We start from the raw sequence: 47,279 nt of genomic DNA on the forward strand, positions 1-47,279 counted from the left end.
CGCGCCGCCCGACCGGGCGTGCGGGTGCTGGTCCAGGCGGTGCCGATCGCCCCGCGGATGGTGCTGTTCGGCGCCACCGCCGTCGCCGCCGCGCTCAGCCGGATCGGCGGCGGGCTCGGCTACCACGTCACCGTCTGCGACCCACGGCCGGCGTTCACCACCACCCACCGGTTCCCGGACGCGCACGAGGTCCACCGGGCCTGGCCGCACCGCTGGCTGGCCGACACCCCGGTCGACCCGGCCACGGTGCTCTGCCTGCTCGGCCACGACCCGCGGTACGAGATTCCGCTGCTGCGGAGACCGCGCTGGCGATCGCCGCGGAGGTGGTGGCCCGGCGCAACGGCGGCAGCGGCCGGGCGCTGCACAGCCGGCACGGCCCGATCCACCGCGGCGCGGACCGCGACCGTCGGCCGGCGGCGTCGCTGCGATGACGGTCGCCGGGCTGCTGCTCGCCGCCGGGGCCGGACGTCGGCTCGGCCGCCCCAAGGCGCTGGTCGAACTGGACGGAGAACCCCTCGTTCGTCGGGCGGTACGCCTGCTCCGCGCGGGCGGCTGCCCCCTGGTGCACGTCGTGGCCGGCGCGGGCGCCGACGTGCTGCCCGAGCTACCCGGGGCGGTGCTGGTCGCCAACCCGCGCTGGCGGGAGGGACTGGGCACCTCGCTCCGCCGCGGCCTGGCATCGTTGCCCGGGCACGTCGACGCCGCCGTGGTGGTGCTCGTCGACCAGCCGGCGTTGGATCCGGCGGCGGTGCGCCGGGTGTGCGCCGCGCACACGGCCGGCGCGCCGGTCGCGGTCGCCACCTACGCCGGGCGGATCGGGCATCCCGTGCTGCTGAGCCGCGCCACGTGGTCGCTGCTCGCGCCGTACGCGACGGGTGACCGCGGGGCTCGGGACTTCCTGCGGGCCCGGGCCGACCTGGTGACCAGGATGCCCTGCGACGGCGCCGGTTCGCCCGCCGACCTCGACACCCCGGCCGACCTGGCCCGGGCCATCGCCCGGACTGCCGGTGGCGGCGCGGACGATCGGGTGGCGGCCCGTCGTCACCAGGAGTGGCGCAACGGCAGGCCGAGGTAGGCGGCGTAGCCGGCCAGCGCCGATCGGACCCGGGACCGGAGCGCGGCGTCGAACGGGGTCAGCTGCCGCACGGTCACCGTGACGGCGGATTTCCCCACCGTCCGCTTCCAGGTGCCGACGACCCGGCCGGCGCGCACCACGGTGGACTGGAACACCCCGTTGTTGCCGGGAACCACGGCGGTGGCGTGCGCCGGGTCGAGCATCAGCGTGCGGTCCTTGAAGCCGAGCAGGTACTCGTCGAAGCCGGGCAGCGTGTGCAGGTCGTCGACCGGCGTGCGGGGCGCGTCGAGCAGCGCCGCGTCGACCAGCGCCTCGGAGCCGTCCACGGTCACCGGGGCGAGGGCGTCGCCGGCCACCGCGAGGCCGCGCCGGGCGTCGGTGACGGTCAGCCCGGACCACCGGGCCAGGTCGTGCGGGCCGACCGGACCGTGGCTGCGCACGTAGCGCAGGGCGAGCAGGCCGAGCGCCTCGTCCCGGTCGGGCCGGCGCGGGTCGGGCACCCACTCGTCGAGCAGGGCGAACGTCTGCTCCTTGCCGACCTGCGGGGCGATGCAGGTGACGCCGCGCTGGCTCGCGTACCAGAGCAGGTGGTAGCCGCGTTGCCCGGCGGTGTCGAGGCCGGCGGCGCCGAGCGCGGCCAGACACTCGGCGCGGGTGAGCCGGCCGCCGCCGGCCAGCGCGGTGCCCAGCACGTCGGCCGCGCGGTCCGCGTCGTCCTCGTCGAGGCCGAGCTGCGCCCGGCGGGCCGCCGCGCCGGCCAGGGCGCGGATCCCGGTCACCGCCAGCATCCAGTGGGCGTCGCGGGACGGCACCAGGTGGACCGTGCCGCGCATCGGCCAGGTCCGCAGCGCCTCGCGCCGCTCCAGCGCCGCGCGCACGTCGGCCTGGCTGCGGCCGGGCAGCCGTACGCCGAGCGACCACTCGCCGCTCGCCGCATCCTGGGCCTGCATGGCGCCGAACCACTTCACCACCTCGGCCACGCCCTGCGGGCGGGCCACCGGGTGCGGGCGCAGCAACAGGCTGGTCATGCGCAGCGCCAGCGCCTCGGCGCCGGTGAGCCGTACCGGCACGGCCGCCTCCCGTCGATCGTGGACGGCCAGCATAGGCGGCCGGGCCGACATGTCGCGCCGGGTGCGGGCGGGTGGGGGCCACCCACCCGCCCGGGGCGTCACCGGCCGCGGCGTACCCGCTCCGGTACGTCCGCGTCGACGAGTTCCCGGCGGACCTGCGCGTGTGCCGGTCGCTCCTCGACGATCTCGTCCCGGGCGAGCCGGACCCGCTCGACCGGGACGCGTTCCTTGACCACGACCGGACGCTCGGCGTAGAGGACCATGTCGCGCTGGTCCTCGCCGAGACCGGTGGGCACGTCGCGCGGCTGGGTGACCGGTTCGTGCACCACGGTCACCTCGTCGTGCTCGACGGGCACCGTGGCGTGCACGTTCTCGGTCACCACACGCCTGCGCAGCCGGGCGGTGCCGACCGGCTCCCGGGTGGTGCCGAACCGCGCCCGCTCCTCGGACCGGACCAGCTCCGGCGGACCGGTCGCCCGCGGTGGCGGCCGCTGCGGCTGCCGGACCGCGCCCTGTCCGGGCAACTGGTAGTGCCGGTAGAGCAGGGTGAGTTGATCGACGCCGAGGGGTTGGTCGGTGCCGCTCTCCACGGCGGGGGCGCCCCGCACGGTCGCCCGGTCGTACGGCAGCCGCACCCGGCCTTCCTGCAGCCGGGCGGCGTGCAGCGGGGCCATCGATTCGTCGCGGGCCGTGCCGCCGGTCCGCACGCTGACCCAGGTGGGCTCGCCGGCGGCGTCGGCCCAGACCTGGTCCACGCTGCCGATCCTCGCTCCCGAGCGGTCCTGGACGTCCTGCCCGTACAGCGATCGGACCTGCTGTTCGGTCAGCCGCATGGGTTCGTCCTTCCTCTCGCGGGTCACCGAGAGGATCCCCGAGCGGGTGGACGGCATGCCGGAGAAATCGGGCGAATAGGAGGAGCGGCAGGAGAGCCCACCCCTGATCGCGCTACGCCAGCCATGTCGCCGGCGGAGCGCGATCCCCCGTTCAGGTTCCCGGTGCGGGGCGGCGGCCTTCGCCGGCACCGGTGCGAACAGGATCCCCGGTGCCGGGATCGCGGGAGCCGGTTGACCGTGGAACTTGCGCAAATCTTGAGCCATGGCAAGTGATCGACGGTGGTAAACGGACGCCTGCCCCCACCCGCCGTTTGACGCCGCAACCAACGGGTAGTCGGCCGAGCTGACCCCAAGCGAGGAGGAAACGGCTGATGGATGGCCAGGTCAAGTGCGCGGTGATCTACTACAGCGCGACCGGTATCACCTACCAGATGGCGCAGTCGGCGTGCGAGGCAGCCGGTGAGGCGGGTGCCGAGGTGCGCCTGCGCAAGGTGCGTGAGCTGGCGCCCGACGAGGCGATCCGCTCGAATTCGGGCTGGCAGGCCCACCGGCTGGAGACGCAGGACGTGATGGAGGCCGAGCCGGACGACCTGTCCTGGGCCGACGTGGTGCTGATGGGCTCACCCACCCGCTACGGGATGATCGCCGCGCAGCTCAAGCAGTTCATCGACACCACCGGGCCGCTCTGGGCCCGGGGCGCGCTGGCCAACAAGGTCTACGGCGGCTTCACCTCGACGGCCACTTCGCACGGCGGCCAGGAGTCGACCCTGCTGTCGCTGTTCACGGTCTTCTACCACTGGGGCGGTTTCGTGGTGACCCCCGGCTACACCGACCCCAGCCAGTTCGTTGCCGGCAACCCCTACGGCGCGTCGCACACCAGCAACAACGGGGAGATCCCGCCGGACCACGTGGCCCTGGCGGCGAGCGCGCTGACCGCGAAGCGGGCGGTGGAGATCGGCGCCGCCCTGAAGCGGGGCATGGCCGGCTGACCCGGCACGGGGACCGGCGGCCCGGGCGGGGGCTCTCGGACCCGCCCGAACCACCGGCCGCCGTTGGCCCTACCCGCGATCGGCGGATCCATGCCCGGTCAGCGCCGGACGGGCGAGCAGATGCCCGAGCAGGTCCGCGAGCACCGCCATGCCGTCGCGGCTGAGCACCGACTCCGGGTGGAACTGCACACCCGCGAAGCCGGACCCGCGCAGCGCGTGCACCGCACCGTCCGCCGGGTCGCGGGACAGCTCCGCCGGGCCGTACGCGGTGGCCAGCCGGTCCCCGTCCGCGCGGGCGGTGAAGCTGGAGTAGAAGCCCACCCGGCGGATCGCGCCGAACAGTCGGACGTCGCGCGGCAGTCCCTGGTACGGCGCGTCCCGCCGGTGCAGCGGCAGTCCGAGCAGCCCGGCCAGCAGCTGGTGGCCGAGGCAGACGGCCAGGGTCGGGCGGCCGGTCCCGAGCAGCTCCGCCAGCAGCGCGCGCAGCGCCGCCATCTTCGGCTCGGCCAGGTCGTTCGGGTCACCCGGGCCGGGACCGACCACCACCAGGTCGTGCCCGTCGACGGGGCCGGGGCGGTGCCAGTCGCGGCGGGCCACGTCCAGGCCGAGCGCGCGCAGCTGGTGGGCGAGCATCCCGGTGAAGGTGTCCTCACCGTCCACGATCAGCGCCCGGCGGCCGGTCAGTCCGGGCAGGGCGGCCGCTCCCGGGGTGCGCTGGTCGAGCCAGAACCGGGCCAGTGGCGTGTTGCGGGCGGCGAGGGCGGCGCGTACCTCCGGGTCGTCGGCCAGGCGCGGCGCGGCGGCCGGGTCGGCGGGCTGCGGGGCCTGCGGGCCGAGGCCGAAAGCGGCCAGTACCCCGGCCGCCTTGGCGTGCGTCTCGGCCACCTCGCCCTCGGCGGTGGAGTGCCGGACCAGGGTCGCCCCGACCGGCACCCGCAGCTCGCCGGTGGGGGACAGCTCGGCGGTCCGGATCAGGATCGGCGCGTCGAGGGTCTGCCGGCCCTCGGCGTCGCGGCCCAGCAGGGCGAGCACCCCGGCGTAGTAGCCGCGGCCGGTCCGCTCGTGCCGGGCGATCACCCGGCAGGCGTTCTCCATCGGGCTGCCGGTGACCGTCGGGGCGAACATGGTCTCCCGCAGCACCTCCCGCACGTCCCGGGAGCCCCGCCCGGCCAGCAGGTACTCGGTGTGCGCCAGGTGCGCCATCTCCTTCAGGTACGGCCCGACCACCTGGCCGCCGTGCTCGGCGACGGTGGCCATCATCTTCAGCTCCTCGTCGAGCACCATGTACAGCTCCTCGACCTCCTTCGGGTCGGCGAGGAAGCGCAGCAGCGCGTCCCGCTCGGCCGTCGCGCCGGTGTGCCGGAAGGTGCCGCTGATCGGATTCATCATGACTAGGCCGTCGTCGACGCTGACGTGCCGCTCCGGGCTCGCCCCGACCAGGATGCGGCTGCCGGTGTGCACGACGAAGGTCCAGTACGCGCCGCGCTCGCCCAGCAGCAGCCGACGCAGCGCGGCCAGGGCCGCCACCAGCGGCGTGCCCTGCACGGCGGCCCGCAGGGTGCGGTGGATGACGAAGTTGGCGCCCGCGCCGTGACCGATCTCCTCGGCGAGCACCCGGCCGACCATGGTCGCGTACTCCGCGTCGGAGATGTCGAAGGCCGCGTCCCGGGTTCCCACCGGCGCGGCGGGCAGGGCGGCTACCACCTCGTCGAGGGGGATCCGGCGGTGCTCGGCGATCACCAGGCACTCCAGCGGGGTGCCGTCGTCGACGCAGGCGAACCCGCGCTCGGCGATCTGCCGGTACGGGACCAGGGCCAGGGTGCGTGGCCCGGGAGCGCCCTCGGGCAACGGGATGTCGGCGAGCCGGTCAGCCGTGCGTACCGTGCCGGTGAACAGCTCCACGTGGTCGGCGCCGGCGCGGCGGACGAGCGCGAACGGGCCGGGGGTGGCGCCGGCGGCGACGGCGGCCAGCGGGTCGGTCGGGCGGGTCATCGGGGTCTCCTCGGTGGGCCGGTGGCCGCCGAACGGGCGACCCGGTGCGCCGGGGAGAGACCGGCGGCCGCCTCGTCGGGCGGCCGCGTCGGGAAGCTACGCGCGGGGGTGGGCCGCCGGGTCGGCGGGCCACCAGCAGAACAGGTGCGCGAGCATGGCGATCACTGTACGCGACCGCGCCGGGCTCGGGAACCCGATCGCCGCCCCGGCGCGCGGATCTTGGCTTCGGCCCTGCCCCCGGCGGGTAGGTTGATCGACGATGAACATCCTCGCTCTCGACCTGGGCACCTCGTCCGTACGCGGACTGGTGCTGGACGCGGACGCCACCCCCCGGCCCGGCGCGCTGGCCCGCCGGAAGGTGCACCTGACCACCGGCGAGGACGGCACCGGCACCCTGGACGGCCCGACCTACCTGGCCGGCCTCCTCGAGTGCCTGGACGAGCTGGCCGCCGGCGGGCACCTGCGGGACATCGAGCTGGTCGCGACCTCGGCGCAGTGGCACTCGGTGCTGCCGCTGGGCGGCGACGGCGAGCCGCTCGGGCCGGTGCTGACCTGGCTGGACACCCGGCCGGCCCCGCTTCCCGGCGCCCGGGGACCGGTCGACCCCGAGGCGTTCCACCGGCGTACCGGCGCCTGGTGGCACCGCTGCTACTGGTCGGTGCGGCTGCCCTGGCTGCGGGAGCGGGTCGGCGCCCCGGTCGGCCGGTTCGTCGGGCTGGTCGAGTACGTGCTGGGCGTGCTGCTCGACGAGGTGCCGATGTCGATGTCGATGGCCTCCGGCACCGGGCTGCTGGACCTGCGCCGGTTGGAGTGGGACATCGAGGCGGGTGAGCTGGCCGGCGTACGCCCCGAGGACCTGCCGACGCTGGCCCCGCGTGGGTGGCACGGCCGGCTGCGTGCCGAGCACGCCCGGCGCTGGCCGCAGCTGGCCGAGGCGCGCTGGGCCGCGCCGGTCGGCGACGGAGCCGCCTCCAACGTCGGCTCCGGCTGCGTCGACCCGACCCGGGCGGCGGTGACCGTCGGCACCTCGGCCGCGGTCCGCCTGATCCAGCCGGTCCCGGCCGGGACCGACCTGCCGCCGCTGCCCGACGAGGTCTGGCGTTACCGGGTCGACCACGAGCACGTGGTCACCGGGGCGGCGTACTCCAGCGGGGGAAACCTGTACGCCTGGGCCGCCCGGACGCTGCGGCTGCCCCAGGGGGCCGCGTTGGAGGCCGGGCTGGCCCGGGCGGACCGTAGCCCGCACGTGTGGGCCAACTCCCGGTTCGGTGGGGATCGGCCGCCCGGGATCGCGCCCGCCGGTTCGGGGGAGTTGCGCGGACTGAGCTTCAGCACCTCCGCAGTGGACCTCCTCGCCGGGCTGATGACCGGCCTGTGCCGGCTGGTCGCCGATGATCTCGCCCTGCTGGAGTCTGCCGTGGAGGGCCCGACCGAGGTGGTGCTGGGCGGCGGCGCGATGGCCGCCTCCGCCTGGTGGCGCGGCGCGTTCACCGATGCGCTGGCCCCGCGGACCGTGCGCCACCAGCGCAACCCCGAGGTCGGGGCGACCGGCGCCGTGCTGGTGGCGACGGGACGGATCGCCGAGGCGCCACATCTCGTCGGTATCGGCCGGACGGATGAGCCGAGCGCGCCGAACACCGTAGGCGGTGGCCCGCCGCGCTGACCTTCCTGGTCGCGAGGCTGGGCAGCCCGTTGACACCGACCGGGGGCCTGGTTGGATGGACCCCGCTCCCCGTCGCGGCGGAGTCGAGGGGGGACCGAGGAGGTAGCGTGGGCACAGGTCCCGACCCGGCCGGCGGCGCGACGGCGCGGCAGTCGCGCAGTCCCTCCGGGGACCGGCGGGCGGCGGCCCGGCGGCGGTCGGTCCTTCGGTTGCGGGACTGGCGGATCCGCACCAAGCTCGCCACCGTGCTGGTCATCCCGACGCTCGCCTTCCTGGTGCTGGCGGCCGTGCAGACCCGGGGGCTGGTGGGGCAGACCACCGCGCTGAGCGACTTCGCGCAGCAGGTCGGCATCGGTAGGCAGATCACCACCGTCGTGGACCGGCTCCAGCAGGAGCGGGACCGCGCCGCGGGTGAGCTGGGCGCGCTGCGGAAGGCCGCCAGCGGTGCCGACCGGGACGCGGCGATCGCCGCGCTTGAGCCGTTGCAGACCGCGTCCGACCGGGCGATGTCCGAGCTGCGAAACGCGGCCGAGCCGCTCGCCGACGCCGGGGCCGCCTGGCGGGTCGCGTACGCCGAGGTTCTGGAGGCGTACGACCAGGTCATCTACATCCGTGCCGCGATTCCGCCGGCGGTGCTCAGCAGCGAAACCATCCTGAGCAACTACCACCGGGCCATCTCCACGCTGCTCGACCTGCTGGCCGAGCCCTCGCCCGGGGACGACCAGCGGGCGCTCACCGACGCCGTGCTGCGCTACGTGCAGCTCTCCCGCGTCAAGGAGCTGTCCTCGCGGATCCGGGCCGAGCTCTACGCGGCCGCCCGAGCCGGCCGGTACGACGTCGACGACCAGGTCACCCTGACCGACCTGCGGGCACAGCAGCTCACCGCGCTGGGCGCGTTCCGGGTGGCGGCTACCACCGAGCAGATCCGCCGCTACGACCGGACGTCGCTGGACCCGGCGTTCGTGTCGGCCACCAAGCTGGAGGAGAAGACCCTGCCCAAGGGCTCCGCCGAGCCGGCCCTGCTGCCCGCGCCGCAGTGGTGGGCGGCCAGCGAGCAGCGGCAGGAACTGCTGCGCCAGTTGGAGAGAGAGGTCCTCGACGACGCCGTACGCGAGGCCGACGGCGCCAGCACACGGCAACTGCGGGACACCCTGCTGGTGGTCGGCGGCATCCTGGCGGTGCTCCTGGTCGCCGTGCTGATCTCGCTGCTCGTCGGCCGTTCGCTCGCCCGCTCGATGCGGCTGCTGCGCGGCCAGGCGCTGCGGATCGCGCAGGTCGAACTGCCGCTCACCCTGGGCCGGCTGCGCGCGGTGGACCGTCCGGTCGGCGCGATCGACGTGGCGCCGGCGGTCATCACCAGCCAGGACGAGCTCGGCGAGCTGGCCGAGGCGTTCGTGGCGGTGCACCGCAGCGCCGTCGACGTCGCGGTCGATCAGGCGCGGATGCGGCGCAATGTCAACGCGATGTTCGTCAACCTGGCCCGACGCAGCCAGGTGCTGGTCGAACGGCAGCTCGAGCTCCTCGACGAGCTGGAACGCGAGGAGAGCGATCCGGACCAGCTGGAGAACCTGTTCAAGCTGGACCATCTCGCCGCCCGCATGCGACGCAACGACGAGAGCCTGCTGGTGCTCGCCGGCACGGAGTCCAGCCGGCGGTGGAACCGGCCGGTCGGCCTGGGCGCGGTGCTGCTGGCGGCGAGCGCCGAGATCGAGCAGTACCAGCGGGTGCGCCACGAGTCCCGAGCCGAGCTGCACCTGGTCGGGCACGCGGTGGGTGACCTGGTGCACCTCTTCGCCGAGCTTCTGGAGAACGCCACCGCCTTCTCCCGCCCGGACACTGTCGTGCAGGTCGTCGCGCGGGCCGAGGGCACCGGGGCGGCGGTGGAGATCATCGACCAGGGGCTCGGGATGAGCCCGGCAGCGTTGTCGGAGGCGAACGACGTGCTGGCCGAGCCGCCGGCCGCCGACGTGGCGGCCTCCGAGCGGATGGGTCTGTTCGTGGTCAGCCACCTGAGCGCACGGCACGGGGTGCAGGTGCGGCTGCGCGGCGGCCAGGAGGGTCTCATCGCGGCGATCCGGCTTCCCGCCGACCTGCTGGCCGCCGCCCCCGCTGAGCTGGACCAGCCGGCCGCGCCGCGGATGCTGACCAGCCAGGTGGCGGCGGCGTCCCGGGCCACGATGTCACCGGCCGGGGCGTTCGGCGGGCCGCCGGGCGAGTTGCCGGTGGCGGGCCGCCGCCCGGGCGCGTCGGCGGGCGGCCCCCCCGTGTCGCCGCCCCGCGCCGCGGCCGAGCCGCCGCCGGCGTGGCAGCGCCCGTCGCCGACCGCTCTTGCGGGAGCGCAGCCCGCGCCCGCCGCGAACCCGGTGCCGGGCATGCCCGCCGCGCCGGTGCCGCCGGTCGTGCCGGCCGGTCCGGTGCCGGGGGTGCCCGCCGCGCCGGTGCCGCCCGTCGCGCCGGCCGGGCCGCCGCCGGGCCGGCGCCCCGGGGCCGCGCCCGCCGGGCCGCCGCCGGCCGTACCCCGGCAGAACCGTCCGCCGGTCCGGGCCGAGAACGTGCTGACCCCGGCGGCGCCGGCCGGTGGCGGGTGGTTCTCCCGCCAGGGTCCGTCGTCATCCCGCCTCGGTGTGACGCCGCCGCCGGCCGCGACGCCCGTCACGGCAGGGACCAACGAGCGGGGCCTGCCGGTGCGCGTACCGATGGCCCAGCTCGCCGCGGTCACCGAAAGCGCGCGTCCGACCGGGGCGGCGCCGCGCCACGAACCGGATCCGGACGCGGTCGGCGGCATGCTCTCCCGCTACTACAGCGGGGTGCGCCGGGCGGAGGCCGAGGAGACCAGGGAGATCTACATGCCGCGCAGCGAAGGAGGGCGACGACAGTGACGACGTTGAGCCAGGAGGCCCGTGACCTCAGCTGGCTGGTGAACGCGTTCGCGGAGCGGGTCCCCGGGGTGGCCCACGCCGTGGTGGTCTCCTCCGACGGCCTGCTGGTGGCGATCTCCGCCCACCTGCCCCGCGACCACGCGGACAAGCTGGCGGCGGTGACCTCGGGCCTGATGAGCATCACCGCGGGCGCCGCCCAGATGTTCGACGGGGACGTCGTCAAGCAGACCGTGGTGGAGATGGGTCGCGGCTACTTTCTGGTGATGCAGATCCGGGACGGCTCGATCCTGGCCACCCTGGCCGCGGCGGAGGCCGACATCGGGGTGGTCGGCTACGAGATGGCGCGGCTGGCGAAGCAGGCCGGTGAGATGCTCACCCCGGCGCTGCGGGCGGAGTTGCAGCAGGCGCTGCCCCGCTGAGCCCCGCCCGTCACGGCCCGGCCGGCGGCGCTGCCACCGGCCGGGCCGTGACGGCTAAAGGCCGTTGTTGCGGATCACCGTGCGGTACCAGTGCGCGCTGCGCTTGAGCACCCGGCGCTGCGTGGGGTAGTCCACGTAGACCAGGCCCCACCGCTGCTCGTAGCCCTCGGCCCACTCGAAGTTGTCCAGCAGCGACCAGACGTGGTAGCTCTCCAGCGGCACCCCGTCCCGCATCGCCCGGTGGGCGGCGGCGAAGTGGTCGCGGAGGAAGTCGATCCGGGCGCTGTCGTCGACGGTGCCGTCCGCGCCGAGCTCGTCCGGGCAGGGCAGCCCGTTCTCGGTGACGGTGAGCGGGATCCGGCCGTAGTCGCGGGTGACCCGGGTCAGGATGTCGTACATCCCCTCGGGGTGGATCTGCTGCCACTCGGCCTCGGAGGTCGGCCACTTCCGCACCGTGTCGCCCTGACCGGTGACGTAGATCGGGGTGTAGTACTGGACCGCGAGCAGGTCGACCGGGCTGGAGATGACGGCCAGGTCGCCGTCGCGGACGCCCCGGACCATGCGGCTGTCCGGGCCCAGGTCGGCCAGCACGTCCTGCGGGTACGCGCCCTTGAGGATCGAGTCGAGGTAGAGGCGGTTCTCGTAGCCGTCGTACAGCCGGGTGGCCGTCGCGGCCTCGGCGGTGTCGTCGGCCGGGTAGCACGGGTGCAGGTTCAGCGCGGGGCCGATCCGGCCGGTCGCGTCGCTGGCGCGCAGCGCGCGCACGGCGAGGCCGTGGGCGAGCTGGAGGTGGTGGGCGACCAGGTAGGCCGCCGCCGGGTCCTGCTGGCCGGGCGCGTGGTGGCCCCAGATGTAGCCGTTCTGCACCACGGTCTTCGGCTCGTTGATGGTCAGCCAGGCCGGCACCCGGTCGCCGAGGGCGCGGAACATCGCGTCGGCGTACTCGGCGAAGCGTTCGGCGGTGTCCCGGTTCTCCCAACCGCCGGTGTCCTGGAGGGCCTGGGGGAGGTCCCAGTGGAACAGGGTGGCCATCGGGGCGATGCCCCGGTCGTGCAGCCCGTCGATCAGCCGGCGGTAGAAGTCGAGGCCGCGCTGGTTGGGCTTGCCGGAACCGTCGGCCTGGATGCGGGGCCAGGAAATCGAGAAGCGGTAGCTGCGCAGGCCGAGGTCGCGCAGGATGTCGAGGTCCGCGGCGTACCGGTGGTAGTGGTCGGCGGCGACGTCGCCGGTGTCCCCGTTGCGGGTGCGGCCCGGGGTGTGGCTGAAGGTGTCCCAGACGGATTCGCCCCGCCCGTCCTCCTTGGCCGCGCCCTCGATCTGGTACGCCGAGGTGGCCGCGCCCCAGCCGAAGTCCGGCGGGAAGCGCAGCGGCCCGTGCGCGTGGTCGGGGGTGTCGTCCGGCACGTCGTCGCAACCGGCGACGGCGGCGGAGCTGGCGGCGATCCCCGCCGCGACCGCGCCGGCGCGGCCGGCCTGGGCCGCGCCCGCGGCGGTCGCGGAGGCGGCGGCACGACGCAGCAGGCGCCGTCGGGTGAGTAGCGACATGGATGTTCTCCTCGGAGTGACTGGCCGCCCGACGGCCGGGAGCGCTCCCAGCATAGGCCGACCGCGGCCGGCCGCGTTCCGTGGGCGGGCCGGTGCGGCCGGTCGGGCGGCCGGAGAATTGGTGGGCGGGTGTCGCTCGGGGGGGGCGTGGGCGAGCGGCGAAAGGGTGGTGCGGATAGCGAAGGAGGCCGGCCGGGCGGCGTGTCACGCCTGTCCCGTCGGCCTCTTTTCCCGTTGACAACGGGGGTTTAGTGTGGGGACGGGGGAGGGCAACCCCCGTCCCCACCTGCGATGCACACGCACGTGTGGAATTGGCGTCCTGCCGTGCGTGTCGCGCGGGAGCCGGGCCACGCGAGTGGCTCTGGTTCCACCTCCCTTCATGTCGGTGGGTGACGGTTGACGGCGGCGTCCGGGCTGGCCCGTCGTCAGCCTCCGGGTTCTGGGCGTCGGGCACGGATGTGCCCGACGATCTTGTTCGTGCATCTCCGTCGATGGAAGCGCTCCCATCGGCGATGCTTGTGACTGTAACGCCCGTCACCGGTTTGTCAAAGCCCCAACACGAGATCGAAACATCGAGCTGCCTGTCTGTCTGCACCGTTGTAGTGGGAGCGCTTCCATGGCAGACTCCAGTCAACCGCGACGCGGAGCCAGCTCGCGCGAGCGTGGGTCGCCGAGGGCACCCGGTACTCCCGGTGCGGCGCCCGATCCCCGGCACGGCCGGGTCGACCACCTTTCCGGGCGCCTCCGTCCCCCCGCGTAGGTCCGTCGACGCGTGGGAGGCGCCCCGCCGGGGCCCGCGGTCCCGGCCCGGTCCGAGGAGACACCGCGCACATGAGACTCATGGCCAGACGTCGCCGCACGGCGATGTTCGCCGCCACCGCCCTCGTCATCGGCGGGGTGGCCGTGCCGGCCGGCGCCGCGCAGGCCGCCCCGGCCTGCGACGTCCAGTACGTGACCAGCGACTGGGACACCGGCTTCACCGCCACGGTCACCATCAAGAACCTGGGCGACGCCCTGAACAGCTGGTCGCTCAAGTTCGCCTTCCCGAACAGCAACCAGCGGGTGACCCAGGGCTGGTCGGCCAAGTGGAGCCAGTCCGGCAACCAGGTGACCGCGACCAACGAGTCGTGGAACGGCAGCCTGGCCACCGGCGCCTCCACCACGATCGGGTTCAACGGCGCCTACTCCGGCAGCAACCCGAAGCCGACCGCCTTCACCCTCAACGGGGTCGCCTGCAACGGCGCGCCCGCGAACCAGCCGCCGACGGTCTCCCTCGCCGTGCCGGCCGGGCCGTTCGAGGCGCCGGCGGATGTGCCGTTGACCGCCACCGCGAGCGATCCGGACGGCACGATCACCAAGGTCGAGTTCTACCGCAACGGCCTGCTGGTCAACACCGACACCACCGCCCCGTACGCGTACGACCTGCTGGACCTGCCCGCCGGCGGTTACACCGTGCAGGCCAAGGCGTACGACAACGCCAACGCCACCGCGATCGCGGAGAAGACGTTCACGGTGAGCCCGGCCACCGGCCCGCAGCTGGTGGCCACCCCGTCGGCGGTGAGCGTCAACGAGGGCGGCACCTCGACGGTGAAGTACACCCTCAGCGCCGCGCCGACCGCCAACGTCCCGGTCACCCTCGCCGTCACCGGCGACAGCGACATCACCGTGTCGCCGGCCACGCTGACCCTCACGCCGAGCAACTGGAGCACCGGGGTCAGTGCCACCGTCGCCGCCGCGGAGGACGCCGACACCGTCGGCGGCACCGCCACCATCACCGCCTCGGCCACGGGCTTCGCGCCGGTCTCGGTCGTCGCCACGGAGGTCGACAACGACGTTCCGGGCGGGGACAACCCGTACCTCAAGAAGTTCCTCGACCAGTACGGCAAGATCAAGAACTCGGGCTACTTCAGCCCGGAGGGCGTGCCGTACCACTCGATCGAGACGCTGATCGTCGAGGCCCCCGACCACGGCCACGAGACCACCTCGGAGGCGTTCAGCTTCTGGCTCTGGCTGGAGGCGCAGTACGGCCGGGTGACGCAGAACTGGGCGCCGTTCAACAACGCCTGGACGGTGATGGAGAAGTACATCATCCCGTCGCACGCCGACCAGCCCACCGCCGGCGCCCCGGGCACCCCGCAGTACGCCGCCGAGCACAACCTGCCCAGCCAGTACCCGTCCCAGCTGGAGCCGTCCGTCCCGGTCGGCCAGGACCCGCTCCGCTCGGAGCTGCAGTCCACCTACGGCACCGGTGACATCTACGGCATGCACTGGCTGCTGGACGTGGACAACACCTACGGCTACGGCCACTGCGGCGACGGCACCACCCGGCCGGCGTACATCAACACCTTCCAGCGGGGCACCCAGGAGTCGGTGTGGGAGACCGTGCCGCAGCCGTCCTGCGACACGTTCAAGCACGGCGGCCAGTACGGCTACCTCGACCTGTTCATCAAGGAGTCGAACGCCCCGGCCAAGCAGTGGAAGTACACCAACGCCCCGGACGCCGACGCCCGCGCCGTGCAGGCCGCGTACTGGGCGCTGACCTGGGCCAAGGCGCAGGGCAGGGAGGCCGACGTCGCGGCCACCGTGGCCAAGGCCGCCAAGATGGGCGACTACCTGCGCTACGCGCTGTTCGACAAGTACTTCAAGAAGATCGGCAACTGTGTCGGCGCGTCCACCTGCCCGGCCGGTTCCGGCCGCGACTCGGCGCACTACCTGCTGTCCTGGTACTACGCCTGGGGCGGCGCGTACGACACCTCGCAGAACTGGTCGTGGCGGATCGGCTCCAGCCACAACCACTTCGGCTACCAGAACCCCTTCGCCGCCTGGGCCATGACCAACGTCGCCGAGCTGAAGCCGCAGTCGCCGACCGCGGTCTCCGACTGGCAGAAGAGCCTCGACCGGCAGCTGGAGTTCTACACCTGGCTCCAGTCCGCCGAGGGCGGCATCGCCGGTGGCGCCACCAACAGCTGGGACGGCAGCTACGCCCAGCCGCCGGCCGACACCGCCACCTTCTACGGCATGTTCTACGACGTCGACCCGGTCTACAACGACCCGCCGTCCAACCAGTGGTTCGGCATGCAGGCCTGGTCGATGCAGCGGGTCGCCGAGCTCTACCTGCAGAGCGGCAACGCCAAGGCCAAGGCGCTGCTGGACAAGTGGGTGCCGTGGGCCATCGCGAACACCACGCTGGGCACCAACTGGTCCATCCCGTCGGACATGAAGTGGACCGGCCAGCCCAACAACTGGGACCCGGCCAACCCGCAGCCGAACACCAACCTGCACGTCGAGGTGACGGTGAAGGGCCAGGACGTCGGCGTCGCCGCCGCCTACGCCCGGACCCTGATCGCGTACGCCGCCAAGTCCGGCAACGCCGCGGCGAAGAACACCGCCAAGGGCCTGCTGGACGCGCTCTCCGCGGCAGCCGACACGAAGGGCGTCTCGACGCCGGAGAAGCGCGGCGACTACAAGCGCTTCGACGACGTCTACAACGCCGCCGACGGCCAGGGCCTCTACATCCCCGCCGGCTGGACCGGGAAGATGCCCAACGGCGACACCATCGCCGCCGGCAAGAGCTTCCTGGACATCCGGTCGTTCTACAAGAACGACCCGGACTGGCCGAAGGTGCAGGCATACCTCAACGGCGGCGCGGAGCCGGTCTTCAACTACCACCGGTTCTGGGCGCAGTCCGACGTCGCCATGGCGTACGCCGACTACGGCACCTACTTCCCGAACGGGTGAGGTGACGACTCCGCCACGGGCGGGCGGCTCCCGCCCGTGGCGGAGGCCGACCGGGCACAGGGGGAACGGAGCGCCGGGTCGGCGGACGGCCTGATATCCCACGCTCAGGCCGGGTGGGCCGGCCGTCCGGCCGACGCAGCGGACGGGCCGGCCCACCGTTCCGCCCGTAGTCGAACTTGCCGCGAAAACTCCCGCGAAAATCCGTCCGTCCGGGATAACACGGCGGGCCGGATGGGAGTAACCTACGTCACTAAGAGAGGCCGCTCCCCCCGTGGCGGCCTCTCTTTTCATGTTCCCGGCGGGCCGTCCGCATCGGACCGCACGACCGGGTGCCGCAGCCCCGGGGTGACCGGCAGCGGGCGCCGGATCACCACCCAGCTCACCGCCAGCGCGGCCGCGAGTACCGGTCGTCCACGAGCCCCTTCCGGTTGTCGTCCCCGCTTGCCGGGACGCCCCGGTGGCCCAACGAGCGGCGAGCCCGCCCGGCCGTTACCGTGTGCGGGTGCGCGAGACGGCGAGGGGTTGGACGGCGGTCTGGCTGGTCGTACTGGCCCTGGCCCAGGCGGCCGCGCTGCTGCTGGTGTGGCGGTTCGCCGTGCACACCCGGCTCGGTCAGTGGCTCGACACGGTCGCGTTGACCGGCAACCGGATCGGCCAGGATCGCATCGACGGACCGGTGGACCGGATCCTCAACGCGATGTCCGTGGTTTCGCTGCTGGTGGCGACCGGGGTGATCGGCTTCATCGCGCTGATCCGGGGCCGCAAGGCGCTCGCCGTCACCGCCACCCTGCTGGTCGCCGGTGCGAACGGGACCACGCAGCTGCTCAAGCACTACCTGGTCCGCCCCGACTTCGGCATCGATCCGGAACGGGCGGCCGCCGGCAACAGCCTGCCCAGCGGGCACGCCGCGGTGGCCGCGTCGGTCGCGATCGCCCTGATCCTGGTGCTGCCCGCGAAGCTGCGGGTGCCGGGCGCGTACCTCGGCGGCGCCTACGCCGCCGCCGCCGGGGTGGCCACCCTCTCCGCCGGTTGGCACCGGCCCAGCGACGCCGTCGCCGCCTATCTCATCGTCGGTGGCTGGGCGGCGGTGGGCGGCCTGACGCTGCTGTTCTTCCAACGGGAACGGGCCGAGGTCTCCACGGCGGACGCGCACCGGGTGGCGGCCGCCGTGCTCGGCGTGGGCGGCGTGCTCGCGCTCGTCGCGTCCGCGTTCGCCCTCACCTGGCTGGCCGCCCGCTCCGGCACCCCTGCCGACGAGCTCGCCCGCCGTCCGCTCCTCATCGGGTACGCGGGCAGCGCGGCCGGCATCGTCGGCACGATCGCCGTGGTGGCCGCGCTGGTCCTCGCGGTGGTGCACCGGCTGGTGCCCCGGGTCAAGGGCTGACTCAGCGGTAGTAGGTGCCGACGGTGGTGCCGCTGGCGATCTCCCGCCCCTTCAGCGCGCGGTGCACGTCGCCGGCCTGCGGCGCGCCGTCCAGGTTCAGTGGCTGGTTGAGCGCGTACAGCCGGAAGAAGTAGCGGTGGGCGTCCTCGCCCCGGGGCGGCCTCGGGCCGCTCCAGCCGGTTTCGCCGAAGCTGTTCGGCCACTCCCGGCCGCCCGCCGGCACACCGCCCTCGGGCACCTCGCCGGACTCCGGGGATATCCCGGTGACCAGCCAGTGCACGAACGGCTCCTTCCCGGCGTCCATGTCCTCGACGAGCAGAACCAGTTCCTCCGTGGAGTCCGGCACGTCCGACCACTGCAACGGCGGTGACAGGTTCTCGCCGTCCGGGGTGAAGCGTCCGGGCAGCAGGTCGTGGTCGGTGAACGCGGTGCTACGCAACATGATGCCGGCCATTCGGCGCCCCCTCTCCTCGTCGACCGGCGCGTACCCGGCCGGTGGGCGACGAAACAGTCGGCGACCGGACCTGCGACCGACCGGATCACCGTGGCGTTTTGGGTGCGGCCCTACCCTGTCGGCCGTGAAGATGCCTCTCTTACGCGGGTTGTCCGGCACGTCTTCGGCGGTGGTCCTGACGGCGGTCACCGTGCTGCTCGCCCTGCTGTCCGGCGCGCGGCCGGCCGCCGCGGCGCCGGGGGACACCTCAGAGTCGATCTCCGCCTACGACGTGCGGATGGACGTCCACGCCGACGGGTCGGTGCGGGTCACCGAGACCATCCGCTACGACTTCGCCCACGAGTTCCGGCACGGCATCTTCCGGCGGATCCCGGTACGGTTCCGCTACGACGACACGCGGGATCGCGTCTATCCGATCAGCGGCCTGCAGGTCACCCGGGACGGCGAGGCGGAGCCGGTGCAGCACACGTCCGAGCAGCAGGACGACGTGCTCCGGGTGGGGGATCCGGACCTGGTGGTGAGCGGGACGCACACCTACGTCATCGAATACACCGTGCGGGGTGCGCTGAACACCTTCCCCGACCGCGCCGAGCTGTACTGGAACGCGGTCGGCACCGAGTGGAACATCCCCATCCAGCGGGCCACCGCGAGGGTCACCGGGCCGGTGACGGAGCGGACCGCCTGCTACGCCGGGCCGATGGGAAGCCGGGAGCCCTGCGCGGGTCGGACCGTGACCGACGGCGCTGCGGTCTTCCGGCAGGACGGGATCGGTGACGGCACCGGGTTGACGGTCGTCGCGGCGTTCCCGCGCGACGCCGTCCCCGGCGCCGGGCCGATCCTGACGAAGCGGCGCACGCTGGGCACCATGTTCCTGGCGACGCCGGCCACCGTCGGCGGTGGACTCGCGACGGGCCTGCTCGCCGTCGCGTCGGCCCTGCTGGCCGGCTGGCTGTTCGGCCGGGATCGCCGCGACCGGGAGGGCGGGCGCCGCGGCCTGCCCCGTCGGGCGGCCACGGCGACGCAGACCGAACCGCCCGACGGGATCCGGCCGGGCCAGGCGGGTGCCCTGCTCGACAAGCGGGCCGACGTCGTGCACGTGACCGCCACGATCATCGACCTCGCGGTGCGCGGGTACCTGAAGATCAGCGAGACCAGCGACAACTGGCGGCTGACCAAGCTCAAGAAGGCCGATTCGACGCTCCTGCGGTACGAGCGGTCACTGTTCAACGCCCTGTTCGGCGGGCGCGACGAGGTGTGGCTGACCCACCTGAAGTACAAGTTCCGTGCCTCTCTCGACCGGGTGCGCGACCTCCTCTACGACGACCTGGTGAAGCAGCGCTGGTACGGGCGCAGCCCCCGGCGTACCCGAAGGCGCGCCCGACTGGTCGCCGTGGCGGTCCTGCTGGCCGCCGTGGCGACCACCGTCGTGCTTGGCCTGACCGTGAACGCCGGGCTGATCGGGCTGGGGCTGGTGGCCGGTGCCCTGGCCCTGCTCGTCGTGGCCGGCCGCTTCCCGGCGCGCACCGCGCGTGGCAGCGAGCTGGCCGATCGGGTACGGGCGTTCCGGAGCCACCTCGCCGAGTCCGGGCCGAGCGGCACCGAGGACGACCTGGAAACGTTCTCCCGGTACCTGCCCTACGCCATGGCTTTCCGGTTGGTGCAGCGGTGGACCGCCACGTTCGCGGACCTCGCGGCCGCGCCGCCGGCGCACTCGCACCGTGACGGCCGTCGGGCCCGCCGGCCGGGGCTGTACTGGTACCGTGGCCGGTCCGGCTGGACGATGGCCGCCATGGCCGGCTCGATCGACCGGTTCACGAGCACCACGACCAGCACGGTCACCGCCACCACACCGCCGTCGGCGTCGGGCTCGTCGGGCTCGTCGGGTTCCTCCAGCGGCTCCTCCAGCGGCTTCTCGGGCGGGTACAGCGGCGGCGGAGGCGGCGGCGGGGGCGGCGGCAGCTGGTGACCCGGGCGTGCGGGCGCTGAGCAGGAAGGAAGGCAGTAGAAGTGGACACGGTACGGGCGGCGTTCCGCGACGAGTGCCGGCAACTGGAGGCGGTGCTGCGAGGGCTGACCGGGGCGGACCTCGACCGGCCCACGCCCTGCCCGCCGTGGGCGGTACGGGACCTGATCGCGCACGTGCGCACCGGCGCGGGACGGCTGGTCGACATGCTCGCCGCGCCGGCCCCGGCGCGTGCCGAGGTGGACGCCGCCGGCTACTTCGGGACGGCCAAGTTCACCCCGGAGGTCGACCGGGACCGGATCGCCGCCGCCCGGCGGGAGGCCCTCGCACCGGCCGACGTGCCCGAGGTGGCGGAGGGTTTCGCGCGGGTGTGGCGGGCCACCGACGCGGCCGTCGCCGGGCAGCCGCCGGAGCGGCTGGTCCGCACCCGGCACGGTGACGCGATGACGCTGACCGAGTTCCTCCGTACCCGGGTGGTGGAGGTCGGGGTGCACGGCCTGGACCTGGCCGACGCGCTGGACCGGCGGCCGTGGCTGACGCCCGCGGCGGCCGAGGTGGTGGCGGAGCTGCTGTCGGACGGCCGACCGGTGCCCGACGAGCTCGGCTGGGACGCGCTGACCCTGGTCCGCAAGGCCACCGGCCGGGCGGCGCTCACCCACCGGGAGCGGACGGTGGTCGCGGAGTCCGGCTTCCGCTGGCTCTCCTTCGGCGCCTGAGCCGGCCGCCCGGCGCGTCGCGGTCAGCCGGCGGGGGCGGCGCGGCGCAGGTGGGCCAGGACGATCGGGTCGATCCGGCCGGGGACGATCCGTTCCTCCAGGTTCTCCACCCCGGCCCAGGAGGCGAGCGCGTCGTCCAGGCCGGCCGCGCCGACCGGGTGGCCGGCGGTGGCCAGCAGCGCACCGACCTCCTCGGCGAGCGGGCCGGTGAGGTCCCGCAGGGTGGCCGGGTCCGGCTTGCCGAAGAGCATGGTGTGGATGTCGAGCAGCCGGCCCAGCTCGCCGACCGGATCGGGGTGGTCGTCGACCCGCAGGTCCACCAGCTCGTCGCCGGTGCCGGCGTAGCCGCCGCGCCGCTGCACCACCAGCAGGCCGGCGCTCTGCCGGCCCCGCCGGTCACCGCCGGCCCGCTCACCGGCGTGCAGCGCGGCCAGCAGCCGCCGCGGGAAGGGCAGTCCGACCCCGGCCAGCCAGGCGTCCCGGACCGCGTCGATGACGTGCGGGCCGGCCAGGATGTTGCCCTGCACGGCCCAGCCGTCGCCGGCCTGGCCGCCGGCCCACGGATGGCACCGCGGGCCGGTCCAGCTGGCCCCGTCGCCGCTCGCCCCGACCACGCCGAGCTGCCGGTCGTCCCGGCCCGGGTCGGCGGCGACCAGCCCGGCCACCACGTCCGTCGCGGCCACCCCGCTGCGCAGCAGCGCCAACCCCTGCGCCCGGTACGCCAGGTTGACGTGCGCCTGGGTGGCCACCGCGCCCACCTCGGCCTCGGCGGCCGGCACCAGCGCCCCGGCGGCGAGGAACTTGCTGGCCACGGCGACGCCGTGCAGGAGCCCGTCGGCGGAGCGGGCGACGATCGAGAAGGTCACGAGCGGATGTTAGCGCCGGGCCGGCCCGGGCCGGCGTCCCCGCCGGTCGCCGCGGACCGTGCAACCCGGACGGGTGCGGCCGTCCCCGGGGCCGGCTCAGAACGGTGGGTTGGCGGGCTCGGGCGGTCGGCCCCAGGCGCGGCGGGCGTCGGCCACCGCCACCCCGAGCAGCACCAGCGCGGCGGCCGCCGCCGAGACCAGCGGCGCCGCCCGCGCCAGCAGCGGGATGAGCGCCACCAGGACGAGAATCGACACCCAGCGTGCCAGGGACACCCGGCCGAAGACCTCGTACTCGAAGCGGGCCCGGCCGGCCAGGTAGAGCGCCGGCCCGCCGAGGATCATCACGATCCACGACACCTCGCCGTGCCCGGTCGGATGCCCGATGACCAGCTTGTAGCCGATCGCGGTGGCGACCACGCCGACCACCATCACCAGGTGGCTGTCGGCGGCGGAACGCCCGATGGCGGCGGGGCGCCGGGACCGGGTCACCGCCTCGGCCAGGATCAGCCCGGCCCGCTGCACGTAGATCCGCCACAGCAGCACCGAGGTCACCCCGGCCGCCGCGAACGCGCCGGTCCGCGTCGCGCTGTACGGACCCTGGCTGTACGACAACCCGGCCACCAGGATCGTGTCGCCGAGCGCGACCAGGAAGAACTGCTGGTACCGCTCGGCCAGGTGCTCCCCGTGGATGTCCCAGCGGGACACCGTCGACCGGCCCAGCCCGGGAACCGGCCAGCCGAACCGGTCGGCGAGGTACTCGAGCACGAGCGCGACGGTCCAGGCCGTCACCTGCGGGACACCCGGCAGCAACGCCCCACCGATCCAGAGCACGCCGGTCACGCAGAAGGTGATCAGCATGCGTTGCTTGAGCCGGCGGTACTGGAGGCTCCGCAGCGTCACCAGCAGGATCGCCGGCCGGCTCACCTGGGACACCACGTACGCGGCGGCGAAGGCCAGTCCGGTGTCGGTGAAGGCCCGGGGGACCGCCACCCCCATCACCATGCTGCCCGCCAGGGCGGTGAGCACGATGATCTGGAGCCAGACGCGGTGCGGGTCGTAGCGGCTGGTCGTCCAGGCGGTGCCCTGCCAGATCGCCCAGAGCGCGAGGAGCAGCAGGAGGGTCTTGCCGGCGCCGGTGACCACCGACCAGGTCTCCGCCTGCCCCGGCTTCAGGTTCTCGATGGCGCGGGCGCCGATCCGGGTCAGCGCGAAGACGTACACCAGGTCGAAGAAGAGTTCCAGGAACGTCGCCCGCTCGCCGCCCTCCCTCGGGAGCAGGGCGTTCGGTTCCGGGGTCCTCCGCACGCCCACCTCCCACCGCCGACCGGTCCACCCGGCAGTCGTAACACTCTTTTCGGGTTTCGCGGTGCCTATTACGCGTATCGCCTCCGCCGGGACCGATCGGGATCTTGCTCGGGGTGACAGCGACCGGGCACGATCGACCGGTGACGAACCGATGGGGCATGACGGTGCCGCTCAGCGGCATCCCGCTCGCCGACCACGCCGCCGTCTACGCGGCCCTCGACCAGGCCGGCTTCACCGACGTCTGGTCCTCCGAGGTGGCCGGCACCGACGCGTTCACCCCGCTGGCGCTGGCCGCCGCCTGGCAGCCCCGGCTCCGCCTCGGTACCGCGATCACCCCGGTCTTCACCCGGGGACCCGGACTGCTGGCGATGAGCGCCGCCGCGCTGGCCGAGACCGCCCCCGGCCGGTTCGCGCTCGGCATCGGCGCCTCCTCGCCGGTGCTGGTGCGGGACTGGAACGCCACCCGATTCGACGAGCCGTTCAAGCGGACCCGGGACGTGCTGCGCTTCCTGCACGCGGCGCTGCGCGGGGAGACCGTCGACGACGTGTACGACACCTTCACCGTCCGCCGGTTCACCCTGGAGCGCCCGCCGGCCGTGCCCCCACCGGTGCTGCTGGCCGCGCTGCGCCCGGGGATGCTGCGCCTCGCCGGCGCCGAGGCCGACGGGGTGATCCTCAACTGGCTCTCCGCCGACGACGTGCCGACCGCCCTCGCCGAACTGGGTGAGCGTCGCCCCGGGTTCGAGGTCGCCGCCCGGATCTTCGTCTGTCCCACCGAGGACGCCGCGCACGCCCGGGCGCTGGGCCGGCGGCTCATCACCGGCTACCTGACCGTGCCCGCGTACGCGGCCTTCCACCGCTGGCTGGGCCGGGACGAGGCGCTCGGCCCGATGTGGGAGGCGTGGGCGGCCGGCGACCGGCGGGGCGCCTCGGCGGCCGTGCCGGACGAGGTCGTCGACGCCCTGGTGCTGCACGGCTCACCCGAGCAGTGCGTCGCCCAGGTCCGCCGGTACGCCGACCACGGGGTGGACGTACCCGTGCTGGCGTTGCTGCCCACCCCGGAGCTGGCCACCGGCGGCGCGGCGGCGCTGGCCGCGCTGATCCCCCGGCTCGGACCCGGGGCCGGGGGAGGGGAGTGAGATGAACCTGACCGACCGGGTTGCGGTGATCACCGGCGGGGCCGGCGGTATCGGCTCGGCGCTCGGCCGCCGGTTCGCCGCCGAAGGCGCCGCCGCCGTCGTCCTCGCCGACCTGGACGCCGACGCCGTGCGGGCGGTGGCCGAGCAGGTCGGGCCGGTGGCGCACGGCGTCCGTCTGGACGTCACCGACGGGGCGCAGGTCCACGCGCTGGTCGACCAGACCGAGCGGCGGTACGGGCGGATCGACCTGTTCTGCGCCAACGCCGGGGTGGCCACCGGCGGGGGAGTGGACGCCCCGGACGCCGACTGGGAGCGGGCCTGGCAGGTCAACGTGCTGGCCCACGTGCACACCGCCCGGGCGGCGCTGCCGGCGATGCTCCGCCGCGGCCAGGGCTACCTGCTGTTCACCTGCTCGGCGGCGGGCGTGCTGACCGCGGTGGGCGACGCCCCGTACACCGCCACCAAGCACGCGGCGGTCGGCTTCGCCGAGTGGCTCTCGATCACCTACCGGGACGCGGGCATCCGGGTCAGCGCGCTCTGCCCCCAGGGCGTGGACACCCCCATGCTCGCCGGCGGGCTCGCCGAAGGGCACCTGGGCGCCCGGGTGATCGCCGCCTCCGGTGCGGTGCTCACCCCCGACCAGGTCGCCGACGCCACCATCGCCGGGCTGGCCGAGGAGCGGTTCCTCATCCTGCCCCACCCGGAGGTCGCCACGTACGCTCGCCGCCGCGCCGAGGACCCCGACGGCTGGCAGGCCGGCCTGCGCAAGCTGGTCCGCAAGCTGCGCGCCTGACCGGGCAGGCCCGCGGCAGATCCGGTCCTCCCGTGCTGCTCCGGCGCGGTGCGCCGGCCCGGCCGGGCATTGCGGTGTGGAGTGGCGCTGCGACAACCGGGACCAGTCCGAGGACGGGATCGGGGAAAGTGGCACAAGACCAACGGCCCGGGCGCCCTGCCGCGGTTTCGGCCGGCTGCGGTCAAGCCCGCCCGCCACCGTCGCGCCCAGGCTTCGCCTTGGCGATCTCGCCCCGGATCGGCAGCCAGTAGAAGGGGATGAAAGCAGCGATCACCGCCACGCCCAGAGCGGGAAGCAGGGCACCCAGCAGGGTTCCGGTGGCGATCCAGGTGAGGGCGAGCCGGAAGCGTCGGCCGATGGCTCTCGCTCCGGCGGAATCGATGGTTGGCGCGAGCAGCCGCTGACGCCGACGTGCGTACTCCCAGATGGCGTTGAACAGGATGGCTGCCAATTCGAATGCGATGCCGTGGAAGACGACGGCGGTCCGCTCCCCGTGCCCTTGACGGAACGCCTCGGCAAGAATGGAGGCGGCGAACGGCAGCGACGCAATGTCCATCAGCAGCACGGTGTTCAGGAACAACACCGTCCGGTCAACGGTACGGATCTGATCGAACATGACGTGATGGTTGGCCCACACCTGCCCGATCAACATGAAGGTGACGACGTAGGCCAGGTAGGACGGCCAGAGCGCGACGAGGCCCTGAAACAGGTGCCGAGTGTCCTGCGGTGGGCGGATCTCCAGGACGAGCAGGGTGACGGCGATGGCGATGACCGCATCGCTGAACGCCACGACCCGCGAAGGATCGCGCTCCATGCCGAACGGCGATGACTTTCCCGGTGCACGGACAGGTTCTGCCATCGTCCAAGCGTGAGACAGCAGAACGGCGCTGCGCGCGAACGCCGAGCGGCGTGTCCGGCGAGGTTGCGGCCGCGGCGGAGCACCAGAGGTGGAGCCGGGCCCCCGCTGTCGCGGCGGAGTCGCCGGGGCAGCGTGCGATCGTGGCAGCACGCCGAGCCAATCCAGGTTGCCACCGAAGATCAAGATGAGTGAAGCTGGCGGCATGCAGATGCATGCCGATCAGCTCGCCGTGCCGGTCGAGACGGTACGCGAGCTGGTGGACGAGCAGTTCCCCCAGTGGCGCGGCCTGCCCGTCAGGCGCGTTGCCTCGGACGGGACCGTGAACGCCGTCTTCCGCATCGGCGACCGGTACGGCGCCCGGTTCCCGCTGCAGTCGCGGGACGTCGAGTCGACGCGGCGCTGGCTGGCGGCGGAGGCGGAGGCGGCCCGCGAACTGGCGGGACGTACCCGGTTCCGCACCCCCGAGCCGGTCGCGCTCGGCGCGCCCGGGGCGGGCTACCCCCTGCCGTGGTCCGTGCAGACCTGGCTGCCCGGTGTCGTGGCAACCGACGAGGACCCCGCCGGAGCGGTCGCCTTCGCACACGATCTGGCCGAGTTCATCGGCGGAGTGCGCGCGATCGACACGCGTGGTCGCACGTTCGGCGGCGCAGGGCGAGGCGGTGACCTCACGTCCCACGACGCCTGGATGGACACCTGTTTCCGCAACAGCGAACGACTGCTGGACGTGCCCCGACTCCGCCGGATGTGGGCAGCCCTGCGGAGCCTGCCGCGCGGCGCGGCCGAGGACGTGATGAGCCACGGCGATCTCATTCCCGGCAACGTGCTGGTGTCCGACGGACGCCTGGCCGGGATCCTGGACGTCGGCGGCCTGGGACCGGCCGACCCGGCCCTGGATCTCGTGAGTGCCTGGCACCTGCTCGACGCGGGGCCGCGGCAGGTGCTCCGCGGGGACCTCGGTTGCGACGACCTCGAATGGCAGCGCGGCAAGGCGTGGGCCTTCCAACAGGCGATGGGGCTCGTCTGGTACTACGCCGAGAGCAACCCGGCCATGAGCCGGCTGGGCCGGCGGACCCTGGCCCGCATCATGGCGGACAGCTCGTCCCCATGACCCGACCGGAATCCGCTCGGCAACCGGGGCCGCGCTGCCGCACAGTGTTCCCATGAACAAAGGACTCGACCGGGACGGAGCCATCGCGCGGGAAGGCGCGCTCGGTCGCGTGCCGGCAGCGTTCGCCCCGGTCGTCGCCGCCACCCGCGCCCGGATCACCGAGACGTTCGGCCGCGACCGGTTGCACAGCGCCTACCTCTACGGCAGCATTCCCCGCGGCACCGCCGTCCCCGGCGTCTCCGACCTGGACCTGCTGCTCGCCCTGCACGACGAGCCGACCGGGGCCGACCGGTCCGACGCCAGGAGGATCGAGTCGACGCTCGACGGGTCCTTCGCCCAGATCGACGGCGTCGGCGTCCTGCTGTACCGCACCCGCACCCTGCTCAGCGAACTCGAACGCCACGACCTCGGCTTCTTCGTCGCCTGCCTGTGCACCCCGCTGCTCGGCGCCGACCTCGCCGACCGGCTTCCCCGCTACCGGCCCACACCACTGCTCGCCCGCGAGACGAACGGCGACCTGCCGCTCGCGATCGAGGGCTGGCGCAGCCGAGCGGCCGAGGCGACCACCGACCAGGAACGCAGGATCCTGAGCCGGACGATCGCCCGCCGCCTCGTCCGAACCGGCTTCACCCTGATCATGCCCCGCTGGGCCGGCTGGACCAGCGACCTCGACGAGAGTGCCGAGGCGTTCGGTCACTACTATCCGGAACGCCTCGCCCAGATGCGCCGGGCCGCCGGCACGGGCCGCGTACCCTCCCCGGACCCGGCCGTCCTTCGTGAACTCCTCGACGACCTGGCGCCGTGGCTCGCCGCCGAATACACGGCGGTGCACGGCCGGAAAGCGCCCCGCCCCTGACGTGGCCGGCGGGCGCGTCCCGGCAGGCTCGCCGACCTGAACGCCGGCGCGGTCCGGGCGGTGGCCGAGCAGGTCGGGCCGGCGGCGCACGGCGTCCGCCTGGACGTCACCGACGGGGCGCAGGTCGTGCTTGGTGGGTGTACGCGGGGCGGCGCTGCGCGGCACCGCCGGACGTGGTGCCGGCACCCAGGACGCCTACTGCCCCTGGAACATCGGACGCCACCGGCTCCAGGCGGAAGGCGCGGCGGTCAGCTGCGAACCGACCACCGCGCCTCCCGACCTCCGGATGACCGTCGCGGAACTCGGCGATGCGTGGCGCGCGGGAGCCCTGGTATCCGGGCGGGTGGGCCTGCCCGCTCTACTGAGCGCCGCGCGGTCGATCTGTCGGCCTGTCCGGGACCGGCGGCGGGCGCCCGGTCACTGCAGGTGGAACCGTTCGTCCATGGCGAGGGCCGCCAGTTGCGGCACGGTGAACGGCAGCTCCTCCAGTTCCGACTGCGGTTGGCTCCCGAACCTCGGGGTCTGCGCCACGAAGGTGACCACCCCGTCCGGATGCCGGTAGGCCGACCACTGTTCGAACCGCCGGTCGATGGTGGGATGGACGACCACACCGACCTTGGTGGTGCCGACGGTCACCACCTGACACTGGCCCTGCATGCCCCAGAACTGCTGGGTCAACGCACACGGTTCGGTCGGCAGCTTGTTCCCGCGGGTGTACACCTCGACGAGCACGCGCCCCGTCCGGTCCCCCTTGGTCACGGCGGCCGCAGACGTGTATCTCCACACGTCGACGCCCTTCACCTTCTCCTCGAACTCCGCCTGGCTGCTCCGCAGCGGAACGTCGTCCACCGACTGGTTCGCCGGGTTCTCCGGCACGGCGTAACCGGCCGGCACCGCGGAGATGAGCTCGTTGAGCAGCCGGACCGCCTGGTCGTGCCGGATACCCGCCCGCGCTGTCCGGTCCTCCTGCGGGCGGCCGTCCGGCCCGGTCGGCCACGGCTCGGCGGTGACCTTGTCGGACGGGCGTGGGATGGGCTGCGGCCCCGGACCGGCCGGACTCAACCCACCGGCGCTCGAGGTGCCGGCACCCAGGGTGCCGGCGGCCGCGACGCCGGCGATGGCCAGCACCACCGCCGTGGATCCGGCGCAGGCCCAGGCGGTACGGCGGCGCGCGCGGGCGCGGCGTGCGGAGCCGAGCGCGGCGGTGGTGTCCAGCGGTGGCGGCGGGGTGACAGCCGCCATCTCGTGGCGGAGCGCCTCGCGCAACTCTTCCCCGTTCATCGATTCCCCTTCTCGGTCGTGCTGTACGCGGGGAGTAGCAGGCCGCGCAGGGTTTCCAGACCGCGGGCGGCCTGGCTCTTCACGGTCCCGGTCGAGCAGCCCAGCAGCGCGGCGGTCTCCTCGATCGAGAGGTCCTCCCAGTACCGCAGCACCAGCACCGCCCGTTGCCGCGGCGCTACGGCGGCGAGCGCCCGGAGCATCACCAGCCGGCCCTCCGGCGAGTCCGGCGGTGCGTGCCCTTCGGCGGCCTCTCCGCCCACCCGCTCGCGCCGCCACCAGCCGCGCCGCCGTTCGTCCAGGAAGGTCCGGACCAGGATCTGCCGTACGTAGGCGTCGAGCACCTCGTGCCGGGAAACCCGGTTCCAAACCAGATACAGCTTTGTGAACGCGGTCTGGACCAGGTCCTCCGCCCGGTGCCAGTCGCCGCAGAGCAGGTACGCGGTGCCACGCATCGCGTCCGATCTCGCCGCGAAATAGTCCGCGAACGCCGCGTCGCGGTCGCCCATTCAAGCCTCCGATCCCCATTCGGAGATAGTCACGCCCGGTCCGGCTCTGAGGGTTGCTCCGCGCGGCGACATCGTCGTGGCGCGACACGCCCGTCGGTTCTCCAGCCGGTCGGCGTCTAGACGAGTAGTTCCGAACTCGATCAGTGGTCGTAGGCGATCAGTGAGCGGGTGACTGGTGCGCTGGTCTTGTTGTTGTGCCAGATCGCGGCGGCCATGGCGAGTAGACGTTGGGCGACACGCACAGCGACGCCGGTGAAGGTCCGTCCGCCGTGTTCTTCCAGGTCGAGTTGGCCTTTGAGGGTGTCGTTGACCGACTCGATCAGTTGTCGGACCTTCTTGAGCATCGGCTCGCCGTAGCGGGCCTTCTCCCGCTTGCGTGACGGGCGTAGCAGTTCGATGCCCTGTTCGGTCAGTTGCCGCTCGAACGCTTTGGACGCGAAACCTTTGTCGGTGATCAGCAGGATGCCCGGGTGCGCGGCGACCACGTCGGCCTCGACCTGCAGCATCGCGGCCAGGACCTCCCGCTCGCCAATCTTCGGGTTGGACAGGGCCCACAGGATCGGCATCCCGGTCGGGGTGCACACCAGGTACAGCCGCAGGCCCCAGAAGAACCGGGAGTGTGAGGCGCAGTAGCCGTAGCCGGCCCACCCGGCGAGGTCCGAGCGCTTGACCGTCGGGCGGGACATGCCGCACGGGACCGGGGTGGAGTCGACGATCCAATGGTTGTCGAACCAGAAGTCGCTGTCGCGGGCCAGCTCCCGTATCACCTTCTTGATCAGCGGCAGCGCCGCACGTAACCGCTTGTTGTAGCCCGGCCGCTGCGGCAGGTACGGGAACATGCCGCACAGGTGGATGCGGGCGTAGCGGATCCAGTGCGCCTCGGAACGGGCGCCGAGCAGGACCTGCGCCACGGCCAGGCAGACCAGTTCCGAGTCGGTGAGCAGCGGTGGCCGGCCCCGCCATCGGGGTGCCCGGATGCTGTCGTCGATCTTCACGTACAGTGCGGTCAAGAGGGTGTCCAGGTCTTGCGTCACAACATGATCTTGGATGCCCTCTCTTCATGCCCATACATCGACCCCTGACATCGGAACTACTCGTCTAGGGGGCCGGGCCTGCCGACGGCGCGCGTCAGCGGCGCCAGCGCAGCGGACCCGGGTGCACCGCCCACAGCAGCCGCCGCCACCGGGGACGGGCGGCGCGCAGCGCGGAGACGTACCCGGCGGCCAGCGCCGCCGCCCGGTCCGCCTGATCCGGGGTCGTCGTGCCCGGCGCGAACGCCACCTGGTTGAGCAGCCCGGCCAGCTCGTCGACCGCGCCGGCCGGCACCTCGGGGTCGGTGTCCGGGCCGCCGGCGAGCGCCGCCCGGGACTCGGCCAGGGTGCGGCGGGCCTGCGCGGCCACCTCGGCCGCGGCCAGGTCGTCGCCGGCCGGGTGGCCGGACAGGCGCAGCGCGTCGGTCAGCTCCCGCCAGGCGCCGGCGATCCGCCGGCCGGGGTCACCCCGCTCCAGCCGCTCCCGCGTCAGGTTCCGGCGCCGCAGCAGCAGGGTCAGCAGCACCAGCCCGACCAGCAGCAACAGGCCGCCGGCGCCACCACCGACCAGCACCGGCGCGCCGGGGCCCCGACCGCCCGGGCGGGCGGGTGCGGCCACCGCCGGGGGCGTCGCGGTGGGCTCCAGGGTCGGCGCCGGCACCTCCGACGGGGGCGGGTCCTCCGGGGTGGGGCGGAAGTCCTCCTCCACCGGGCGGGGCTCCTCGTCCGGCCGGGGCATCGGGTCGAACGGAACCCAGCCGAGGCCGTCGAAGAGTACCTCCGGCCAGGCGAACGCGTCCGCGGCGCGGACCGGGCCGTCGCCCGCGGGCTCGAACCCGACCACCACCCGGGTGGGCAGCCCGGCCAGCCGGCCCAGCACCGCGAACGCCGCCGCGAACTGCTCGGAGGTGCCCCGCTGCCCGCCACCGTTGCGCGGTCCAAAGAGGAAGAACGACAGGTTCGGGTACGCGTGCCCGCTCGGCGCGTCCGCCGTCACCCGGTAGTGCTCGGCGAGGAAGTCCTGGATGGCGGTGGCCCGGGCGTACGGGGCGCCGTTCTCCTCGGCGAGCTGGCCGGCCAGCCGGCGCAGCTGCTCCGGCGCCCCGTCGGCCACCCGCAGCACCCGGGCGACCGCGTCACCGGCCGGCACGTTCGCCGTGGCGAGCAGGTTCACGTCGGGCCGTTCCCGCACCGAGGTGACCGTGTACCGCAGCCCCCGGGCCAGCCCCTCCGGCCGGATCAGCGTCCCGGTCGCCGGGTCGTACGCCACCCGCGCGCCGGACACCTCACGCGGGGTCGGCACGGCCGGCAGCAGCCGCCCGGTCAGGTCGGCCACGGTGATCTGCTGACGGACCGTGTCGGTGTTCGCCCCCGCGGCGGGTTCGCCGGCCGGCAGGATCCGCCCGGCGTTGCGGTAGGTGGCCCCGACCCGCCAGGTCACCCCGTCGTAGTCGCTGAGCACCGCGAGCCGGATCCGGGGCGCGGCCTGGGGCGTCCCGCCCGCCTCGGTCCGCACGTCGAGGAGCCGCTGGTCGGGATTCAGCGCCCACCCGGAGATCCGGATCAGCGGGTTCTCGTCCAGCGACTCGACCTGCGGCGGCTCGACGTACCGGCGGGGGTCGACCGGCCGGTCCTGCACCTGGCCGGCGACCACCGGGGCGAGCAGCGCGGCCAGCGCCACCACCACCGCGATCCCGGCCGCGCCGGCCGCCAGCAGCCGCAGCCGCAGCGCCGCGCGGACCGCCGGGGCCAGCCCGGCCGCCGGGTCGGCGACCGCCGACCGGCCCGCGCGCCCGGACGGCACCGTCAGGCCGGCGGCGGCGACCGCGGCGAACAGCACCGTCGGCCCGATCGCGGGGTCCGCGTTCGGGCCCACCACGTACAGCGCGCCCGCGTACAGCAGCACCGGCGGCAGGTAGCCCAGCAGCACCCGTCCGGTGCGCAGCGCCACCTCGGCGGCGGTCAGCCCGGCCAGCCAGGTGGCCACCAGCGGCACCAGCACGGTGTCCGGCGCCGGCTCGACCGGGATCAGCGCGGTGAGCAGCCGGGGGATCGCGTTGCGGGCGGCGTCCGCGGCCACCCCGCCCAGGCTGCCGGGCAGCGCGGCGTGCTCGGCGGCCAGCTTCAGCGACAGCACCGTCCAGCCGGTCAGGGCGGCCACCGACAGGGGCGCCACCAGCCAGGACGGCAGCCGGCGGGCGGCCACGCTGACCAGCACCGAGCCGACCGCCGCGCCGACCATCAGCCGGGCCAGCAGCGGCCCCGCGTACACCCGGCCCAGCACCACGCCGGCCAGGGCCAGCATCACGATCAGCGCGAGCGGCACCGGCACGGCCCGCAGCGCCCGCCCGAGCACGCTGCCCCCGGCCCCGGCCCCGGCCCCGACCCCGGGCGCCGGGCCGCCGGCCGCGTCGGTGCCGGTCGGCGCCGGCGACACCGTCACCACCGGCGGATCCCGTCCCACTCGGCGGCGAACTCGGCGCCGTCGCCGGCATCCACCACCGTCAGGCCCGCCGCGCCGGCCGGCGTCGGGTCGTCAGCGCCGAACACACCCACCACCACGGAGGGGTACGGGCCGCGCAGCGCGCCCACCTGCCCCAGCTCGCCCCGGGCGCCCGGCCCGGTGAGGAAGACCAGCGTGTCGCCGAGCCGCTCCTGCCGCAGCCGGCTCACCGCGGTACGCAGCACGTCCTCCCCGCCCCCGGTCAGCTCCACCGCCGCCAACCGGTCCAGCGGGCCCGTCGCCTCCTCCTCGGCGGGAACGACCAGCAGCAGGCTCGCCGGCAGGTCCTCCCGGGCCGCGGCGGCCACCACCGACGCGGCGGCCTCGCACGCCGACTCGAACGACTCGACCACCCCGTCCACCAGCTCCGGGTGGGCGGTGGCCCGGTTGTCCAGCACCACCACGATCCGCGGCAGGCTGGTGTCCACGTTCTCCCGGACCATCAACTCGCCCACCCGGGCGCTGGTCCGCCAGTGCACCCGACGCAGCTCGTCGCCGACCACGTACTCGCGCAGCGAGTCGAAGGTGATCGAGCCGTGCGGCACGCTGTCGGTCCGCCCGTCCAGGCTGCGCCCGGCCCCGGTCGGCACCGCCCGCAACGGGTGGATGCGCGGATGCACCCAGACCGGCACCGGATCGCCGTACGAGCGCGCCAGCGCGGCCAGGCCCAGCGGGTCACGCCGGATCACCCGCAGCGGCCCGACCGGAACCACACCCCGGCGGTGGGTCGGCACGTCGTAGCGGACCTCGGTGTCGCGGCCCGGCCGCAGCCGCAGCAGCGGTACCGGGACGAGGTGGCCGCCGCAGCGGTCCTCGGCCACCAGGTTCGCCGCCCGCAGCCGCCCGGTGTTGCGCACGGTCAACGTCATCACCGCCGGCTCGCCCCGGGCCACCCGGTCCGGGTCGGCCACCCGCCGCACTGTCAGCCGGGGCCGCCAGGCGGCCGTGACCAGGGCGTACCCGACGGCGACGGCAGCCGCCGCACCGAGCACGGCCAGCTCCGGGTAGGCGTACCGGAAGCCGACGCCGAGCAGGACGGCGGCGGCGCCGAGCAGCCCGATGCCCCGGGCGGTGATCCCCACGACCGTGCCGTCAGCCGTGCACCGGGGCCGGCTGGCCCGACGGCAGCGGCACCGGCACCGAGGCGACGGTCTGGCGCAGCACCTCCGCGGCGGTCACGCCGCGCACCTGCGCGTCGGGGGTGAGCAGCAGCCGGTGCGCGAAGACCGGCTCGGTCAGGGTCTTCAGGTCCTCCGGCATGATCCAGCCCCGCCCGTCGATCAGCGCGTACGCGCAGGCCGCCCGGGTCAGCGCGATGACACCGCGCGGGCTGACCCCGACCCGCACCTGAGGGTGCGTGCGGGTGGCCGCGGCCAGCCGCACCGCGTACGCGTACAGCGGCTCGGCGATGTGCACCCGCCGGGCCATCCGCACCATCTCCCCGACGGTGGCGGTGTCGGTGACCGCGCTGAGCGAGTCGGGGGAGCGGACGGTGGCGCCGCGCAGCACCTCCACCTCTACCTCCTCGTCCGGGTAGCCGACGGAGAGCTTCACCAGGAACCGGTCGAGCTGGGCCTCGGGCAGCCGGTAGGTGCCGTCCATCTCCACCGGGTTCTGGGTGGCCACCACCAGGAACGGCTGCGGCACCGGGTGCCGGACGCCGTCCACCGTGACGGTCCGCTCCTCCATCACCTCCAGCAGCGCCGACTGGGTCTTCGGCGACGCCCGGTTGATTTCGTCGGCGATGACGATGTTGGCGAAGACCGGACCCGGGTGGAACTCGAAGCCGCGGGTGGCCTGGTTGAAGATGGTCACCCCGGAGACGTCGGAGGGGAGCAGGTCCGGGGTGAACTGGATACGCCGCCACTGGCCCTTCACGGTCGCCGCGACGGCCCGGGCCAGGGTGGTCTTGCCCACCCCGGGCACGTCCTCGAGCAGGACGTGACCCTGGGCGAACAGCGCGGTCAGCGCCAGCCGGACCACCTGCGGCTTGCCCAGCACGACCGCGTTGACGTTCTCGGCCAGCCGGCCGGCGAGGGCGGCGAAGCCCTGCACCTCCGCCTGGGTGAGCGGTTCGGGGGTGTTCACGTGCGGGGGTGCTCCCTCGGGTGGCGCGGTCAGCACGTCGGCAGGATGTTGATGTTGTCGCCACCCTCCAGGTTCAGCCAGGCCCACGGGATGTAGTTCTTCCCGGACCACTCGACCTGCACCCACCAGGTGCTGCGCTTGTCGTTGTTGTAGATGTAGGCGTACACCTCTTCGCCCTGCTTCTTGCAGTACGCCCGCAGCCGGGTCCCGGGTTTCGCCCAGCCGACCTGCTTGGCGTTGATCTGCTGCGGCACGGAGAAGATCTCGTTGCCGTTGCGTCCGGCCACGTCCGCGTCGCAGTAGGTCGCGGTGTCACCGGAGGCGCCGTTGTGGCAGGTGGCGATGCCGTAGACCGGGTCCGTCGACTGTGCCCTGGTGGCGGTGCCCTTGCCGGCCGCGTTGGTCGCGGTCACCGTCACCGTGTACGAGGTGCCCGGCGTCAACCCGGTCACCCGCAGGCTGGAACAGCTGCCGCTGACGGTCCTCCCGCCGGTGGCCGCCGAGCAGGTGGCGTTGCCGCCGCCCGCGTCCACGGTGAACGACACCGTCACCGAGGTGGCGTCCGCCGACGAGCCGGTCACCGTGACCCGCGGCGCGGCGACCGTACGCGCGGTGGTGCTGGCCTCCGGGCCGGGACCGGCCTCGTTGACCGCCTTCACCTTCACCGTGACGCTCTGCCCGTCGCCGAGACCGCCGACCGTGGCCCGGGTGTCGGTCACCTCGCTGGTCTTCCCGCCCACGTCCACCAGGTACTTTGTGACGGGGCGGCCGTTCTCCACCGCCGGCGCCCACTGCACCGCCACGGTGCCCGGCTGGTCGGCCACCGTGGACGCCTTCAGCTCGGTCGGCGCCCCGGGCGCGGTGAACGGCACCACCGTGTCGCTCACCGGGGACGCCTTCGAACCGGCCCCCTTGTCACTGACCGCGATGACGGTGAACGCGTACTGGGTGCCGTACTCCAGCTGGCCGGCCGGGATCACCAGCTCGGTCTTCGCCGACTCGCCGGCCGGGGCGGTGGCGCCCGCCGAGGTGGCGGTGACCGCGTACCGGGCGATGGTGTTGCCCTGCCCGTTGGCCGCCGGCCACTTCACCAGCACCGTGCCGTCGGGGCGCGCCTCCGCCGTCACGGCGGCCGGCGGGTCCGGGACCTCCGCCGTCGGCACGACCGGGTTGCTCCGGCGTCCCGGCCCGTCGCCCTTGGCGTTGACCGCGTGCACCTCGAACGTGTACGTCTCACCGTTGGTCAGGCCGGTGATCTCCACCGCGCGCTGGTTCGCGCCGACCTCGTGCCGCTGGCCACCGCCCTCCACCACGTACTTGGTGATCTCGGCGCCGTTCGAGGCGGCCGGCTGCCAGCTGACCCGCGCGGACGCGTCGCCGGCGGCGGCGGTCACCCGGCGCGGCGCGCCGGGCTTGCCCACCTTCGGCTTCTTCGGCGGGGGCGGCGGCAGCGGGGCCGGCGGCGGGTCCCCGCCGAGCACGTCGTTGGCGTACTTGTTGACCTCGCGGACCTGGTTGCGGTCGTCCACCACCTGCGCGGTGCCCGAGTTCGGCGGGTTGATGAACAGGTGGTTCTCGCGGACCTCCAACTCCATCGGGCCGGGTCGCCCGGAGCCCTTGATGGTGTCCACCAGATGCCCGTTCGCGTCGAACGAGTAGACGGTGCCGGTGTCCTCGTCGGCGACGTAGAACCGGCCCGCCCAGGCCACCGCCGGGGTGAGCCGGTCACCCGCGCCGGGCACGGTGAACTGCCGCACATCGGCGCCGTCGCGTACCACGTGCACCTTCCGCTCGCCGGGCACCGTCACCGGCACCTGCGGCCCGCTGGTCCGGACCGGGAGGTTACCCGGGGCGGACATGGTGAGGTCGGCCCGCGTCGTCCGGCCGCCCCGCACGGTCACCAGCGAGGCGGAGGTGCGGTCCAGCACCGCGACGCCGTCGTCCAGCGTGGACACCACCAGCTCGTGGCTCGGCTCGGCCACTTCGTAGGTCTCGACCTGCTTCGGGCTCAGTCCGGCGGCCGGCGCGCCGCCCGGCGTCTTCGGCAGCTCGGCGGCGGTCACCGCCGACACCGTGCCCTCGCTCGGCACCGCGATCCACAGCCGGCCCGCCCCGTCGAACGCGCCGCCGGTGATCCCCGGCGGGTAGCGCACCGGCTCGCCGACCGGGGCCAGCGCGCGCGGGTCGAGCTGCCGCACGATGCCCTGCACCGCGTCGACCACGAACGCCGAGTCCTCGTGCAGCGCCACGCTCACGCCGAACCCGGGCGCGGTCGGGGTCGTCGCGGTGATCTGCAGGGTGGCCAGATCCAGCGAGCTGACCTGGCCGGTGTTCAGGTCACGCAGGATCAGCAGCCGGTCGGTCTGGGCCACCTGCATCTGGTGCCGGCGCGCGCCCGGCACCTCCATCCGGGTGTCCACCCGCGCCGTGACCCCGTTGACCCGGGCCACCTCGCTGCGGGTGGTGCTCCACAACCAGGAGGCGGCGTCGTAGTTCGCCACGGCGTTGTCGGCGGCGCCCAGCCCGAGCACGGTCAACCCCATCGCGACCAGCAGCGCGGCCACCGTGCCGATGGTGACCAGTCCGCCCCGCATCCGCCGGGAACGGGTACGCGGGGCTTCCGCCCCGGTGCTCGTGACGTCCTCGATGGTTGCCACTGCCGGCTGCCTCCCAAGGTCGGTGGGGGAGGCGTCCCGCGCGTGGTCGACCCTCCCCAGAGCCGGGAGCCATCATAGGGGCCGGCCGACGATCGGGTAACCCGCACCGTCACCGCTGTGGACACTCAGCGTGTCGCCCGTGGACGATCGGTCAGCTCGGCGGGGTGCCGCCCGGCTCCCGGTCGGTGCAGACCTGACCGGACGTGGCGTAGGTGTCCGTCGAGTAGACCGCCAGCACCGTGAAGCAGTAGTCCAACTTCGGGCTCAGCCCGTTCACCGTGTACGTGGTCGTCCCCGCGTCCACCGTGGCCATCACCCCGAGCTTCTGCCCGGCCCGGCCGCCCGCGACCACGAACGGGACGCCGCCGTCGCTCGGGTCCGTCCAGGTCACCGTGATGGTGGCGCCGTCGTCCCGCAGCTTCAGGTCCCCCGGCGGAGGGCCGCTCACCTTCGGCTTCACCCCGCCCGTCGCGGGCGCCGGTCCGGGCGCCGGCGCCGCGTCACGGTTCAGCACCACCGCGCCCACACCCACCGCCGCCGCCACCGCGACCACCGCGGCGCCGACCGCCACGGCCACCACCGCCCGGTTCCGGCCACGCGGCTCCGGCTCCTCCTCCGCCACCGGGTACGCGGGCGGCTGGTGGAACGGCGCCGGCACCGCCGGCCACGCCCCCTGCTCCGGGTTCGCCTGCGGCCCGCTGGCCGGCTCCGCCGACTCGGGGAACTCCAGCAACTCGTCGTAGACCGGCAGCGACCGCGGTCGTTCGTCCTCCAGCTCCGCCGGCCTCGGCATCGTCGGGTCGGCCGGACCCCGGTCGGTCTCCCCGTCCTCGTCCGCACCGGCTTCCGGACCCGGGCCGGCCGGCCGGTCGGTGACCGGCTGAGACGGCCCCGTGCTGCTCCACGGCGGCGCGGTGAGCCCCCACGGCGGCACCGGCGACGCGCTGACCGGCGCGGCCGACGGCGGTCCACCGAACGGCGGGTTCGCCGGGGCCGGCGGCCCGCTCACCGGATGCGCCGGCGCGGGCGGCGTGTTCACTGGCGGGTATGCCGGGGTCGGCGGGGCGCTCACCGGGTATGCCGGCGCGGGCGGCGTGCTAATCGGCATCGGCGGACCAGGATGTGGACCGGCCAAGGGAGGCGCGCTGGCCGGCGGCGCCGGAAATGGTGGGCCGCTGCTCGCCGGCGCACTGATCGGCGGCGCGCTGACGGGGGGCGCATTGACCGGTGGTGCGCTGTGGCCCGGTGGGGCGCTGTGGATTGGTGGTGCGCTGAAGGGCGTGCCGCTTACCGGCGATGCGCTGGCAGGCGCGTCGTCCGCAGGAGGGGAGCCGATCGGCGTCGTGTCCACGGGCGAGCTGCTCCGGGGCGGCTCGCTGCCCGGCGGGGCCTGGAGCGGTGGAGCGCTCTGCGGCGGACCACCCCCCGGCGGTCCGCTCACAGGAGGTCCGCTGACCGGCGGGCTGCTGACGGGAGCGGCCGAAGCCGCCGGGCCGGCGGCGGGCCCGCCGGCGCGTTCCAGCTCATCCTTCAGGAGCGGCCCGATCTGCTGGACCTGGATCGTCGGCTTGTCCCAGCCCCGCGTCGGCGGAGTTTCGCCGGACGGGTCGGACGGCCGCGCGTCGGCCTCGTCCGTCCGGCCGGGTTGCCCGCCGGCGGCTGTCGAAGGCGCGACCGGCGCTGGTACGGGCGACGCCGGGGGCGCCGAGGTGGGCGCGGACGTCGGCGTGGGGTTCGGTCCTGGAATCACCGGCGGCGGGGGAAGCGTACGGGCGGCCGGCGGTGCGGGGGTGGGCGCCGGGACGCGGGGCGGCGGCGGCACGGCGCCGCCGCCCGCGCCCGAGGTCGGTGCCGCCGGAACCGGAATCACCGGTGCCGGTGGGAGCGGGGCGGCCGATGGCGGTACGACCGCCGGGGTGGGCACGGGTCCTCCCGACGCCTGCGGCCGGAGCGCGGCGCCGGCGTCCGGTGCCGCCGGTGGTGGCGGAACCGGCGTGGTCGGGTGGGGGCCGGAGCCGGTCTGCGCCGGATTCGGTCCGGGTGGGAGCGGGGCAACCGGGTGCGGACCGGGAAGGGGCGGGGCCGGCCTCGTTGGCTGAGCGGGATGGGTTGCGGCGTACGGGTGCGGCTGGGACACCGGCGGGGGTGTGGGGGCCGTCGGTGGGGTGACGGGCTGCGCCGGCGCGGGCGGCCGCGCGACCTGCGGGGCCGGGGGCGTCGACGGAACCGGGCCGGGGGGCGGGGTCACGGTGTGCGGGGCCGGGATGACCGGGGGTGGCGGCAGGGCAGGAGCGGCGGCCGCGCCGGGCCGAGGCGACCCGGCAACGGTGGGCGGTGGGGGCAGCGGGCCTCCCGGCGCGGTGGTCGGAGGCGCCCAGGGGGACGCCGGCCCGTACCCCGGAACCTGTCCGGCCTGCGGGGCCCACTCCGCGCCGACGACGGGCTGGGCGGGACGCGGGGCGTTCGGCACGTGGGCAGCGGGTGGCGCCGGGCGGGACGGAGCCGGCGTGGCCGGCCCGGGCGTCGGCTGCTGGTGCGGGTGGGGCAGGACCGGCATCGAGACCGTCGGGCCGGAGAGGGCGGTCGGCTCCGACGGTGGGGCGGGAGCGGCGGCGGAGCCGCCGAGATACTGGCGCGCCGCGCGTACCGCCGGGTGGTCCGGACCGAGCACCGCGGGCCCGGCGGCGGCCACGCGGTGGTAGTTGCGGCGGGCCTCGTGCCGGTTGCCCAGCACCTCCGCGACGCCGGCCAGGTCGAAGCTGAGCGCGAGCATCAGCGGGTCGGCCTCGCCGCGGCGGCGCTCACCGGCCGCGTACGCCTCTTCCAGCACCCGCCGGGCGGCGGCCGGGTCGTCGGCCTCCCGGTGCAGCCGGGCCAGCATGTGGCCGGTGGCCAGCACGTCGGGGTGATCCTCGCCGTACGCCGGCCGGACCGCCGCGAGCGCGTCGGTGAGCAGTCGGCGGGCGGTGGCCAGATCGCCCGCGGAGCGCAGCGCGAGGGCCTGATGCTGAGCGGCGGCCAGGGGGGAGGGGTGTGACACGTGAGCAATGCTGCCCGGAATGGGGGCTCGCACGCTACCCGGGCCGGAGGATCCGGTATCGCCCATCCTGAGGTACCCGTGAGTCGCTGCCCTGACCTGCGGAAACGCGGCTCACGGGTGGCAATGTGCATGATCCATCTGGGCCGTGTACAGTAATGCCCCGTGCGGCCCACCCGGGCGGCCGAACCGGTGAGAAGATCACCTCGGCCGACAGGGTAGGCTGGACGAGCAAGTCCGGGTGGCGGAATGGCAGACGCGCTAGCTTGAGGTGCTAGTGCCCGTATAGGGCGTGGGGGTTCAAGTCCCCCCTCGGACACCAATCGAACGAAGCAGGCTTTGGGCCGCTGACCTGGCATTACTCAGGTCGGCGGCCTTCATCGTTTCCTGGGCTGATGCCGCCGTGGGAACACCGTGGGAACACGGGCCTGGACGAGCCCTGCAGCCGGGGCGATCTTGTGTCGGCCGGGCGAGACGGTTACCGTCCCACTGTTGCGCATACAGGTGCGTCGGCGGCGGCGCCCGCAGGACACCGGGTCGAGCCGCCGCGTTCACGTGGAGGAACGGTGGCATCAGTCGAGAAGAGGACCACGAAGGACGGCAAGAGCAGCCGGTGGCGGGTGAAGTGGCGCGAGGGCGGCCGCCGCGAGAACCCGTGGAGCAGCCGCACGTTCGAGTACCTGGCCGACGCCAAGCGGTTCAGGACGCTGGTCGAGTCCGCCGGTGAGCGGATGCCGACGCCGGAGCAGCTGGCCGAGCACGGCTTCGCCGAGCTCCTTCCCGGCGTGGCCGCCCCGGCGCCGGAGCCCGGCGAGCAGCCGGTGACCTTCCGCGCGTACGCGGAGGAGTGGCTGGGCCAGCTGGTGAAGCCGCACCCGGAGACGGTGCGCAAGTACCGGGAGCGCCTGGAGAAGCACGTCTTCCCGCGGCTGGGCGACCGGCCGATCGTCGAGATCACCCGGCGGGAGATGCGCGAGTGGCAGCAGGGCCTGCGCGACGCCGGCCTCTCGGCGAAGACGATCGCCAACATCCGGGGGGAGAGCGTGGTGCCGATCTTCAAGGCGGCGTGCCGGCCCGGCGAGGACGGCGAGCCCGCCGTGCGGACGGCCAACCCGATGGACGGCCTGCCGCTGCCGGAGGGCCCGCGCGCCGAGCGGGACATCCTGGAGAGCCCCGACGAGGCCCGGCTGTTCCTGGAGGCGGCGTACGCCGTCGACCCGGAGGCGGCGGACCTGCTGCTGTGCAAGCTGTCGACCGGGCTGCGCTGGGGTGAGGTGAGCGCCCTGCCACCCCGGGCGGTGAACGTCGCTCGCAGCACGGTGTCCATCGTGCAGGTCCTGCGGAAGGTGAACCGGCGGTGGGTGGTCGAGCCCAAACCGAAGACGAAGCAGGGCTACCGGGAGGTGCCGCTGACCGCCGCGGTGGCGCGGATGGTCGCCGAGCGGTGCGCGGCCGCCAGCCGCGAGCCGGGCCGGCAGTTCGTGTTCGTGGCGCCGCGCGGCAACCACTGGCGGTACGAGGACTTCTACACGGACCGGTGGGTGAAGATCCGCGACCTGGCCCGCGAGCGGGGCCTGGCGCGGCGGATGACGATGCATGGGCTGCGGCACTCGCTGCTGACGCTGCTGGCGACCGAAGGCGTCGACCTGGCGGCGCTGCGGACGATGGCCGGGCACGCGAGCGTGACCACGACGCTGAACGTGTACGTGCACGCGACGCGGCGGCACCACGAGCCGGTGCGGCGGATCGTTGGGGACTTCCTCGGCGTCGACGAGCTGCCGGCCGCCGGGCGGTAGGACGGCCCCGCACGGCGCAGCGGGCGGGCGAGCCAGTGGGGTTGGCTCTCCCCTGGCTGTCGGCCCAGTCCCACCACGGGGAGCGGCGAGCCGGGCGCGTTGCCCCGGTAGCGATAGCGGATCCTCCAGTCGCGCGAAGGTGCCACGGCCGGGTCCGTGACCGATCTGTACCCGACCAGCTGCGCCAGCTTGGCCCGCGCCGCCGGCATCATCGCGGTGACCCGCCAACGAGTCGATGAGCATCAAGAAAGTCCCTTACGAAGCGCCTTTGGACTGGATGCGGCTGTTGGTCGGGCCTGCGTCGCCGGCCGATTGCCGGGGCGGTGCCCCTGTGCCAATCGCTCATCTGGGTGACCGTTGGTCTGATGGTTCGCCGCTGCTGGATCGGTCATTCAAGATTGTGTGAACACGCCAGCTCTCTTGATTGGATTGCCGTGACGGTTACATCATGGTCTGTGGATCACTTTTCGACCCTTGATGCGAACCGGGGTCAACGGGTCCAACTTTCCGTGGTGGAGTATGACCCCAGGCCGGGAGCAACAGAGGCTCCCGTCGCCCTTATGGTGGCTGGCAGGAGCGTGCCAGCTGCCCCGGTGTTCGGTGGATGGGCAGGTCGCAAAGGGTGGGCCGAGCACTTGGCGGAATCGGGGGTCCGTGTGTTCTACATGGACTTTCAAGGGCTCGGCGACTCGACGCGACCCACTGTAATGGATGACGTATTCAATGCGGATAGAAGTGACATGTCAAAGCTGTACGGAAGGCCCATCACCGCCCCGCCTCTTTCCGTCCGGCCGTATCCGTATCCGCGTCACCTGACCGACTCGAACAGCGAGATAGCCGAACTTTGGACCGTTCTTAACTGGATCTCGACTCGCGTAACGGGGCCTATTCATCTCGTCGGCTACTCCGGGGCGTCTTTCATCGTCGGACGGACCGCGATGGAGTGGCCGGCAATGGTCGGCAGCTTGTTCCTGCTCGCACCCGCCTTCCCGCCATGGGGATTGAGCGACGAACCGGCCACCCCGGCACCTAGACTGTTCGGCTTCCCGCTCAAGCTTCAAGGCAAGCCAGAAACGGTGGCCGCATGGGACTACGACCAAAGACTTGGTGCGCAGCGGGATCCCCACATCGAAGACACGGTTTGGAAACAGATCATGAAGCACGACTCGGTAGGCGCCGATTGGGGTAGTCAAGTCGAAGGCGTCCTTCGGTACCCAACGCGGCTGTGGTGGGGCTGGAACAAGGCCATGGTTGAAGGCGATCACTACCTCGGCTCTGACGTGCCAGTGGCCATTGTGTACGGAACCAGCGACACCCAAGTGATTACGAGAGGGCCTGACGACAGGCCACTACTTGATTCCTCTACCGCGCCCCAGGTGGAGCACTCGGGGCCCCCCTTCGACTGCAGATGGCTATACCCCGCGATCCAGGGCGCTGACAAGCTGATGATTTCAATCGACAACACCGGACACTTTATGCAATGGGAAAAACAGCGGAACGTCCTGCACAGCTATTCCCAACAGTGGATCAAGAACAAATCCATCGATGGACAAAGCAAGGGCAGTTACCACCGGGACAGCTCGGGCAACCTGGTGCCTGTCCCTTAAGTAGCGACGTTTGCGCTAGCTTCAAAGGATGGCCCGCGGTCCGCTGCCGGACCAGTCCTCCTCGTCCCTCCACGTGAATACCTCGGGGCTCCGCCCGAACCCGGCCTACGTCAGAGACGCCGGGCACATCCCCTCGCCAGGCCCCACAAGGGCTGCCAGCCTCCCCAGACGGGGCCAAAGTCGTCCCTCCGCGGCCCAGGGGCTGGCTCTGCTGCCGTTGGTGAAGTCCATGACCGCGTTGTGCGGCTTTCCGCGGGACGTTCGCTAGCGAACGTCGCCCTCGCCATCGCGTCCAGGCTTAACGGCAGGAGCCGCAATGTCAACGACAAGGACGTACATGATTACGGTGAGTGACTATTCTGGTTGCACATCCAGAGCCGGGGGACCGCATGGCGATCGTCGTAAGTTTTACGGGTAGGGCACCACTTCCAAGCGGCGACACCGCACTCCGGCTCTGGTCCTACAGGATCGATCCCAGTCCGCCGGGGGAGATCCCAGCTGGACTAAGCATCGCGCTCGGCCTGCCGCGCGATGTCGACGTACGAAACCCGGCTCTGTACCCGGAAATACCGGAACTTCAGGGCACCTTTCTACTGCGGGTCCCGAACTCGACTCGCCAGTACGTCGGCCGGCAAGCTCAGCCGGCAGGCACGCAGACCATCTCCTTCGTCGCGCCCGCGGCTGAGTCCAGCAGCGAAGTCATCCTCGTCAAGATGCCCGCCGCGCAGCCCGTGACGCCGCTGGCCTTCGCGACCAGCCCGACGGGCACTCAAGCCCCGGTGCAAGTCATGACCGCGCCGATACCGGGACGGCCTGCATTCAACGGACGGCCGCTGTCGGACTTCAAGGGATCACTGCCGTATGCCAGCGAGGTCTTCGGGGTCTACCAGCCGCTGGCCGGATGGTTCGGCACGCAGAACACCCTGTGGGCGCTTTCCCACACCCTGGGCGACCAGGCTCGATACCTCGAACGTGCCAACATCGCCGAGGCCGCGGCCCGCATGCTGCAGGAGGAGGGTGCGCTTGCGGCACTCGCCGACGAATGCATGGGGCTGCAGGGTGTGCTGTCGCCGGTGGGACTGGTCAACCTGTTCCGCGAGTACTTCTTCGAGTTCGACTCCTTCATGGGCGGCCCCAGCGGGCACGTGTGGCTTAGTCCGGGTGGCACCGTGGAACTGGTGGAGACCAGCACCCGGCGCACGCTGGTGGAAAGGACCGCCGAGCAGGCGGTGGAGACCTCCCGCAAAACCGAGGAGAGCCTGACCGAGCAAGACGATGTGGCCGATGCGGTCAAGGAGGACAACGCCAACGACACCAAACTAGGCATCAGCGCGACCGGCGGCGTCAACGCTCCGATCTTCCATGCCGACGCCAGCGCGAGTTTCAGTACTCAAAGCACCCGCGAACGCTCGTCGGAGCAGACTCACAAGCACACTCGCACCCAAAGCTCCAAGCTCACCAGCGAGATCAGACGCAACTTCAAGACCACCTTCAAGACGGTCACCGAGACGACCGACACCTCGAGCCGTCGCTACATCCTGCAGAACCCGGCCGGTAGCGAACTCGTCAACTACGAGTTGCGGCGCAAAATGCGTAAGGTCGGCGTACAGCTTCAACACATCGGCACCCGCCTGGCCTGGCAGGTGTACATCGACAAGCCGGGCCGCCACCTGGGGCTGGGAGACATGGTCGACATGGTCCCCGCGCCGGACCTGACCGGGATTCCGAAGCCCGAGCGCCAGCCCCACCCGCAGGATCAGAAGGTGACCCACGCCTTGTCATTGCCGTTCCGCGTGATTCAGGGCGACGAGGACGCGGACCAAACCTACACAACCTCTCCTGTCAACCAGGACCACGGGATCAACGTGGACTCCCCCGGCGTCGATGACATCATCCTGTTCAGGTTCGACTTCCCCCTGCCGGCCCCTCCGGACGGCTTCGAGATCAAGAAGGACGTCAAGCCCTCCATCGACTTCCACGGTGCTCAAGTGCAGTTCACCATCAACGCCACGGATCTCAACATGGGCGTCAACCCCGACCCGGCGACGAACGTCCTCGGACTGCGACTGACCTACGCCAACTTCCAGACCAAGAAATCCCTCCCGTTCGACGCCTCCATCGTCTACACGCCGACGGCCGCGACCAAGAAGGCCATCGACGACGCCAACGCAGCCGTCATGGCCGAGTACGAAAAAGAGGTCGCCAAGGCGCAGCACGAGGCCTACGGCAATGCCGTACGGGAGCGGCTCAAGAAAGTCAGCACAATGCGATCGCGCGCCGCGGAGGATCTGCGCAAGGAAGAACGGCACACGGTCTTCAGGAGACTGATCCGCCGCATCAATCTCGGCCAGGACCCGCACCTCGGTTCGGAGCTGATCCAGCAGATCTTCGATGTGGACGAGATGCTGTACTTCGTCGCCCCCGACTTCTGGCGGCCGAGCACGCCGACTCCGCCGTCGACTCCGTCCCCCGCTCCACCCGAGCCGACCAAGTCCAGCGTCGGGCGCTACCCATTGCCCGCCTATCCGCCCGGGACGGAGGACAAACCCGCTCTCGTCCCGGGGGAGACGGTGGCGAGCTGGTATTCCTTCACCGACCAGAACAACGCGCTTGATCCCGACGGGAACGCCGGCCCCGAATGGCGAATCAACTACCTCGTCACCGAAGAGACCCAACCCGCGCCGACGGGCAGCTCCCTGGGCTGGCTGATCCAGATCGACGGTGACGAGCGACGCAACGAGTTCCTCAACGCCGCCTGGACCAAGGCCGTGCTCCCGGTACGGCCCGGCCACGAGGTCTGCGCGCTCAAGCTGCTCAAAAGCATCGAGGGCGACGAGGTCTTCGAGCGGCCGTACGTGGTCCAGGACGGCGACCCGGACGAGTACAAGAACAAGACCGTCGGACAGGTCCTGCTCCTGCTCGCGACCAGCCTTCGGACGGCCAACCGGAACATCGACAACGTCCGCGCTGGCGAGCGCGTCTTCGAGACCGGCTTCGACCCGCTCGAGGGCGGCTTCCGCCCGGCCGAGCCCTATCAGGTCTTCGACCAGTGGATAGAGGTCCTGCCCACCGACCAGATCGTGGCCGTGCAGGTCCGCTATGACCCCAAGACCGGCCAGCAGATCTA

At 73.3% G+C, this 47,279-nt stretch carries 31 protein-coding genes, 1 tRNA gene and 3 pseudogenes; 18 read left to right on the top strand and 17 right to left on the bottom strand.

The window, feature by feature from the left end; all coding sequences use genetic code 11:
• Positions 1-57: 57 nt before the first annotated feature.
• A pseudogene (locus ACL02O_RS20895) lies at positions 58-240 on the top strand (XdhC family protein); the annotation flags it as partial.
• A 187-nt stretch (positions 241-427) separates the two neighbouring features.
• Positions 428-1,075, top strand: coding sequence for a nucleotidyltransferase family protein (locus ACL02O_RS20900; protein ID WP_412819801.1), 648 nt, complete (start codon positions 428-430; stop codon positions 1,073-1,075).
• Here the strand turns inward: ACL02O_RS20900 and ACL02O_RS20905 are convergent.
• The gene (locus tag ACL02O_RS20905; protein WP_412819802.1) at positions 1,042-2,145 is read right to left on the bottom strand and encodes a winged helix DNA-binding domain-containing protein; all 1,104 of its coding nucleotides are present in this window, start codon (positions 2,143-2,145) and stop codon (positions 1,042-1,044) included. The genes ACL02O_RS20900 and ACL02O_RS20905 overlap by 34 nt on opposite strands.
• A 98-nt stretch (positions 2,146-2,243) precedes the next feature.
• Positions 2,244-2,978, bottom strand: coding sequence for a PRC and DUF2382 domain-containing protein (locus ACL02O_RS20910; protein WP_412819803.1), 735 nt, complete (start codon positions 2,976-2,978; stop codon positions 2,244-2,246).
• A 371-nt stretch (positions 2,979-3,349) separates the two neighbouring features.
• Between ACL02O_RS20910 and wrbA the strand changes: the two genes are divergently transcribed.
• Positions 3,350-3,967, top strand: coding sequence for an NAD(P)H:quinone oxidoreductase (gene wrbA / locus ACL02O_RS20915; protein WP_412819804.1), 618 nt, complete (start codon positions 3,350-3,352; stop codon positions 3,965-3,967).
• Between the two features lie 69 nt (positions 3,968-4,036).
• On the opposite strand, the gene ACL02O_RS20920 is transcribed toward wrbA, so the two are convergent.
• Complete coding sequence (locus tag ACL02O_RS20920) at positions 4,037-5,959, bottom strand: chorismate-binding protein (protein WP_412819805.1); 1,923 nt, start codon at positions 5,957-5,959, stop codon at positions 4,037-4,039.
• Positions 5,960-6,218: 259 nt separating this feature from the next.
• Here ACL02O_RS20920 and ACL02O_RS20925 point away from each other — a divergent pair, with 259 nt between their 5' ends.
• From ACL02O_RS20925 to ACL02O_RS20935, 3 genes are all read left to right on the top strand, one after another.
• Entirely contained in the window at positions 6,219-7,622 is a 1,404-nt protein-coding gene (locus tag ACL02O_RS20925) for an FGGY family carbohydrate kinase (protein ID WP_412819806.1), read from the top strand.
• A 107-nt stretch (positions 7,623-7,729) separates the two neighbouring features.
• A complete protein-coding gene (locus tag ACL02O_RS20930; RefSeq protein ID WP_412819807.1) occupies positions 7,730-10,501 on the top strand; it encodes a sensor histidine kinase in 2,772 nt (923 codons plus the stop codon).
• Entirely contained in the window at positions 10,498-10,920 is a 423-nt protein-coding gene (locus ACL02O_RS20935; RefSeq protein ID WP_123239419.1) for a roadblock/LC7 domain-containing protein, read from the top strand. Before ACL02O_RS20930 ends, ACL02O_RS20935 begins: the two co-directional genes overlap by 4 nt.
• A gap of 54 nt (positions 10,921-10,974) precedes the next feature.
• Here the strand turns inward: ACL02O_RS20935 and ACL02O_RS20940 are convergent, their stop codons facing one another.
• The gene (locus ACL02O_RS20940) at positions 10,975-12,465 is read right to left on the bottom strand and encodes a GH1 family beta-glucosidase (RefSeq protein WP_412819808.1); all 1,491 of its coding nucleotides are present in this window, start codon (positions 12,463-12,465) and stop codon (positions 10,975-10,977) included.
• An 840-nt stretch (positions 12,466-13,305) separates the two neighbouring features.
• On the opposite strand from ACL02O_RS20940, the gene ACL02O_RS20945 reads away from it, so the two are divergent.
• Both ACL02O_RS20945 and ACL02O_RS20950 read left to right on the top strand, forming a co-directional pair.
• Positions 13,306-16,203 carry a glycoside hydrolase family 48 protein gene (locus ACL02O_RS20945; protein ID WP_412819825.1) on the top strand — a complete coding sequence of 966 codons (2,898 nt, stop codon included), beginning with the start codon at positions 13,306-13,308 and terminating at the stop codon, positions 16,201-16,203.
• Positions 16,204-16,699: 496 nt separating this feature from the next.
• Positions 16,700-17,587: a phosphatase PAP2 family protein gene (locus tag ACL02O_RS20950; protein WP_412819826.1), complete on the top strand. Its 888-nt coding sequence runs from the start codon at positions 16,700-16,702 to the stop codon at positions 17,585-17,587.
• Position 17,588: 1 nt separating this feature from the next.
• On the opposite strand, the gene ACL02O_RS20955 is transcribed toward ACL02O_RS20950, so the two are convergent.
• Positions 17,589-18,029 carry a YbhB/YbcL family Raf kinase inhibitor-like protein gene (locus tag ACL02O_RS20955; RefSeq protein ID WP_412819809.1) on the bottom strand — a complete coding sequence of 147 codons (441 nt, stop codon included), beginning with the start codon at positions 18,027-18,029 and terminating at the stop codon, positions 17,589-17,591.
• Between the two features lie 142 nt (positions 18,030-18,171).
• On the opposite strand from ACL02O_RS20955, the gene ACL02O_RS20960 reads away from it, so the two are divergent.
• Together ACL02O_RS20960 and ACL02O_RS20965 are read left to right on the top strand one after the other, a co-directional pair.
• A complete protein-coding gene (locus tag ACL02O_RS20960; protein WP_412819827.1) occupies positions 18,172-20,007 on the top strand; it encodes a DUF2207 domain-containing protein in 1,836 nt (611 codons plus the stop codon).
• A 41-nt stretch (positions 20,008-20,048) separates the two neighbouring features.
• Entirely contained in the window at positions 20,049-20,720 is a 672-nt protein-coding gene (locus tag ACL02O_RS20965; protein ID WP_412819810.1) for a maleylpyruvate isomerase N-terminal domain-containing protein, read from the top strand.
• Between the two features lie 23 nt (positions 20,721-20,743).
• Here ACL02O_RS20965 and ACL02O_RS20970 read toward each other — a convergent pair whose 3' ends face one another.
• Positions 20,744-21,586: a DUF1028 domain-containing protein gene (locus ACL02O_RS20970; RefSeq protein WP_412819811.1), complete on the bottom strand. Its 843-nt coding sequence runs from the start codon at positions 21,584-21,586 to the stop codon at positions 20,744-20,746.
• 96 nt (positions 21,587-21,682) lie between these two features.
• Positions 21,683-22,891 carry a low temperature requirement protein A gene (locus tag ACL02O_RS20975; protein ID WP_412819812.1) on the bottom strand — a complete coding sequence of 403 codons (1,209 nt, stop codon included), beginning with the start codon at positions 22,889-22,891 and terminating at the stop codon, positions 21,683-21,685.
• Positions 22,892-23,049: 158 nt separating this feature from the next.
• Here ACL02O_RS20975 and ACL02O_RS20980 point away from each other — a divergent pair, with 158 nt between their 5' ends.
• Both ACL02O_RS20980 and ACL02O_RS20985 read left to right on the top strand, forming a co-directional pair.
• A complete protein-coding gene (locus tag ACL02O_RS20980; protein ID WP_412819828.1) occupies positions 23,050-24,030 on the top strand; it encodes an LLM class F420-dependent oxidoreductase in 981 nt (326 codons plus the stop codon).
• A gap of 1 nt (position 24,031) precedes the next feature.
• Positions 24,032-24,823 (top strand): SDR family oxidoreductase, encoded by a 792-nt coding sequence (locus tag ACL02O_RS20985; protein WP_412819813.1) that lies wholly within the window; start codon positions 24,032-24,034, stop codon positions 24,821-24,823.
• A 181-nt stretch (positions 24,824-25,004) separates the two neighbouring features.
• Here ACL02O_RS20985 and ACL02O_RS20990 read toward each other — a convergent pair whose 3' ends face one another.
• The gene (locus ACL02O_RS20990; protein WP_412819814.1) at positions 25,005-25,682 is read right to left on the bottom strand and encodes a TMEM175 family protein; all 678 of its coding nucleotides are present in this window, start codon (positions 25,680-25,682) and stop codon (positions 25,005-25,007) included.
• A gap of 202 nt (positions 25,683-25,884) precedes the next feature.
• On the opposite strand from ACL02O_RS20990, the gene ACL02O_RS20995 reads away from it, so the two are divergent.
• Complete coding sequence (locus ACL02O_RS20995; protein WP_412819815.1) at positions 25,885-26,790, top strand: aminoglycoside phosphotransferase family protein; 906 nt, start codon at positions 25,885-25,887, stop codon at positions 26,788-26,790.
• A gap of 52 nt (positions 26,791-26,842) precedes the next feature.
• Positions 26,843-27,646, top strand: a complete 804-nt coding sequence (locus tag ACL02O_RS21000; protein WP_412819816.1) for a hypothetical protein — start codon at positions 26,843-26,845, stop codon at positions 27,644-27,646.
• A 417-nt stretch (positions 27,647-28,063) separates the two neighbouring features.
• Here ACL02O_RS21000 and ACL02O_RS21005 read toward each other — a convergent pair whose 3' ends face one another.
• From ACL02O_RS21005 to ACL02O_RS21045, 9 genes and pseudogenes are all read right to left on the bottom strand, one after another.
• Entirely contained in the window at positions 28,064-28,927 is an 864-nt protein-coding gene (locus ACL02O_RS21005; RefSeq protein ID WP_412819817.1) for a hypothetical protein, read from the bottom strand.
• Positions 28,924-29,433 carry a SigE family RNA polymerase sigma factor gene (locus ACL02O_RS21010; protein WP_412819818.1) on the bottom strand — a complete coding sequence of 170 codons (510 nt, stop codon included), beginning with the start codon at positions 29,431-29,433 and terminating at the stop codon, positions 28,924-28,926. The genes ACL02O_RS21005 and ACL02O_RS21010 overlap by 4 nt, the downstream gene beginning before the upstream one ends.
• 140 nt (positions 29,434-29,573) lie before the next feature.
• Positions 29,574-30,467, bottom strand: a complete 894-nt coding sequence (locus ACL02O_RS21015) for an IS982 family transposase (protein ID WP_412819819.1) — start codon at positions 30,465-30,467, stop codon at positions 29,574-29,576.
• A gap of 24 nt (positions 30,468-30,491) precedes the next feature.
• Positions 30,492-32,873: pseudogene (locus tag ACL02O_RS21020) on the bottom strand (DUF3488 and transglutaminase-like domain-containing protein); the annotation flags it as partial.
• Between the two features lie 30 nt (positions 32,874-32,903).
• Positions 32,904-34,049, bottom strand: coding sequence for a DUF58 domain-containing protein (locus tag ACL02O_RS21025; protein ID WP_412819820.1), 1,146 nt, complete (start codon positions 34,047-34,049; stop codon positions 32,904-32,906).
• 10 nt (positions 34,050-34,059) lie between these two features.
• Positions 34,060-35,055 carry an AAA family ATPase gene (locus ACL02O_RS21030; protein WP_412819829.1) on the bottom strand — a complete coding sequence of 332 codons (996 nt, stop codon included), beginning with the start codon at positions 35,053-35,055 and terminating at the stop codon, positions 34,060-34,062.
• A gap of 29 nt (positions 35,056-35,084) precedes the next feature.
• On the bottom strand, positions 35,085-37,712 hold the full coding sequence (locus ACL02O_RS21035; protein WP_412819821.1) for a fibronectin type III domain-containing protein: 2,628 nt from the start codon (positions 37,710-37,712) through the stop codon (positions 35,085-35,087).
• A 151-nt stretch (positions 37,713-37,863) separates the two neighbouring features.
• Positions 37,864-38,820, bottom strand: a complete 957-nt coding sequence (locus ACL02O_RS21040) for a hypothetical protein (protein ID WP_412819830.1) — start codon at positions 38,818-38,820, stop codon at positions 37,864-37,866.
• A gap of 1,758 nt (positions 38,821-40,578) precedes the next feature.
• Positions 40,579-40,818 (bottom strand): annotated as a pseudogene (locus ACL02O_RS21045) (tetratricopeptide repeat protein); the annotation flags it as partial.
• A gap of 166 nt (positions 40,819-40,984) precedes the next feature.
• Here ACL02O_RS21045 and ACL02O_RS21050 point away from each other — a divergent pair.
• The 4 genes from ACL02O_RS21050 to ACL02O_RS21065 all read left to right on the top strand — a co-directional run.
• Positions 40,985-41,071 (top strand) — tRNA-Leu (locus ACL02O_RS21050).
• Positions 41,072-41,315: 244 nt separating this feature from the next.
• Entirely contained in the window at positions 41,316-42,545 is a 1,230-nt protein-coding gene (locus tag ACL02O_RS21055) for a tyrosine-type recombinase/integrase (protein ID WP_412819822.1), read from the top strand.
• Between the two features lie 740 nt (positions 42,546-43,285).
• Positions 43,286-44,152: an alpha/beta fold hydrolase gene (locus ACL02O_RS21060; RefSeq protein ID WP_412819823.1), complete on the top strand. Its 867-nt coding sequence runs from the start codon at positions 43,286-43,288 to the stop codon at positions 44,150-44,152.
• A 389-nt stretch (positions 44,153-44,541) separates the two neighbouring features.
• Positions 44,542-47,279, top strand: a 2,738-nt coding sequence (locus ACL02O_RS21065; protein ID WP_412819824.1) for a hypothetical protein, incomplete at its 3' end; no start/stop codon positions are given.

The sequence above is a fragment of the Micromonospora mangrovicola genome (genome assembly GCF_047200535.1).
Taxonomy (GTDB): Bacteria; Actinomycetota; Actinomycetes; order Mycobacteriales; family Micromonosporaceae; genus Micromonospora.

Bases quoted from the DNA above. Each gene is read 5' to 3' on its own strand.
- ACL02O_RS21060 (WP_412819823.1), top strand. From the start codon at position 43,286: ATGTCAAAGCTGTACGGAAGGCCCATCACCGCCCCGCCTCTTTCCGTC.
- ACL02O_RS20960 (WP_412819827.1), top strand. From the start codon at position 18,172: ATGCCTCTCTTACGCGGGTTGTCCGGCACGTCTTCGGCGGTGGTCCTG.
- ACL02O_RS20955 (WP_412819809.1), bottom strand. From the start codon at position 18,029: ATGTTGCGTAGCACCGCGTTCACCGACCACGACCTGCTGCCCGGACGC.
- ACL02O_RS20980 (WP_412819828.1), top strand. From the start codon at position 23,050: ATGACGGTGCCGCTCAGCGGCATCCCGCTCGCCGACCACGCCGCCGTC.
- wrbA (WP_412819804.1), top strand. From the start codon at position 3,350: ATGGATGGCCAGGTCAAGTGCGCGGTGATCTACTACAGCGCGACCGGT.
- ACL02O_RS20990 (WP_412819814.1), bottom strand. From the start codon at position 25,682: ATGGCAGAACCTGTCCGTGCACCGGGAAAGTCATCGCCGTTCGGCATG.
- ACL02O_RS21000 (WP_412819816.1), top strand. From the start codon at position 26,843: ATGAACAAAGGACTCGACCGGGACGGAGCCATCGCGCGGGAAGGCGCG.
- ACL02O_RS20920 (WP_412819805.1), bottom strand. From the start codon at position 5,959: ATGACCCGCCCGACCGACCCGCTGGCCGCCGTCGCCGCCGGCGCCACC.
- ACL02O_RS20995 (WP_412819815.1), top strand. From the start codon at position 25,885: ATGCAGATGCATGCCGATCAGCTCGCCGTGCCGGTCGAGACGGTACGC.
- ACL02O_RS20940 (WP_412819808.1), bottom strand. From the start codon at position 12,465: ATGTCGCTACTCACCCGACGGCGCCTGCTGCGTCGTGCCGCCGCCTCC.
- ACL02O_RS20985 (WP_412819813.1), top strand. From the start codon at position 24,032: ATGAACCTGACCGACCGGGTTGCGGTGATCACCGGCGGGGCCGGCGGT.
- ACL02O_RS20910 (WP_412819803.1), bottom strand. From the start codon at position 2,978: ATGCGGCTGACCGAACAGCAGGTCCGATCGCTGTACGGGCAGGACGTC.
- ACL02O_RS20925 (WP_412819806.1), top strand. From the start codon at position 6,219: ATGAACATCCTCGCTCTCGACCTGGGCACCTCGTCCGTACGCGGACTG.
- ACL02O_RS20900 (WP_412819801.1), top strand. From the start codon at position 428: ATGACGGTCGCCGGGCTGCTGCTCGCCGCCGGGGCCGGACGTCGGCTC.
- ACL02O_RS21005 (WP_412819817.1), bottom strand. From the start codon at position 28,927: ATGAACGGGGAAGAGTTGCGCGAGGCGCTCCGCCACGAGATGGCGGCT.
- ACL02O_RS20945 (WP_412819825.1), top strand. From the start codon at position 13,306: ATGGCCAGACGTCGCCGCACGGCGATGTTCGCCGCCACCGCCCTCGTC.
- ACL02O_RS21040 (WP_412819830.1), bottom strand. From the start codon at position 38,820: ATGCCGATTAGCACGCCGCCCGCGCCGGCATACCCGGTGAGCGCCCCG.
- ACL02O_RS21010 (WP_412819818.1), bottom strand. From the start codon at position 29,433: ATGGGCGACCGCGACGCGGCGTTCGCGGACTATTTCGCGGCGAGATCG.